Origin of the sequence: Bacillus cereus group sp. BfR-BA-01381 (assembly GCF_022663555.1) — a bacterium.
Classification (GTDB): Bacteria; Bacillota; Bacilli; order Bacillales; family Bacillaceae_G; genus Bacillus_A; species Bacillus_A pacificus.
Window position 1 is genome coordinate 57,672 of the sequence record NZ_JAKUFR010000001.1, and the last position, 57,671, is coordinate 115,342.

Genomic DNA, 57,671 nt, shown 5'->3' on the forward strand with positions numbered 1-57,671 from the left:
TTTGAACTTCATCAACGATAAGTAGTACATTATATTTCTCACATAAGTTTTGAACACCATGTAAATATTCACCCGATAATGGATAAATTCCCCCGCTTCCTAATACAGGTTCTAACATAATGGCAATTGGATTTTCATGAATTATTGTCTCTTCTAATTGCTCTATATTCTCGCGCTCAACTTCATATACCGGGATCGATGTTTTAGGAAAATTTTGATATACACTTTCTTGTCTCGTAAAATGAAGTGCTCCTAACGTACGCCCGTGGAAACTGTTTTTCAGTACTACGATTCCTTCACGTTCTTCATGCGTAATAGCTCTATATTTATCAATTAATTTCAACGTTGTTTCTGTCGCTTCCGTACCAGAGTTTGTAAAAAAGACCTTTCCGTTTTTTAAAGAGCAATCAACTAATTTCTTTGCATACTCAATTGCAACTGGGTTTAAAAAATGAAACGGTAGATGCAACGACTTCGTAACTTGATCCATTGTCGTTTGCACAATTTCCGGATGATTGTATCCTAATACATTTACGCCTACACCAGAAAATAAATCTAAATACTCTTTACCATCCACATCATACAGCTTACACCCTTCTCCTCTTTCTATCGCAAGCTTTGTACGACAGTACGTTGACATCATATACTCTTTATCTAATTGAAACCAATCCGACATGTTAAATTCCTCCTAGTTATTTTCCCTGTTTTATTTCTGTTCATTTTCTATAAAGTCATGTATATATTCATTTTTTAGATTGAAATTTTAATAGTAATGTTCTTCCCGATATTCATTTTTCCATAATTTCTTCTATTTCAACAGGTCCACTACATACGCGTTTTTCTCATCTAGCGGTCTGTTACTAGTTTGAACTTTGCGTGGTATACATAATCAATGCTATAAAATCATATTTAGTAACAATGGACAAAAAAGATTTGGAGGCTATATTGATGGATGAAAACTATGATAAACAGAGGCAATCTTTACTAAGGAAAGACTTTAATGATAATGGAGAACGTAATGAACAAGCTATACTTCACTCTCAAACAGTTGGTTCACGTGGACCTATTCTAGAGCAAGATAGTGTGCTTCACGAGGCGTTACAACAATTTATTCACGAAAAAATTTTAGAAAGACCTGTTCATGTAAAAGGATTTGGTGCGTTCGGTTATTTTCAAACGATCTATCCAATGTCTGAACATACGAAACTAAGTTTTCTACAACATTCTAATGGGAAAGTTCCTGTTATGGTACGATTTTCACTAGCTGTTAGTACGAAAGGAACACCTGATACTGCTAGAAATGTACGCGGTTTTTCTACAAAATTTTATACAAAAGAAGGTATTTTCGATCTATTATGTAATCACATTCCTGTCTTTTCTGTTCGCGATCCAATGCGTTTCCCTGAAACAATTCAAGCGTTGTCACCTTCACCTAAAAATAACTTAATAGACCCTAATAGATTTTGGAGTTTTGTCGCTAGAGCACCTGAATCCATACATTTCGTTGTCCGTTTGTACTCTGATAATGGTACGGCCAAAAGCCTTCGCCGCATTCCAGGACATAGTGTAAATACATATGTTTGGAGAAATGCAGAAGGCAATCGAAAGTATGTAAAGTATCATTGGTACCCATTTGAAGGTGTACAATTCATTACTAGCGAGGAAGCAAATAAACTGGCTGCTGAAAACCCAGATTATAGCGGGAAAGATTTATATGATGCAATTGCAAATGGTAAACCAGTGGAATATGGTTTATATGTCCAGCTCATGGACCCGAAAGATGAAGCGCATCTTTCTTATGACCCTCTAGATGATACAAAAGTATGGGATGAAAAGGTGTATCCTCTTATACCCGTAGGTAAAATGGTATTAAATAAAAACCCTGAAAATTTTATGGAACAAATAGAAAAAGTCGCTTTCTCCCCTTCTAATTTACTTGACGGTGCTGAATTATCAGATGATAAAATGTTGCAAGGACGTGCGAACATTTATAGTGATTCTCAAAGAAGACGAATTGGACCTGAATTCCGCAAATTAACGATTAACCAACAGCAAAATTGGACACCTGCTAATCAAATAACGAGCGGTGACGGAAGGTACGTTGATGGTAAACTTGAGAGAACTTCTATTTCGAAACAAGATGACTTTACGCAGGCTGGTGAATTTTATGCGAAGTTAAAACCGATAGAAAAAGAACATCTTGCTGAAAACTTAGCTAGTGATTTAAAGGTTATATCCGATGATATTAGGAAGATCGTTTTAGGGTATTTTCATAACGTGTCTATTGATTTGGTGAAGAGGATTGAAGCCGAAATAGAAAAATAATAAGAAGTATGTACACATCGACTTTTATTCATAAAAAGAGCCATTTATCTAACCCTTTTTAGTCAGCTAAATGGCTCTTTTTTTATTTTTTCACCACATTATATCTTTTCAAAACTACACTTCCGAATTTATTAAATATCCGATCCATCAAGAATCCCATCAATCCAAGAATAACAAGGCCGACAAAAATCCAATCTGTTTTGAAATATAACCTTGCATTCCAAATCATATAGCCAATTCCTTCATTAGCTGCAACCATTTCAGCTCCAACAATGGCCATAAATGAGGATCCCATCGCAAGCTTTGCCCCAGTATAAATATAAGGAAGTGCAGCAGGTATAATGACATGGAACATAATTTGCCATTCTGATGCTCCCATACTTCTCGCTGAACGAATTTTATCTTCTTCAACAGCTTGCACACCGGTAATTGTGTTAATTGTCACGATAAAGAAAGTTGCATACGTAATGAGGAAAATTTTAGATTGCTCTCCAATACCAAACCAAAGCATAAATAATGTTATAAAGGCAAGAGGTGGAATAAAGCGAATAAAATTGATAACTGGATCAAATAGCGCTCTTAACCATGGGATTCGGCCAATTAATAACCCTACCGGAATAGCTACAAAATTCCCTAAAATCCATCCAGCTATTACTCTTAAAAAACTAACTCCTACATATATAAATAAGGAACCATTTTGACTCAGTTCAATTGCTCCATACAAAACTGCTATCGGACTTGGCAAAAATTGCGGATCAGAAAAACTCGCCACAGCACTCCATATTGCAAGGATAAGTATCCAAGCGATAATTCCACTTTGTAATAGCTTCTTTTTTAAACCAGTCTTGAAATTATTTGTTTCATAAATAGTATCTTTTCTTGCACTCTCATCTTTCAATGCGCTCATATTGGGACCTCCTTTCAATCAAAGTGTGATTGGATCATTTGATAATAGTAATTAAATTCTTTATCTGTAAATGTTCTCTGATACGGTAGTGGAATATCGTAAATCTTTTCAATTTTTGAAGAAGGTCCTTTAGACATTACCCCTATTCTTTGCCCAAGTAATAGAGCTTCCTGAATATCATGAGTGACAAAAATAATCGTTTTGTTTGTTTCTTTCCAAATTCGAATTAACTCTATTTGCATCGTTCTTCGAGTCATTGCATCGAGCGCTCCAAATGGTTCATCCATTAATAAAAATTCCGAGTCGTTGGCTAAAACACGTGCTAATTGGACTCTTTGTTTCATACCTCCAGAAAGTTCTCTTGGATATTTTCCTTCATGCCCATCTAGCCCAACTAGTTTTATATAATAAGAGGATATTTTGTTTCGAGTCTGCTTTATCATTTTTTTCATTTTCAAACCAAATTCAACATTTTCTTTAATTGTTAGCCACGGAAAAAGTGCTGCGTCTGCTTGTTGAAAAACGACACCGCGATTTCTGTCCGGCTTTTTTATTTCTTCATCATTTACCATAAGTTCTCCTGATGTTTTTTCAACAAATCCAGCAATCATACTGAGTAATGTAGATTTTCCGCATCCGCTCGGGCCAAGTAATATAAAAAATTCACCATTCCCAATTGTTAAATTTACATTTTCTAAAACAAATTGTTCATTATTAAATGATTTAGATAACCCAGAAATAGAAATGGCTACAGGAGATTTCAATACTTCTTTTTCACTTACTGTACTCACCATACTTCACTCCTATTCTATTTATAAGTAACAGATTCAGGGAAAGCTTTCTTTAGTGATTCAAGATCAATCTTATCTTTCAATTCATATTTATCTTTCAGCTTCCCTTTTTCTTCTAACCATTTTTTCATATCTTCTAGATGCTTAGCATCTTCTTTAGTAAATCCAAGAACATAGTTCTGTCTTTCAATATCTTTTAATGCGTCTTTCTCTGGTAGTTTCAATTGTTCAAAAGCAAGTTTTGCTGTTTCTTTTTTATTGTTTTCTACGTATTTTATGCCTTCAGAAAGAGCCTTAAGTGCATTTTCAACTGCTTTTGGATTCTTCTCGACAAATGATCTTTTTGCTAGTAAATAGCTGTCAATTGTAACGCCCGCACTTTCTAAATCACCTAATTTTGTTACACCTTTTATATTTTTAAATTTATCCTTTAACGCACCAGAACTCCAAACAGCATCTATATCACCATTTTTCATCCCTACAATAGCTTCGTCTGGTGTACTATATGGAACGAAGGTAATATCCTTTTCATTAATATGTTTCGCTACCAAATATTTCGCCCAAACATACTCCGTTACAGTCCCTTTAGGTACGCCTAACTTTTTACCTTTTAAATCATTTTCTGTTTTAATTCCCTCTCTAACTAGAAGCTCATTGTCTTTTGATGATTTTTCATTTCCTCGCGTAAGTGTTGAAATTACGACCATATCCCCTTTTCCTAACGAATTTAAAAGCGCATAATCAGCAGCAAGACCTGTATCAGCTTGTTCGGTTAATACCGCATTTACTGTATCAATTCCATAAGCAAAATTTGATAGTTGAGCTTTAATACTATTTTTCTCAAAATAACCTTGTTTCTCGGCAGCTCTAAACTGAAAAGAACCACCCGCCGCTGTATCTATAGCCATTTTCACCGTGGCCGTTTCTTTCCCATTACTTTTCGTCGTTCCCGCACTTTCTTTTGAAAAGCTTGAGCACCCTGCGACAGCTAAACTAGTAATCATTGATAAACTTAAAAATAAAGGCTTTAATTTCACCATTTATCACTCCTCCATAACAATTTGTTCAAACTTGAAGCGGGATTTTATTTCACCACAATATTACGTTAAATTATTACAAATAAAGAAATGGCAACATTTTGTCATATAACGAACCTATCAAGTTCATTTTAATAAGTGGGGGGAAATTACTCTCCCCACACTTTAATTTACTAGCGTTAATCTCGTTTTTTATTTATTTCTTCCAATGTCGCTACACAAAAATCTCCGGTGCCGTAAGATATTGTCCCTTCGACTGTCACAACGGATTCCGTACCAGCTTCTGCAGCATTTGGTACTCTAAATGCTGCTATATCAAGGGGAATAATTTCTTTCTCCTCTGGTTTTTCTAGTTGAGGTACCCACTCATACGGTACACGATACGCACGGTAAACCATATTTGAGTTTCTGTTATTTTTATATGGTGAAATATATTCCCATACAAGCTCATGCTCACGAGTAACTTCAAAAATCCGACCATCTGCTCCTTCAGTAATCAATGTATTTCCGTTTGGTAGCCTTTGGGCAGAACTAATATATGGACTGTAAAATCGATATGAATCTAAAGGAGCTTGATATCCAGCTTCAGTTGGCGTATATTGCCATTCAATTTCTAAAGTTACTGGATTAATTTCTAAAATCCTCGAGTGATCACGAACAGCATTTTTGGAACCGTACGGAGATGCAGGATTTGGAAGACCGTATCCTGCCCAACCACCATTATCAAATACGAGTAAATTCCCTTCTCCAGGCAATCCTTTCGGAATGATATGTGCATGATGTTGTCCAATGATCCATCCTAAATGCTTAACATCTGGGCTAGAATAATCAGGACCGAGTTTCCAAACTATATTTCCTGTCTTTTTATCAATAATGGCAATTATATTTGACTCCCTAGCATCCCAAATAATATTTTCAGGATGAAAACGTTCATCTCCTTGATCATAAAACTTATTCGGACCAATTGTAGACATAGAATTGATATGCATCCAATCTCCATCCGAATTACCACCAAAGGATCTAATATTAGGATTACGGAATAGTACATTTTTAGCACTTTCATCAAATCCAAGTTCTTCAAAATGATCACTGACAGCCCATTCCCAAATAATATTCCCTTTCCAATCTACTTCAATAATTACATCATCTAATAACGGCTTATCGGAGATATTCGGATTATGTACATTTTTATGCGCTAAAATTAGCGTATTTCCACTTTCTGTTTTCGGCTCTAATCCTGGCGCATAGTACCCGACAGGATTTCCTTCCCGTTGGTAATCATGATGAGCTCTAGCCATCCACTGCGAGGCATGTCCTGGGTCTTCAATATGTTCCAGACGGTTAAATTTCCAGACGATGTTTCCTTCCCAGTCAACTTGAACTAAATCGACTTCATCCTGAAAACCAAACTCAGGATCTCTTTGTGCTGTATGACCAAAAACATATCCGCCTGGTAACACCTTGTTTGGAAATCCCCGTAACCCTTTCCATAAGTGTACTTCTTTCCCATTCATATCAATTAATAAAGCACCATGATCTGCAGCTTGATAAATTGTATAACCACTCCAAGCTTTCCCGGGATTATATACTGTTGCCCCTGTTGGATAAATTGTTGGATGTCCCATTCTTTCCACTCCTATTCACATTATCATTTTTTGAATTTTCAGTCCTTAATAACTAGACTAATAGCATTCTTCGTTACTCCTCCCTATTCTCATTACTTAGTTTCATAATCGTATGAGAAAGTTGTTCTAAATTATGGGCTAAGCGTTTAAAAACTTCGGCCTGCACTTGTAATTCTTCTGTTGAAAATCCATCGAATAAAACAGACATAAAACTTGTTCTTATATTATGATTTCGCTTTATAAATTTCAGGCCATCTTCAGTAATATCAAGTAAAGTGATTCGTCTATCTTCCTGATGACGTTTCCGAATAGCCAGGCCTCTTTCTTCTAACTTATCGCATAATGCCGTAATCGCTCCTGATGTCAAATCCAGTTCTTCTGCCAAATCAGTTAGACGTTGCTCACCATCTTGAATAATTTTGTTTAATATTAAGAAGCCCGGCAACATAATACCTTCAATCTTAATTTTGTCGCGTTCCTTCACAAATTTACGGACCATTTTACGAAACAACCAATCTGTTTCTTCAATTAATGTTGGCATCGTTTTATTCATATCTCCTCCGCTCCTTGCTCTATGAATAATACAAAAAGGCACGAACACATTTCAAAATTTCGAAATGTATACGTGCCTTTGGTTATCCAATCAGCTATTCAAATTGTTTTAGCATTAAAATAATGAGTGGTAAAATAAGTAATATCCACATATTAATCCATCAATCCCTATGTGTCAAGTTGGTTTTTAAAATATATTCTCGCTAAACATTATTTTTAAGATTATTATTATGAATGGAAATGCATTCATAATATAAAACTCCCCCACTATAAATAACTACTAAAGTGGAGGAGTTTCTTCTATAATTGCTTTATCAAATTCACCGGCGAAGCAACTACCCTTCCACTTTTTACGTCATATAGCCCTATAGGCGTTACCCGTATAAAAGGCAAGTGCGTTGCAGAAAAGAATAAAATTGTAAATGCTGGATCATCATACGCGTAGCCACGCTCTTGTAGTAATTTCACCATCTGTTTCTCTTCCTGTATTAATTCACTCATTTTTAAATTAGACATAATTCCGAGCAATGGTAATGCGATTTCATGTAATACTTCATTCTTCTCAGCTATTACCATTCCCCCGCCAAGTTCTTTTACTCTATGAAAAGCTATAAGCATATCTTCTTTTCTTTTTCCGATAAGAATGATGTCACCTGTACCAGAATAAGAGCTAGCAAGCCCACCTAGTTCTTTCGCAAAACCTTTCACAACTGTATTCACTCGCCAACTGCCATCACGAGCAATCATCATAAGGAAACATTCATCATGATCTGTTGATAATTCATTACATTCTATGTTGATTTTACTAGTATATGGTTTTGTAATAACGTTATTTAATAAGTGCATACCCGTTTTATTAGAGAAAATCATATCTTCTTTTTCTATGGACCAATCTAATGATAATGGAGTTACTTTACATTTACCCCAGTCTATATGTAATGCTTCATGTGTATTTACACCGTCACGCTTCACCCATTTCCCCTTTGCAATAACGCTCGTTGGTACTGGGTTTTCTTTACTTTCTAAAATATTGATATTAGCAATTCTACCTGTCCCAATCGAACCATGTATATGCTCCATATTATAATAACGAGCAATATTATAACTTGCCATATGATATGCATCTATTACTGGAACACCTTGCTTTATAGCAGTAGTAATCATTATATTCGTCATTCCGTTTTCATAAAAGGACGGGTGAGAACCATCTGTTGTGAAAATGAATCTATCAAATTGCTTCACACCTAATTCCAGTAATTCCTTCAGTAAAACTTCTAAATCTGGTCGGATCGAAGAGTTTCGAAGAGAGACAGTGTAACCTTGCATAAGACGTGTTAACGCCTCTTGACCCGTCATCGCTTCATGATCACAGTCTGTACCTAACAGTTTTAATTTTACTAACGTTGCTTCTGATGCTCCTGGAAAATGCCCTTCTACTTTTTTCTGCAATCGCTTCGTTTCCTGCACCCAATTTAACATTTCATCATCGCCATGTAATAGTTTTGGCCACGCTGTTAGCTCTCCTCCTTGAAGAACTGCTTCATGCTGTAGCCATTCTATTATTTCTTCACTATTAAATAAAGATTCCCCATTTTGCAATTCAGTTTGTCCATCAAAACGGCACCACCAATACATACTAGCTGGAAGCTTTTCAAATTCATCTAATAAATGAAATGATTCTTCACGCTTTAATGTGAAAAATAGAGTTAAATTATCATTAATAAAAGTTGTTGTCCCGGATTGCATCGCATGATTCGCTAACGTCTCTGGGTTATATAATTGATATGGATGTGCATGCGGTTCTATGTAACTAGGAACTACATACTTTCCATCACAATCAGTAACTTCACATTCATGTAGTTGCTCTGGTAGTTTTTCACCTACATATATAATACGGTCATCATAGATCCAAATATTCGCTTGCATCCATTCACGTATATAGGAATTTAAGTATGTTGCATTCTTTAATAATTTGTGTGGACTTCTTGTACCGTCTATTATTTCAACATGTTCTCGCAATTGCTTGTTACTCCATCTAAACTGATTTTGTCCCAATGTATTTCACTCCAATGCTATATTAGTTAAGTCAAGAAATAATTAATCAAATAAATCATTTTTCATTCAAGCCCACTCAATACGTATCCCTATTATATTTAACAATTACAAAAATAACAATTTTCAGAATAACATTCGTTTTATTGTTCACTTCTTCCTCATTTGAACATGAACATTTCTGTGAAGTTGTTTTACTGGATTTGAAAGAATAATGAATATTACGTAAGAGCAAAAACGTGTCACCTTAATACGATGGCACGCTTTGCATTTTACATTATGATTAGTTTATACTATTTCGGAGCTGATTGATAAAGGCATAGGCTGCATTTGAAAACACTTGATTCTTTTTCCATATAATATTTAAGTTTGCTTCTAATTTAGGTTGTAATGGTTTAAAACAAAGTTTACTGCTTGTATATTTATTTTATCACTCTTGTTAAAAATTTTATTTCTCCTTGTGAGAAGAGAATGTGCCTATATATTTTTCTATACAGCAATAAAAAGACTTATAGAATGATTCTATAAGTCTTTTACTATAAGGAATTAACCTATACCCATCGATTAACAAATCCAAAAACCAAAAGATTCGCGATGAATAAATTTCTAATAAATCACTATTCTCTCTAATCATCAAAAAGTTCACAACAGTTGAGCAGTTCCTCTTACTACCTCGTAGCCAAAATATATTCCAAACAGAATTAAAACAATGCCTGCTACTATAGAAATCCATTTCATTACTGTATGATTAATAAATCTTCTACCAAAATGAATAGATGTAGCCATAAATATATCCCAAAGCATAATCCCAGCAAAAATGGCTGCACTATACCATAAAGCTTGTTCTTTTCCAATAGTATTCATAGCACTAGTTAGAACTGATCCATATATCCCTATCCAAAAAATAATATTTAATGGATTAGAAATTGCGATAGCAAACCCCGATAGAAAAGATTTTAAAGGATGTTCTTTTTCACCTGATGAAATATATTGAACTTGTTTAGTAGCTTCCTTCATACTTTCATAGCCTAAATAAATCATCGTTACAAAACCAAAAATCCAAATACAAAGTTGAGCAACTGGAGTTGTTAAATAAGTCGAAATACCAAAGTAAATTAAAAACATCATTACAACATCTGCTGACATTGCTCCAACTCCTACTAACCATGCACTCAAAAAACCATTTTTTATTCCTTTATTTATTTGAGCAACATTAATCGGACCGACTGGTGCAGACAATGAAATCCCTAATAATATATAACTAAATATCATGCTAATCATTTTTCTTCAACCCCGTAATAGGACATCTCATTACACTTTCTTCATTTGTTTCTGGTAGCATATATTGTTTCCATTCAAAGGTTTCTTTTATTCCGTAATCCCCTATATCTGGATGCATTGGAATATCATCATATGCTAACAAACGTTTTCTAATCACTTTCCTTACTTGTTTCCCTTGTTTTGTATCACCTGTAATATCATCTAGAGTACCTCGAGGTTGTAACGTAATTTCAAGGCCGGTTCCTGTATATCTACTTTTTCTCTCAGAATATATTGGAGCCCTACAAACGACAAATATAGGTTCACCACCAAAACAAAATTCCCATTTAGCGTTATAAGGATCTATTGGTATTTCTGCATTCCATGGCTCCGGATCATTTTTCATTAAAAATTGTAATACATTCCAAAATTGTTTTTTGTATTCTTCAGCCAGTAATTGTTTATTAGATGGTTTAAAAAATATTACTAAAGTAGTTCTCTTTGCAATTTGTTGATATGTTTTAATATATTCATAAATCCCATCTCTTAGTTTGAACAATTCATTTTCATCATAAGCCGATTCAGAAAATATATATCTAGACCAACCATGTTTCTCAGAATCTACTGCAAAATAACACGGAAATGGTTTAGAGTGATCTAAAATGCTATCGTGAAAATTATTGAAAGATATAGTTTTCCACTCATCTAAAATCCCTTTATTTTGTTCTTCAATTATTCTCTTTTGATCATATAAATACATTTTTGTAGTTGGCATTACTAAAATCCCCCCTAATATATTTATGATTTTTTCTCATATATTAAAATATTATTCTCAACAATATTTAAGATTTTATTTATACTTTTTATAGGTATTTCAATTGTTATCTCAGGTATACCGGGAGATAACAAAAATTTATTATAGTTATAAATTTTTCGATCTATAATAAGTGTGATTTCATCTGAATAGCCAAATGGAGATACACACCCTGGAACACAAGAAGTTTTTTCTATTAACTCCTCGGCTGAACAAATAGAAATCCTTTTTCTAACCAAATTTTTCATAAGTTTTGAATCTAATTTTTCTCCTTCAACAGTTACAAATATGTAATAGTTATTTGATTTATCTTTTAAAAATAAACTTTTACTGGGTACACCTTCTAATTTAAACCTTTCTCTAATTTTTCTATCTGTTTCATAATCTAATATTGGCTCATATGTATATTGTTTATACGATATAGCTGCTTCTTCTAACAGTTCTACTACTTGTTTATACATATTTATCCTCCCCTTTGATTTCATTACACAATTTGAAAAGATAGCCTTTTCTATTGCTGTTCCCGCTCCCTATTCTTTTTCACAATATATTCAATTATAGTTTACGACACAATTAAATTTGAAATAAAATACATATTTGTAACATAAATGGAATTAAAATATAAAACCTATATTAATCATTATTTCCATAATAGTCAATCATTTTTATGCAAATCATAATTATCTATGTTTGTATACTTAATTCTATTTGTTATTAATTCATACGATAAAAGTACCTTATTATGTAAATTACGGAAATGCATTTAAATATTTTTCAACAAAAATCAGAATTTACTTATTATTAACTCCGAAATCTAGAACTACTTACCTTTGTATGTTTCAATATTTTAAAAATGTAAAAGTCACTATAAATAAGAAATATCAAATAAATATAATAGATTTATAGTAAAATGAAGAAATTCAAATACATCATTACTTTTCTTGTAACAGCACATAAAAATCCCGAATCATGGGAAGTAAATTGCTCATGATTCGGGATTTTTTAAGAGTATATTTTAATAACAATTAAATCACATACAAATCCTTATATACCTCTATAGTAGAACTCTTTTCATCTATTATTTATTAAATTCAACTTGCATCATTTTATTAAACTGTGTAAGAATATCAACCGGACCTAAAGAGTTAACATTGACAGCAAATGTATGCTTGCCTCCAATTACTCCACCAGCAAAAGTCATAAATCCAGGAATTGATCCTCCGTGCCCCCATACTGAGACACCATTTGGAAGTTTAGTCTCATAGATTCCAAGACCATATCCATCACCAACCCCTTTTCCTTCTACAGGAACTGTAGTAAGCATTTCTTTTAGCTCGCGTTCCTTCAGTAACTTACCACCGAGTAAAGATGAAAAGAACTTGTTTAAATCATCAGCATTAGAAATCATATCTCCAGCTGCATTAGCTAAACTCGGATTATAATACGTAATGTCTTTCAACTCGCCTGTTTCTTCCATTTTCACATATCCACGAGCATGATTCTTTCCTGGGATGACGGGTGAATTTCCTGGTAAAAACGTATTTGACAAATCCAAAGGTTCAATAATTCGATTTTCAATTTCTTCCGCATAACTATTACCAGTTATTTTTTCAATTAGCATTCCCAATATTACATATCCTGTGTTTGAATACAACCAGTCTTTGCCCGGCGAGAAATCTGGAGGCAGAGAAAGGCCTATTTTCACTATTTCTTCTGCTGTATACGTTTTTTTCGAATTCATTACGTCAGCGTCTTTTGATTTTAAATATTCAGCGATGCCACTCGTATGATTCAAAAGTTGTCGTATCGTAATTTCATTTCCATCATACCCATTTCCTTGTACGAGACCCGGCAGCCACTTTTCAATTGGATCGTCAAGTTGTACGCGATTTTCTCCTACTAATTGAAGGACAGTCGTGGCGGTAAAAGTTTTCGTCACACTACCAATCCGAAAGCGATAATCCGATTTCACCGGTTTCTTTGTACTTAAATCCGCCACACCAGCAGTATAACTATTAATTTTCCCTTTATTAGACGTCTTAGCTAATACCCCTGGCGCCCCAATTTGTATAGTTTCCTGCATTACTTGTTTCCAACCATTCCGATTCTTTTGATTAGGTTCTTGTGAAGAATTAGAAATATTTTGAGTAGACTCTGCATTTACAGTAAAACCTGGTGTGAATAGAGTGGTACCCACTAATAAAACTGTCAAACTCGCTAACTTCATTGAATTACGTTTTTTCATAAGATTCTCTCTCCCCTATTCATATCGTATTGATTCAAGCTATACTTTTATCCTATATGATAAAACTCTCTTTTTTCTTATCCATTCCTTACGAAATACTTACTCTTAAAATTTAACAACAAGAAAAAAGTAATGTATGAAAATAAAAGAGAACGTGTTTTCAATTTATGAAAACACGTTCTCTTACATATTTAAAACTCTATACCATTTTTTTAGTTTATTCACTTTTACCATCCTGCACTAGCGTTCATGCCATTTCCGATAATAGAAAGTAATAGTGGCCATAATACTGGTCCTAACGTAAGCAGTACATTTAGAAGTATAAGTATTCTATATCCACCGGTGAAATTATGATTTTTACGATTAACAAATACGAGACTGACTAATGATAGTATAGTCGTTAAAAATAACACTAACATTACCAACCAATACCACACCATTAAACTGAGACTCCATGGTGTTAATAGCTCGTGTATGATGCAAAATGAAATTCCTAACACAGCAAAACTAAAGCTAGTCACCGATGTTTTTATAAGCCATTTATTTATTTTTTTGTCGTATGTAGTTTTACAATATAAATCTATTAAAATGAATAAAGATAAATATGCCATTAATACGCCTATCCAAGACAATAACCAGTCTCCGTCCCCTTTGAATAATAAGAACAGCAACCAACACATACTTACTGCAGAAAAAACAAAGGAAATAAGTATGCTTTTTAATACCGATTTCATTACATGTTCACACCCTTAAAAAACTTAAAAATTAATTATAATTTATAAAAATTAAGTATAGGTTAACATGTAATGAAGTATAAGTAAATAATGTTAATTTTGTTTACCTATTTAAATACGGTTTCATATAAGAAAATAATTCATGTTAATCAAATTTTCGTATAAAAAAAGAAAAGGTAGATATTTATGTATCCCCTTTCCCATCTCCCTCTACCCACTTCATTATTTCTTCCACATCTAAATCCGTATACGTCTTTTCCCCATAACGAACAGACTCATATAACGGGATAATATCCCTTGTTCTACAAATTCTTTTTAACCATTGTTGCATCGTTTCATAGGACCTTCTCTGTTCATGAAATGGTAATGTTCTTTCCCATTCAACTAACGTTTTCCTTATCGTATCTGGCGGTAACGGCTGTTCTAACTGATGAATGACTTTCTTGTTATTTTCGGTTTTTACCATATTTTCTTTTGTTACCGATTTTTTCTCCTGTTCTATTTCTGGTTTTGTTACCTTTTTCCTAACGGATTTATAAAGAAAATATATAATTATCCCTGCAATCATTACATAAAAAACTATACTAATCCATGAATTTGAAAGCACATCACTCCATGAATTCTCCCGTTTGAAAAGCGGGATTTTCCTATTTATTTTCGTTCTTGTATCTACAACTCCTGTTTCTTCATCTATAATTCTTTCAGGCTCATCAAACTGTTCGTTTATACTAGTAAAATCATAATTTCTTTCCAACATTGTCTCCGTCTTATTAAAAAAACGTTCTTTTACTATGTCTTGCACATACACAACACCTTGTGATAACGTTATTGCACTAATCGCAAAGAAAAGTATGATTAAAGCTCTTACACTCCACAACTCCACTTTCATATGCCGCGCTTTATTAACCATGACATAAGCCCCTTCTTATTCTTTCATTACAATCCATTTATTCGTTCTACTGTATTTCTTTGGTGAAGTACCAAGAATTAAAGGAACCGCATCCAGTTCCTTTCGCCGGAATCCAGCTGTGTAAAAATAAGAAGAAGATACAGGTGTATCCTGATCTGATATGGAGGCAAGCACCTTTAATACATTTTGCAAGTGTTTCCGATTATCCCCGTTTTTTATATGTAGTAATCCATTATCTTTTACGCTATTGATCCATACTTCAAATGAACAGTTTTGCATAAGCAGTTGTTTACATACGCCTGCCGTTAATTCAATGAGTTCCTCTGTATCATTTCTCAAAGAAATACCACTTTTGTTTTGCAAGTTTAGATAAATCGCATATTTATCTGATTGTGTTCGCTCGTATTTTTTTGCAGTTATCGCCCCTGTTTTCGCTGTCGCACTCCAGTGGATAGAACGAAAATCTTCATTTTCATACGACTTCACTCCCATTACCTTCGTTTCATCATATAAGGGTGATGACATCGCTTTTCGAAATCCTCGTGACCATTCTTGTAATTCAGGAACTTGCATTTTCGGAACAGCTGGTAAAACTAAATAGGTCGGTGTTTCAACTTGTTTATATGTTATATGGTTCGTCATAAATCCAAAGGGATCTGTAATGACAATTTCAACTTCTTCCCATCTCGCAATTCCCCTTTTTACAGCTACAGCTTGTAAATCAAATAAAACTGACTCTCTTCCTTTTAAATTAAAATTCATATAATAATTTGAACCTGTACTATGATTTTTGTTTATTTCATCATGATTCCAAGTTAGCTTATTTTCACACTTAAATCGAAATACAACATTAAAAATAGGAAAAATTGATTTGTTTGAAATTTTTATTTTGCATCTGTTCGTTTCACCTATAAAAACATTCGAATTTCCTTGACTGTATTCCCATTCAACACGAGATACTTTACGTATATAAACATGCATAGCACCTATTAAAATTACATACAAAAATACGAGAGATAAAAACAGTAGATTACTTGAAAATATACATAAAATAACGGCTACAACTGACATAACTCCCATTACGAAAGGCTCCGCTAAAGGTGTATACACAAGCTGTTGATTCATCGTACATTCTCCACTGGCACATCAATCGTATGAAGAATTTCTTTCATGATTTGTTCTTTCGTCGTTTTCATCTCCCCCTCAATCGTTAACGTTAAACGATGAGCGCATACGGATGCAGCAAGTTGTTTTATATCATCTGGCGTACAGTAATCTCTTTCATTTAATATTGCCCGTGCTTGAATCGCTCTCATAAATGCCAATGTGCCGCGCGGACTTACACCAATTTCAATTAGCTCATGCTTACGCGTTGCCTCAATAATTTCAAGAAGATAATCTTGTACATCATTCCCTACTAACACTTCTCTTGCACGCTTTTGCATCGTAATAATTTCTTCACTTGAAATAATAGAATGTAACGTTTCTAACGGATCATTCATTTGAAACCGATTCATCATTTCCTTTTCAGCTTCTCTCGTAGGATAACCTTGGCGTATTGTGAGTAAAAACCGGTCTAACTGAGCATCAGGTAAAGGAAATGTACCGGCCGATTCAAGAGGATTTTGCGTTGCAATTACTAAAAAAGGTTCTGGTAAGGAATGTGTCTGTTTCGCAATTGTAACAGTACGTTCTTCCATCACTTCTAATAACGAAGATTGTGTTCTCGGTACAGCACGATTAATTTCATCCACTACTACTATATTTGCAAAAATAGGACCTAACCTCGTTTTAAATTCCGAATCCTTCACATCAAAATATTCGAGACCAATAACATCTCCGGGCAAAGTATCCGCTGTAAATTGTATTCTTTGAAATTTTGCGTCCACGCTTTTAGCCAAACTTTTCGCTAGTGTTGTTTTTCCTGTCCCCGGTACATCTTCTAATAAAATATGTCCTTTTGCTATTAGAGCAATGGCTGCAAGTTCTATGGATTCATCTTTTCCTATAATAACTTTCGAAATATTATTAGTGATTTTCTTTAATGTGTTCATCTATTTATCCCCCCACTTTCTTTTGTTCTGAAAATTAAGAATTATTATTTTCCAAATTATAACACATTACGATAAAAGTAAATATATTCCTGTCAAAATAAAAAAGATGACCTTAGCACTATAAGCTAAAGTCATCTTTCTCATTATTTTACTAACTCTCCATTATAAGCTTTTATATCAAGAGGAGCAGTTAAAAACTGTTTTACTTTGCTAACGAAAGATGTGAAGTGTTCACTCGTATTATGACTCGCAACTGCTACTTCATCTTTCCATACTTCTACCATCGTATACACATTTTCTTTTTCTACATCTTTATAAAGATCATAAGATACATTTCCACTTTCTTCTCTTGAACCATGAAGTAATGGTTGAACTTCTTCTAAAAATGTTTGTTGTTTCGCTGGATCTACTTGAAATGTTGCGTGAATAATAATCATGGTGTTTCTCCTCTCATATTTCACTTATTTCTTTTGAAATTACTTCCACTCAGCAACTTTTTCAACTGGAAGACGTACTGATTGGTAACCACTATCAGCAGCTTTTCCGATTGAAATTAACATAACTGGTACGTAGCGTTCTTTATCTAGTCCAAATGCTTCTGCGATTTGGTCTTTTTCAAATCCACCAATTGGGCAAGTATCATAACCGTGAGCACGAGCTGCTAGCATAAATTGCATTGCTACAAGACCACCGTCAATTAGTACTGTGTCTTTCATTATTTCTGGTGTAACCATTGAGAAGTAAGCTGAAAGTTTTTTCATTTGATCTTCTTTTACTTCAGCTGGCATAAGTCCGCGCTCTACTGCTGTACCGTAAATTTCTTCTGCGTTATCAAAGTTGTTTAAGTCACCGAATACAGCGATCATTGCTGAAGATGTTTCTACTTGTGATTGATTGAATTTCGCAAGCGGTGCAAGTGTTGCTTTCGCTTCGTCACTTTCAATCACAAGGAATCTCCATGGTTGCATGTTTACTGATGATGGTGCAAGTGTTGCTTCTGTAAGAATTTCTGTCATTTCTTCTTTGCTAATTTTCACTGATGAGTCGTATTTACGAATGGAACGACGTCCTGTTAAAATTTCGTTAAAATCATTTGTTTTTACTGAGTTAGTCATAGTTGTTTTCTCCCTTTTTTATAATTCTTTTATATTTTCTTGAATGTGATTTAACATAGTTAAAAGATTATCGCGTTCTTCCTCACTTAATCCTTTAAATGCAGATGCTGCAAAACGTTCTTTTTCCTCTTGAAACGCCTGAATTTTATTTCGTCCCTCTTCAGTTAGAGAAACTAACGTAATTCTGTTATCATCTGGATTTTTACGTCTTACAATCATTTCATTAGCCTCAAGCTGCTTTAAATGCCTCGTTATCGCTGCATTATCAATATTCACTTCTTGCTGAAGTGCTTTTTGACTAATTTCACCTACTTCAAATAACTGAAGTATAAGCTCTAATCGAGACTGGCTCATACCCGTACACCCTTCAAATTTCGAACTTACTTCTTTATTTAGAAAGTGTAATTTATATAAAATAATCGCTTCTTTTGAGCATGAACTTGTCAAATTACCCCTCCTTTACATACAAAATAAAAATATTTGATGCATCAATAGTTGATACGTCAATTAATATAATCTATATCGATTAAGAATGCAAGCATTTTGTTTTCATTGTATTTTTTCCAAATTAAGGCGCTTTGTAGCGTTACAAAAAATGTAAATTACATTATAATAGTAATAATTTAAATGACTGGAGAGTGATTGTAATGCGGCAATACACAAATAGAAATGAGGAAATGAAAATGGAAAATGAAATGAGGATATTGATATATGACAACAATAAATATAGGGATTGTCGCGCACGTAGACGCTGGCAAGACGAGTTTGACTGAACGTATTCTTTATGAAACGAATGTGATTAAAGAAATTGGCCGAGTTGATGGCGGAAGTACGCAAACAGACTCAATGGAATTAGAAAGGCAGCGCGGAATTACGATTAAAGCATCCGTCGTTTCTTTCTTTATTGATGACTTAAAAGTAAATGTCATCGATACACCGGGACACGCTGATTTTATCGCTGAAGTGGAGCGATCATTCCGCGTTTTAGACGGTGCGATTTTAGTTATTTCTGCCGTTGAAGGTGTGCAAGCACAAACGAAGATTTTAATGCGAACGTTACAGAAACTAAACATACCGACTATTTTATTTGTAAATAAAATTGATCGTCGTGGTGCAAATAGTGAAAAAGTTGTAAAGCAAATAAAAACGATTCTTTCAAATGAAGCATTCCCCTTTTACTCTGTCCTAAACGAAGGAACAAAGGAAGCTCGTATTATTGAATATAAATCATATGATGATTGTATAGAACGATTAGCACCATATAATGAATCGTTACTTGAGTCATATGTAAATAACGAAATCGTAACGGACACAATGTTAAGAAAAGAACTCATTAAACAAATAGCGCAAGCAAATGTGTATCCGATTTTCTTCGGTTCCGCAATGACGGGTATAGGAGTATCTGAACTACTTGAAAATATTTCAGCCTTACTTCCAGCTAATAATCTGTCTCAAGATGAAGAATTGTCCGGTATTGTTTTTAAAATTGAACGTGAACCTTCTGGAGAAAAGATTGCATATGTAAGAGTTTTTTCTGGTAACTTACACGTTAGAAAACATGTTGATATACAGCGCGTTCAGTCTCTACCACATAAGGAAAAGATTAAAAAAATGTGCATGTTTCATAATGGAGATACCGTTCAAACTTCTACCGTTCCTAGCGGAGAATTTTGCAAAGTGTGGGGACTAAGTGATATTAAAATTGGTGATATTATCGGTGAACGAACTGATTATATAAAAGACATTCACTTTGCCGAACCACAAATGGAAGCTGCCATCGATGCAGTACCTAAAGAACGAATTCATGATTTATACGCTGCACTTATGGAACTATGTGAAGAAGATCCACTCATTAAAGTGTGGAAAGACGATGCTCATAACGAACTATATATTCGCCTGTTCGGTGAAGTACAAAAAGAAGTAATTGAAACAACTCTTTTTGAGAAATATAATTTGCAGGTTACTTTTTCAAATACGCGAGTTGTATGTATTGAGAAGCCAATTGGCATTGGGATTTCCGTTGAAATAATGGGTGAAAAAACGAATCCATTTTACGCAACAGTTGGATTCAAAGTTGAACGTGGTGAACTTAATTCTGGCATAACATATACATTAGGCGTTGAACTTGGCTCACTACCTTTAGCCTTTCATAAAGCGATTGAAGATACTGTATTTCAAACGTTAAAACAAGGTTTATACGGATGGGAAGTTACGGATATTATCGTTACGTTAACTCATACAGGTTATGCTAGTCCTGTTACAACAGCGAGTGACTTTAGAAACTTAACGCCGCTCGTTTTAATGGATGCTTTAAAGCAAGCTGAAACATATGTATATGAACCAGTAAATAAGTTTGAATTAACTGTACCAGAACATGCAATTAGTACTGCAATGTATAAGCTCGCTGCTATTTCAGCAACTTTTGCAGAGCCTATATTCAATAATGATTCTTATCAGTTAACAGGATCATTACCTGTTGCAAAAACAGAGAATTTTAAACGCATGCTCCATTCCTTTACAGAAGGAGAAGGCATATTTTCAACGAAGCCAGCTGGTTTCACAAAGCTGAGACCTCCCTTCCCTACTCGAAAACGTGTTGATTATAATCCGCTGAATCGGAAAGATTATTTGCTTCATGTGTTGAGGGCTTATTAAAGTAAAAGAGGTGCAGTTCGCACCTCTTTTTGCATGTATTGATAAGTTAGTTTTCCCTAACAATTTCTTTAAGCTTTTCTATTATTTTCGCTATTGCTTCAATTGAATTCTCTGTTTCAAATTCTCCAACATTCACAGAATGATTTGCATTTTTGACAACGTTGATCGTTAAATTCGTTTTATATAACTGATCAATTTTATTTGCATTATAATGATGATCTTTATCCCCAATAACTAAAAGTCCTTCGTGATTACTATGTAAAATAGATTCGAAAATAGATTCAAAATTTAGTAAAGGTGTAAGTACTATCATTTTCGACTGTAAAAACTCTTCTCTCTTCATTAAATCATTCGCAATTGGAATTGTTCCGAGTGATTTCCCTAAAAACATCGATTTGCTGTATTGTTCATTTTTCAACACTTCATTTATTACGGGATTAATATCATCCATCATTACTTTCGTTACTTCTTCTATTGGTTTATTCATTGCTTGTTCGTCGTAAGAATAATGAATATGTACAACATCTATTTTCTTTTCTAGCATTAACATCGTTGCATAATAAAATAACGGCTTATCATAATTATATCCTGAACCTGAGAACATAAAGCAAACCGTACTAGAACCTTTTTCGATATGTGTGTAATAAATTACTTTGTCATTTATATGTATCTTTTTTTTAGTCCTCTTCACCGTTTTCCCCTCCGAATACATTTAATCTTGTAAAACGATATGTTCTGTATGAACTGCTATATCTTTTACTTTCTCTTTTATAAATGCGGGCTGTAAATTATATGCATGTAACTCTTCTACTGGCACCCACTTAAACAAATATGTTCTATCCTCTTCTTCCAAAATATATTGATCTGCTCCATTTGCAGGTAATTCATGTAGCTCTACTTCATAATAAAAACTAATCTCATGAAACTTTCGCTCAGAAAGTGTGAAGAAATTTTCTACTGACCATAGTAATCTCTTTACTTTAATAGGAACAGCTAATTCTTCCGCAAGTTCTCGTTTTAACGCGTCTTCACTATTTTCTAGCATTTTCACTCTACCGCCTGGTACGTACCAAAAATCTTCACCATTACCTTGCAATATAAGGATTTTATTACCTTGTTTACAAATGGCTCCGACTCGGTAATTAAAACATGTTTCCTCAACTTTGAACGTAAGATCCACAACGATTGCCTCCTATACTTCATTTAAAAACCGCTATAAAACTATTATGTATGTATCGTACAAATAAGATTACTAAATTTTTCTAGTCCATTCAATAGTTTTTTAATCTTCCGAATCTTTTTCCATCAATTATACATATGCATCTATTACAATAACAGTACACAAGAAAAAGCGCCTTGTTTCTTTAATAACAAGGCGCTTTTTCTTGATACTATATTTAAATTGTTATCTTCCCACTCTCCCACCACTCCATGAAAGTTTTTAAAGAAGGCGCAACCCACGTTCTACTATCATTTTCATGATTCCATACATATATATCATCTCTTTGTACCATTCCATTCAAAACAGAATAACCAAACAAATCACCATTTCCGCCATCAGCAAAAAATAATAAACAATCCAAAGGCATGTATAAATCTTTAAAATCAACTATATTTCTCATATTCATATTTTCAGTTTTAATTTTTGAAGCAGGCCATATAAAGTCCCCGTACTCACCTTCTATACCGTTTGTTTCCTGTAATAATTGATATAGATCATTCGGTAACTCCACATGTAAACATCTTTGTATATCAGTAAGTTCATCATTCGTAGCTGGATTTTTCAAATTTAAGTTTGATGAGATACTATGAATGGTGTCTTTCCACATCACCTTTTCTCCTCCTAATATTCAATCAATTATATATAAGGCTACTCTGAATTTATTGATACCACTTTTCTAACAAACACTTCTCCCTCTTGCCTGAAATACCTGCTTTTAATTCCCATTCGTCCATACCCTTCATCCACACATACACATCTGCAATTGTATCTTCTAACCTTCTAAAAGTAAGTCCTTCTTTAACAGCACTTTCAATATTAATAGAAAAACCACCTTTCCACGGCTTTGGCTCACCTTCTAATGAAAAAGTTTCAGGAAGCCATAGTGGCATCTCTGTCCAAGGCTGTACTTTATGTTCATTCATAAATGATTCATCTACCCAAACGAATGCAGCATCACTATTCGTAACCTTTTTACACGTATTCAATAGCTCTTCCATCGTCAATTCATAATTCGGACCTGTAACATTGAATGTACCTACTTTATTATTTTCTGCCATGTTTAGTCCCCAGTTTGCGACGTCTTTTATATCAACTATCTGCACTAGACGGTCTTTTCTTCCTGGAACTAACACTTTTCCTTCCTTTGCTACACGCCCAATCCAGTATGGAAGCCGATCTGTATAATCAAACATCCCTGAAAGAAGTCCTGCTCTTACGTGTAAAACACGCCCCGGCCAATACTTCTCTGCTTCTTTTTCGCATAATACTTTCAGCGCACCATAATGCTCATAAGGAGATATTTCACCATTTTCTACAGCCTTTATTTGCTCAGCCGTCGGTTCAGGTTGTAATATATAGTCTTCTTTTATATGATGTGGAATCCAATCTTTATATACGGAAAGGCTTGAGATGAATATATAGTGTTCAATATTATCTTTAAGCACTTCTCCAACATTTCTAATGTGATGTGGAGAAAACCCACATGTATCTACGACAACATCCCATTTTCGATTTTCTAAACTTGATACATCACCATTTCTGTCACCGATAAGCTGCTCCACTTCAGGAAAGATTTCTTTGTTTGTTCCGCGGTTAAATAATGTTACTTCATGCCCTCTCTGTAAAGCCTCTTCTACAACAACTCTTCCTAAAAATCGTGTACCACCTAGTATTAAAATTTTCATGGTGCTCCCCCATTCGCGATTAATAACCCTTCCTAATGTTTAACGATTTTTTATTGAGGAAAGTTACGGGGAGCGTTTAAATTTTTCTACAAATTCAACATATGTAATTTCCATTTCATATATAATTAAAATATCGGATATTTGATTAATCACTTATACATGTAAGTAGGTGAACAATATTAATAGAAACATAGTTTACCATTCAACATTATGTATGTATTGCCTCACATCTCTTGTATATATTAGCTTACTGAACATAGAAAATGGTCGTAATTATTTAGGGTTTACGATGATCATTCCGCTTTTAGCTGCTATTTTATATCAGAAATTATATAAGAAACAAAAAATAGTTCATACATTTGGAATTTCACGTCCAAAAATAAGAACTTTGATTTTCTCCATTTTATTCCCAATAATTCTAGGGCTATGTCTACATTTCTATTTTTATATTTATAATATAAAATTCTTATTTAATCATTATAATGAATTGGGACTTCTCCTACTCATTGGCCTTACAATTGCTGCTTTATCTGCATTTTTAGAAGAAATCATATGGCGTGGAAATTTCCATTACCATTTACGAAAAAAATATTCATTAAAACAAACAGCAATCATTACTGCATCGCTTTGGTCTTTATGGCATTTACCAGTATCAATCTTTTATAAAAACTATGAATTATGGTTTGTAGGAATATTAAGCTATCTCTCGTTATTATTTATTTTATCTATAATTTTGACGTATACGAGAGAGTATAGCCATTCTGTGATAACACCTGCAATTTTACATGGCATGTTCAATGTATTTTATTTAACAGATGGAGTAGAAACAAAATGGGATATTAGCCTAATGGAATTAATTAAATTTATCTTGCTGGTAATTGTGTTTGGCATGATGTATCTAATACATCAAAAAGTTAAAAAATAGTTAAGAGTACCTAAACAAATTATAAAGTACTTCAACACCTTGCAATTATTCAATAATCGTATAGGTGTTGAAGTTTTCTAATCTTAGTTGAACAACTTGGTTAATACAATACTTTTTTCTATCCTGAAGAACAAAACAAGTTTAACTAAACCTTTCATTCTTATTTTTATAAAAATAGCCATATTAATCTTTTAAATAAGGAAATATGCACTCTTTAATTAACTTCCATCTATCCCCTGTATTCGGTATGACTTCAGAAGCAATCGCCACCACCAGTTCCTTCCCTGGTACGCAGCAAATCACATTCCCACCATCGCCCATTGCACAGTATGAAAAGATTCCATCCTCTTCTCGTAACCACCATAAATAACCATATTGATTTTGGTTCATTTCTGTCGATTCTTTTATCCATGATTTTGATAGTATTTGTTTTCCATTATGAATACCTTCATTCAAATACAGCTGTCCAAACTTAGCCATATCTTTAACCGTTAACGTTAGTCCCCAGCCGCCTGTCGAAATTCCGTTTGGATCATGAACCCATCCTTTTACATCTTTTCCGAATAAGTCATCAAATCCAAATGCTTTCATATTATAGTTTGGAATTTCTCTCGTGCCGAGTGGCTGAAATAAGTATTCATTCGCAAATTCACGCGCACTTTTTCCTGTTACGCTTGTAATAATTGCTGATAATAAATGAGCTCCTGCAGATGAATATTTAAAAGCCCCAATTTCTCCGCCTTTTCCTATCCTATTTAACGTATACTGTATCCAATCTTGTTGCGTACATAGTTCTTCTAACTGTTCCTGCCAGTCTACGAAAGGATGTGGAGCTGTCATCGTTAGAAGATGGCGTACTGTTACTTCAGATGAATAAACGTTATATTCCGGGAAAAACTCTATTACTCTTTGATCAACGCTTTTTATATAGCCCTTATCTATACATATCCCAATTAGCGCAGAGATTATCGTTTTTGTGACAGACGCTACATGAAATGCATCATTTGGACCGTAACCGTTATAATATTTTTCAAAAATAACATTACCTTTCTGCACTACTAACATACCATTCACATTTCCATATTCTTCTTGTATAATCTGATCTAACTTTTCAGCAGTTTTCATTATTCCTTCCCCTTTAACCTATCATTAAAAAGGTTCGATAGGTACATATATATCAACTGTATGTTTATTTTCCGGGTGCTGCTTTGGATCATTTCTATATACTTCAAAAGGATACGAATCTCTCGGTTTATATCCGCTATTTGGGAGCAACTCACCATATATAAAGTCCCATGCTCTTTTATATTCATCTTGAAATATTTCAAAATGTCCTACTACATACTTGCCTGAAGGTATTACCATTATTCCAATGTCATTCGTTTCTATTGCAGATTCACCCGGAATTGTTATACATAAACTTGTTCTTAAATGATTGTCCTCCGTAAATTCATGATGATCGTGGTAAATGGTTAATACTTTCGTATCCTCAAATACATGATAGTTTTGCTTGGCTGCGTAATGAAATAGTTTCTCTATCATTTTCGGAAAAGCTATAGTTAACTCTTCATATGTACCGATATGTCTTATGTATGAGACGTTTATATCGTCCGCTGTTACAATTTCAACATTCCCTCGAACCTTCTTACATTCATTGTATTGAGAAGTTCTTCTTACGTCTTTGCAATTCTTGCTATTGTCGTTTCGATATTGAGACGGACTTACTCCGTAATAATTTTTAAATGTACGGGAGAAAACTGCTGAATCTGTGAAACCAAAATGGTAAGCGATATCTGTAATCGTCATATCCGGGCGATATGTAAGTAGATTTGTTGCCCTTTCTAACTTCAAGCGATTCACATACCGAGATAACGGCTCGTCTACTATTCCTTTAAAAATCCGATGAAAATGAAACTTTGAAAATCCTGCTACATCGGCCAGCTCTTCAATTGAAAGTGAATCATTTATGTGTGATTCTATATAATTTTGTACTTTGTATATGCGCTGTAAATACTCATTTCTACTTTGTTTATTCTCCATACTTCTAGCTCCTCACAACAAAAAGGCTAACTTTGTGCTAGCCTACTTTTACACATTTTTCAAAAATAAAACTCTACTACCACCGTTCCCATCATAATTTGTATGTACCGATACACCCTCTATCTCATCATCCCCAGCCTCAATTTGAAAGCCAATCTCCCTATGAAACTGTATCGATTTTTTATTAACCGGTGATGTGATTGCTTTTATAACTTTACGATTGTTTGCACGCGCAACATCAAAGAAGTAAGAATACAATGTCGATGCGATTCCCCTTCTTCTATACTTCGGATTTACTCCGATAAAATGAACGTACGCTTCCTCTTTATGCGTTTGCGAAAAGAATCCGCATAAGAAACCTAACGTTTCGCCTTCTTCTTCAATGATAAAACTCGTTTCTTGAAAGTGAACGAAGAACAGTTTTGGCAACATAGCTGCCATATCTCTCCCGCCCCACCAATCATTTAAAACAGAATGAATCTTTACATAATCTTCCCCTTGAATGTTTCTTACTCGCATATGTTTCTCCCTCTCACTCACTTCATTTTTTCATAAATTTTAATGACTGTTTCTACTAATAGGATGAATACCCATATTCCGCAAAATACAAGGACAGACTGGAATATAGATCCAATAATAATTACGCCAACTGCACCTGATCCTGAAATTGATACTTCTCCAAATCCTGGGTCATGTATAAGAGTTCCGGCAGAAAAAGCCATTAAAATAGATCCTATTAAATAAATCACACTCATTATTTTTAATATCTTTATAGAAAGATACGAAGTTTGTTCTTGCTCTACTTGTGATAATTCGATTTCCCCACTCTCAATTCCTTTTTGCAGACAATCTTCACACAAAAATTCTTCCTTAATTTTTTTACCACCATGCAATGTACCGGTTATTTCTTTACATCTTGAACATTTTCGATTTATCATGTTGTTACCACTCCAATCTATTAAGATTATACTTATATAACTCTACATTTACCTTAATATCCCTTTTATGTATTTTATAGAGAAAGGTCGTGTTTTATGATATCTAAACTTACTTTTGGTTATAAAAAGCCTACTGAGCAATATGTATTACGACCTAGTTGTTATGCAATTATTTTTAACTCAACCTCTTCAAAGATTGCTATTATCCAAAAAGGAGAACGCTACTTTTTACCCGGCGGCGGTATGGAAGGTACCGAAACAAAAGATGAATGCTTACATCGTGAATTACTAGAGGAATTAGGATGGACAATTGAAATTGATCAGTATATCGGTAATGCAATGCGGTATTTTTATGCTGAAAAGGAAGATACTTATTATTTAAATGATGGGTTCTTTTATATTACGAACATGGTGCAGAAACAAACTGAAAACTGTGAGGAGGATCACGTTCTAAGATGGATGTCTCCATTACATGCTGTAGAACTTCTACTTCACGATCATCAAAAATGGGCGGTTGAAGAAGCACTTTTATTACGAAATAAAAAAGGATCTCCTTCTATATGAAAGAGATCCTTTTTACTGTTAGCTTACTTTTTTCAAATTGAGAGCTGGCTTTTTCATTCCGCCTTTTTTTACAACGTATAAGCCGATAAAGATGATAAGTCCACCAACGAGTTGCATCATATTGATCTGCTCTCCGATTGTTACTGCTGCAAAGATAACTGCGAACAATGGCACGAGATACATATAAACCATTACTTTCGTTGAACCGATTTGACTAATGCCGACATACCACATCGCTAGCCCAAAGATGGTCGCAAAGATGATTGAATATGCTAGTGATCCCCAGCTTGACGTATCTACTGGCCACGTTAATGTGTTTACGTTGAATAAACAGTATATAACGAGAGGTACAATTCCAATTAAAGTAGACCATGATGTGACTCTCATTGCGGAGTATTTTGTGATAAGAGGTTGCGCTAATATTGGATACCATCCCCACGCAATTGCTGCTACTAATCCAATTATATTTCCGAGCCATGCATACTCGTAAGTAGCTCCTCCTGTATGTCCTGTTAATAAAACGAATGCTGCACCAATAAACGCTACTATTGAACCAATTTGTACTTTCATCGAAAAACGTTCTTGTTTGTGCAATACCGCTAATATCCCTGTAAATATAGGTGACATCGCAATTAATAATGAGGCGTTCGTTGCTGAAGTATATTTTACAGATAGCATAAACATCGTTTGATACATTGTCGTACCAACGATACCTACTGCTACTAATCGTAGCCAATCTTTTCTTTCAATACGTAATGAGCGTTCCATTATAAAAGTAATAAGTAATAATACAGGTGATGCTACTAAAAATCGTAAACTATTAAATTGAATGGATGACATAAATGCCACGCCATACTTTCCAATTGTATAATTTGCTCCCCATACTAATGCTACTGATACTAGGAGCCATTCCATTGTCCATCTTTTCATCCGAATCTCCCCTTCCATATTTAGCATAGTAAAATTGGCTGGATATAACACCGTCCAATTGGCTGTTTTTTTACCCAGCCAATTTGCTATACTTAATCTATATAAGTGATGCGGAGGTATTGGTATGGAATGGAAACTAGATAATGACAGTAAAATCCCCATTTATCAGCAAGTTGTTGACTTTATTGAAAAACGTATTACATATGGAGAACTTCCTCCAGGTAGCTTCCTCCCTTCCGAACGGAAATTAGCTACACAGTTAAATGTAAACCGTAGTACAGTAACGACTGCTTATAATGAACTTCGTGCTATGGGAATTGTAGAAAGTACGACTGGTAAAGGTACACGTGTAAGTACACATATGTGGGGCGTTTCTCCAACATTAACGCCGAACTGGAGAAATTTCGTAGAAGGTGGTACATTTTTACCAAACTTACCGTTACTTCGCCATATTCGGGCAGAAATACAACAAAATGAAAATATTATAGATTTTGCAAACGGAGAGCTCGGTTGTAACCTCTATCCTCACGATCAACTACAAATGATTTTACGAGAACAACCGTTAACGCATTCATTAAGCTATGATCACCCGCAAGGTTATCTCCCATTAAGACAAGCGGTCGTAAAATATATGAAGGAATATTTAAAAGTTGAAGCGACTGAACAATCGATTATGATTACTTCTGGCGCACAGCAAGCACTTCACCTTATCGTGCAATGTTTATTAAATCCAGGTGATGCTGTTGCTTTTGAAAGTCCTTCACACTGTTATTCCTTACCGTTATTCCAATCAGCAGGTATTCGTATTTTCCCGTTACCTGTTGATGAACACGGTATTAATCCGGATGATGTGCAAGAGCTATATCGGAAGCATCGTATTAAAATGATCTTTTTAAATCCAAACTTCCAAAATCCTACGGGCACAATGCTGCATCCAAGCCGTAGAAAAAAACTATTATCACTTTGTGCAGACTTACGAATTGCGATTGTTGAAGATGATCCGTCTAGTTTACTTACGTTAGAAAAGAAACAACCTTGCCCTACTTTAAAATCAATAGATGAAAATGGAACAGTCATCTATGTCCATTCTTTATCAAAAATGATTGCACCGGGATTACGAGTCGGTTGGCTTGTCGCCCCACAATCGGTAGTAGAAAGGTTATCTGACGCACGACATCAAATGGAATTAGGTATGAGCATTTTCCCGCAGTGGCTTATGCAACAATTTTTTGAAACTGTACCATTTCAGTCTCATATCGTACCGTTACGAAAACAACTAGCAGAAAAAAGAGACGTTATCGTCCGCGCTCTAAACGAGCAACTTCACGATAAAATCTCTTTTTCAAATCCGACCGGTGGTATATACATATGGGGGAAATTAAAAGAACCGATAAACGAAAAACAACTCATTATGCAAAGCTTAAAACAAGAAATAGCCTTTATGCCGGGGAGTATTTTCGGCGCGAAAGATGGTTATATACGTTTATCTTATGGAAAAGTGGATATTGATCAAATTGAGGAAGGGGTTTCTCGTTTACGTGAGGCTATTTTGGTTTGTGAAAAGTAACTTTAGATACAAAACCCTCGTTTGACAAAAACTAAATCTACCATTATCATCAACACGAACCTAGTTATAGGAGTGATACCAATGAAAATCTATGTTGATGCAGATGCTTGCCCTGTAAAAGATGTGATTATTTTTGAAGCTACGAAGGCAGAAATTCCTGTTACCCTCGTTACAAGCTTTTCTCATTATTCTAATGCAGAGCAGCCAAAAGGCGTGGAAACAATTTATGTTGATTCTGGAGCAGATGCTGCGGATTACCGAATTATGCAGTTAGCCCAAAAAGAAGATTTAATCGTAACACAAGATTACGGTCTTGCTTCGCTTGCTTTAGCAAAAGGCTGTATCGTTCTTCATCATAAAGGGTACAAGTATACGAATGAAAACATTGACCAACTATTACAAACACGTTATTTAAGTGCAATGGTTCGAAAAAGCGGTAAGCGTACAAAAGGACCGAAACCATTTACAGCAGAAGATAAAGAGAACTTTAGAGCGCTCTTTAAAAGTATGATCGCACTGTAGAAAACCGTCTATTTGTAGAGAAAGAAAAGAAGAGAATATCCAAATGAACATTCTCTTCTTAAGGCTTACCCGTTTAAAATGAAGGTAAATTATCTAGGTTATTTTCTTTTATTCCATCAGGTTCACTACGTATAATATCTCTGCCATACTTATGAAATACATCCACATGAGCTAACTTCCCTGATTTTGCTTCTTCAAGAGCAGTCATATAATCTAACTCTCTCCCGCTACTTGTTTTAAACGCTATTAAATCCCCATCATCATTTTTACGAACGGCAACAATTTGTTCTGCTTCTGAATTGACTTCATGGTCTACTTCAAATTGAGCTTGCTCTTCTCCTTGATGTAAATAATCATTATACACTTTTTCAAAATCTTTTTTGTCCATTAAACTCACCTCCAAAACATTTTATTAGTATGGTTGGGAGGTATTGGTTTTATGTAATTTTCTCTAAACTTTAGTATTTTCAAATGAAAACATTGTCCCCTCACTATTTGATTGTAAAGTGTATTTTATATCAAACATCTTTGATATATCTTCAATATTTTTCAAACCAAGTCCTGTTCCTTTACTATTTATATCGAACCCAATCCCATTATCTCTAAAATAAACAATATCTTCATCTATAATGATTTTAAGTTTTTTAGCTTTTGAATGTTTAAGGACATTTTGAAAAATATTATCAAATAGCCTTTGAATCCATAACTCATTACTATTCCATATCAACTCTTTATCTTGTGGATTATATACTAATTCAATTTTATGAATGCTATACAAATAGCTCCATTTTTTAATCATATTTTCTATTAAATTATGTATATTCACTTCATCATGCACAATATAAGTATTCTCTAAGGTTTCGGTAGATTGCATATTAAATTCGTTAGTTAAATCACTTATATATTGTATCTGCTCATACAGTGATTCAAGTACTGGTGCTTGTTCCTTGTACTCACCTTCTAAATAATATAATTGTAATCTGACCGCTGTTAAGGGTGTATTAATATCATGCCGTAATTTATTTAATAGTTCCTTTTTTATTTGTTCCTGTTGTTGTAGTTCCAATTCTCGATAAGTTGTTCTTTCTATAAGCAAGTTTACTGATTTAATCAGTTCTCCCATTTCATCATCGCTTTTAACATCTATTATATTAGGGATTTTTTTATCACTCGCTAAATCTCGAATTGTTTGATTTAATATATTAATTTTATTTAATACGGTGTTAATCGACCTTGAAAATACAAAAGCTAATACTAATAGTGATAACAAAAATATGATTAACATAGTAGGATATGCATAGGATTCATGAAAAGGGATGTTCTTATTTTTAGTTTTAAAGACAGCATTATAAATAACTGATACAAAGATACTAATCAACAACAATAACAGTGGTACGCTAATAATAGCGGAGAATAATAGTAACTGATATTTTTTCTTTAAGTTCATTTCTTCATATAGGTATTTAATCTATACCCTTCTCCATATATGTTCTGAATAATATCACCTGTTTTATCATCAATTTTGGTTCTGATTTTCTTTATATGTACGTTCATGATATTTTGATTTCTATCTTCGAGTTGCCATAGGTAATCATAAAAGTGTTCTTTCGATAAAATTCTATCTCTATTTTCATATAAATAGAAGAATATTTTACGTTCAATTGCTGTAAAAGCAACTTCATTACGCAAATCATTAATAAAAACTCTTTTATATTCTGCATCTATAAATACATGGTTAATTTGCGTGAACATACCATATTGATTACCTAACATTTTCTGAATCCTTAACAACAACTCTCTAGGGTCAAAAGGTTTTATCATGTATTCTTCTCCAATAGTTAAACCTTTTAGTTTACTATCCATATCATTCCTTGCTGATAGAAATATAATTGGAATATTTAATCCTAGATTTTTTATTTTCTTTGTAATTTGATAACCATCTTCGCCTGGTAACATAACATCCATTACGACTAAATCTATTTCATGAATTATATCAAGAACTTTCTTTCCCTCTTTCTCCCAATACACATTATACTTCTCACGCTGTAAAATTTTTTGTAATAAATCTCCTATAATTAAATCGTCTTCAACAATTAATATGTTATATACTTTCATTATGTAGACCTTTCATCACTAAAATAACAATTGCTTAGTTCTTCACTACTTTATTCTTAATAAAATCCATAGCAATTTTGTATATTTCATCAGGAGCATATAAATAAATACTATGTGTACCTTCAATTATTTTCACATCAGCTATTAATAACTTGCTAGCAAACTCCTTATAATCTTTGTTTTTTTGCTTTGTATACTTCGAATCTTTATATTGCCTAGCAATCGCATCTATAAATAACATAGGTGTTTCTTTTGGGATCGATAAAGAATTTGATTTTTTACCGTTATTGTAGCTTTGTAAAAGTTCTTGCTTCATATCATCATTAAAAGCCCGCTTATACGTAAGCGCTTTATAAACATCTTTTTCCTGTTCGTTTAAAAAGGATTGACGAATGACTTCGGGATTATAAGTAATAGAGGGAGCTAATCTCTGAAAACCAATTTTCGTTAAAATATTCATCCCTTTTATTTTTAATGAATCAACCATACCTATTTTATTAGTCACGTACTGTTTAGGTAAACCAATATCTAACGCAATAATCCCTTTTACTTCACTTGGATATTTTTGTGCCCAATAAATGGCCTCAATACCCGATAGAGAGTGTGGTACTAAGATGTATGGTGGTTTATTCCCACTTCGAATAAGCGCTTCTCTTGTTTGTTCTAGTATCGTATCAATATCTCTATCATCTTGAAAAACATCACTGTATCCATAACCAGCTCTCTCAATTACAGAAATCTTGTTTTCTTTCGAAAATTTACTGTATAAGCCTTTCAACTCATAAACAGGAGCGGCAATTCCAGATCCGGCCATAAATACAAACGTATCTTCCCCGCTCCCCTCATTATAAACATTCACTTTTTTATTATCGAAATTAACAAGTTCACCTTTATTGTTCATTAATTTCGATTCCATTTTTAATTGACAGTTATGATATATAAATACAGCACCTGTACCAAAGAAAATAATACTAATACACATTAAAAAAATTATTTTCACTAACCTCAATATTTTTTTCATTTGACACCCCTTTCAGCCTATACTAAAAGGGTACAATGTAAAAATAAATTTCTAATAAATTTTTCAAAATTAATATTTATTCTTGGTTTCTAAGGCTGGAGCATTTTTAATACCTACGCAAATCCTTCAAAGTCTCCAATATATCATCCGTAAAGGCTGTACTACCCTCTGTCTCTAAAACTCTGAAATAAAAACTTCTTAAGAAAGTTCTAATATTTTGTACTAAAATAGCATGCTGCGGATGTCGGATATCTTCAACAGTTGCTATACTATGTAGCCAGTTACTCCACTCTTCTTCAGTTAGAAGGCTTTGGTTACGTAATGACATAATTGGCGTTACTAATCTCTCATCCTCAAAGTGTATGTAAACATAGTCATTTAGGCGAACTTTCTGACGAACAGTTGCAAGAATCGCATATGAAAACTCACGATTTTGTATTGTACGTGCTAACGCATCAAGCGCATCCGCTGCATGCGCAGTAGAGTGTGCCCACCCTTTTCCTTCTACATAACCTCTTACATCTTCTTCTAAATATACATATTCCAGCACTTGTTCTGCTACGCTGTACAGTTGTTCTTCTGATAACAACGACTCTCTTTCATGAACAGATAAAATAAGTGGCGGAATTAATACAGAGAACGCACGTTTAAAAACAGAATCTGTTCCCTTTTCACCAATTTTATAAAATAAATAATCAGGACTAATTGCTTGTAACATTAACCCTCGTAATTCTTTTTGTCTAAATACATCATTTGTAATCCATGTGTGAAGCGTACTATAAATTAAATCATCGCGTAATTCAGCATCAGGTGATCCGATATAATCTAACATCCACTGCGCATATGGATATGCATCTACATCTTCTGGTACAGCATAATTATTATTTTTAATTTGTAGTAGTTCTTCTTTTAATTCTAATACTTCATTCATTATATTTTTTCTCCCCTTTTTGCGTTTCTTATTGCCTTATCCCCCGTTTTTCACTTTCTAAAGCTAATATAATTATACGAGAATTATAACTATTAATAAAAGGCTATACATATACTTTTGATTGTGTATTACATTCGCTCTTGAAATATAACTTCTGGATTTGCTAAATCACTATTCCGAAATACAACATCTACACAATCTTTCGGATTATGCTCATCTATATACATCTTACAAGCCGCATGATACCTGTTTAAAAACATTTTTTCAGCTTCTTCATAACTTCCAAAAGCTTCTGTCTCCCGCTTCGCACCACGTTTTCTCGCAATCTCAAAATCTGTATCTACAAAAATTTTGTAATCAAATAAATGCGCAACGTCTTTTTTTAATAGAAACGTTCCATCTACTATGAGTACCATATTGGGTTGAGCGAATATAGGCGTATTATATACAGGAATATCCTTTATTAAGTTATGAGAAATCGTTTCATACTGTAAATTCCCGTTAAGTCCTAAAGGCTTTAATAATCTTTCTTTGAAAGCTGTATAATCGTGTGCATCTTCATAATACCCTTTTGCAGATTCTTTACCTTGGGCATAACGAATCACTTTTGGGTTATGAAAATCATCAATGCTAGCGCGTGTTACTGGTAACCCTCGTTTTTTTATTTCTTCTGCTAATTCGTTTGCAAATGTTGTTTTTCCTGAAGCTGTAATACCGCTTATTCCAACTCTTGTTGGATGAGTTAAGTTTAATTTTAAAATATGATCTACAATTTCTTTAATTTGTTGTTTTCGGTTCATGATATTTCCCCCTTCATTTAGTTTACATAACAAAATTATAATTAACTTTTATGTCACTATTTGTCGGTAAGTCGATATCCTTTGTCGAATCGTCGATATATCAAAAAAATCGTTGATATATTTTAAGTTACGATAGATATATTATGGATTGGTTTACTTCCCCTTAAATCCTCGATACAATGCAGTTCGTAACTCTTGTTTGTATTCTGCAATCTCTGGCATATCAATTTCTTCTGCTAATCGAATTGCCAATTCAATATCATACGGTACACGTACGAGTTGTATGGAAAAGCTCGCTGCTTCTTTTTCATTGTATAGCCCTTCGAATATTAAATAAGAAGCTTGTGTAATTTCAAGCGGATTTCCTACACTACCAGCATTACATAACGTTTTCCCTCTGAAATTTTGAACGAATGCTTGATGAATGTCACCGTAGCAAACGACATCTGGTTTTCTTCCTCCTTCTATATTCTCCGTGAGCTCACTGTTTTCGAACATACTAATTCGCTCTTCTCTTGAAGCGTGTGGTTGAATTCTTTCATATAAACTTCTCGGTGAAGCGTGAAACATTCGAATGAGTTTTCCACTCATATAAAACTCGATTGAAAATGGTAAGCTTCTTAAATAGTCATTTTGTTCTTCCGATAGTTGCTTTTGATGCCATTTTAATGCCTCAAATTCAGTCGGTTTTGTAATAAAATCATCCCAGTTTCCCATTACAACTACTTCACATTCTTTACGAATGATTTCAATTACTTCGCTAGAATGAGGGCCTTTTCCGACTAAATCTCCAAGACAAATTATTCGTTCGATTCCCCTCAATTTAATATCTTGCAGTACCGATTCTAAAGCTGGAATATTACCATGTATATCTGAAATTACCGCAATTTTTTCCATATGTATTCCTCCTTTATTTATTACATTCACTTGATTGATACCATTTTGGAATATAGGATGAAAAATGATTATGATCATCTAAAATTCCGTTTAATCTTTCCTTCATATCATCTACTAAATGCGGCGTGCTTCGGTTTGTCCAAACGATATCCGCTGGGAATGTCATTGCTGCATATAATGAGTACAGTTTCCAAAAATGAAGCGACGGTTCACCTCCGCAATAACCGTGAACTTGTCCAACCGCAAATGGTTTGCTTATTCTTGTAGTAAAAATCGCTACGTTATAAAAATCGTGTATCGGATCTCCAAAATCATATCCACCAAAATCAATAACGATAAATTCCTTATTATGAATCATACTATTTGCTGGATGGAAGTCATCGTGTAAAAATGTGATTGGACGATTTCCCAATAATTGTTTATGCTCCGCTACAAATCTTAATACTGGCTTCAAATCAAGGAAATCTATTTCATAGTTTGCTAACGCTTCTACGTATCTTTCGTATTTATTCCATCGAACCGTTTCCCATTTATCACTTGCACTTTCTCTTTCAATTGAGTGAATTCGCTTTAATACTTCTCCAGCTTTTCTTCCTGCATGATACTGTTCTTCCGCCGATAACTTACTTAAGCCCTCTTCACCATTTACACCTTGGGCCCATTCAAATACTTGAACACATTTATTTAATTCCTCAAGTTTTATGAAGTAAATTAACTTAGGCGTTGGAATATGTAATGACTCTAATTGTTTCATATATGTATATTCTTCTTGTTTACGTTCAAAGTTTACAGCATCACATACTTTCACAAAATATGTTACTCTGTTTTCTAATTTTATTTTATATTTCTCTTCATGTGAAAAACCTTTTGAAATAGCTGTACACTTTACAATACGAGGCCATTCTAGTTTTCTCTCTATCTCTCTAAGCATTTCTTCCACAACGTTCACCTCTATCAATATATGTACAAACTACCTAGTACTTCATGCTCTCGTTTACTTTCACCTTTAAACTCCACTGCAAATGGATTTTCGCCATGATGATTCAATCGTTCTAGCACTAGCCCTTCTCCAATTGGTTCACAAAACTGCACTTGAATGTCGCCAAACGATACACTTTGACATTCCGCATTCCATTCTTCATTTTTAACGATCTGGCTTGCAGTTAGTCCCATTACTTCTTCCCATTTCCGCACTGTTTCTCGAACATTTTTCACTGCGTAATGAACTGTATCAATTTGTTGTACTTTGTTTTTATGCACAGTGATCGTTCCTATGTTACGTAAATCGTTTCTTCTTTCTTCATCCGTTTCATTCCACTGTATAAAGAAAGGTAATTTCGGCCCGTTCTCTTCTTGCTTTACAAATAACATTTTCCACTCTAAAAGGCGACCATCTTTTCTCATTCGTTTCCCTTCAAATGGTCCTATCGTATGTAATCCATGTTTATTAAACTTAACTGCTAGTTCTTCAATTGCATCTGTTCGAATTGCGATTTGTAACATTCCTTCTCCATCTTGTAATTTCACTACCGTTTCTTGTACTAATGGATTGTCTGCTTTCTTCGCTTTTTCTTCATGCTGAACTGCCAAAAATTCTATATATGATAAATCAAAATAACATAAACTATTCCAAGTACCCCAATTTGTATGCTCTCCGCCTAGTACAGTATGAAATCCACGCTCCTGCATTTGTTTTGCTGCTTCCTCCGGTGTACAATGTACTGCGTGAACGAGATGATCAAATCGTAACATGTCTTTCTCCCCTTTCTCTCCATCCTTTTATTGTATATTTTATTTTTATTTCATTCAATTTAAAAAACTTTAAAGCCCAGTTGATTTATACGATTAATATGTATTATAATGAAACAAATTTAATTATTGCTGATTGGAAAAACCAAAGGCACTTTTCTCATACGGGAAAAGTGCCTTTTTCATTTACTATTACAGGGGGATTATTTATGCAGAAATTAATTGTATTTGCTATTATTGGATTTTTCGCTCAATTGATCGATGGAGCACTTGGAATGGCGTACGGTGTAACATCTACCTCACTATTACTAATGTTTGGTATCGCACCAGCTGTCGCTTCCGCTTCTGTTCATTTAGCTGAAGTCGTTACAACCGCAGCATCTGGTGCATCTCACATCAAATTTGGAAATGTTGATAAATATACCGTTTCCAGGCTTACATTACCAGGAGCAATTGGCGCATTTGTGGGGGCATGTTTTTTAAGCAATTTACCTGGGGATGTCATTAAACCGTACATTTCTGTATTTTTATTTACTTTAGGGGTTTATATTTTATTACGATTCATTATTCAAAAACAAGTTATTACTTCAAATAAACGTATGTCGGCTAAACAACTTGTTCCACTTGGCTTATTTGCTGGATTCGTTGATTCAACTGGTGGTGGTGGCTGGGGTCCGATTACGACACCTGTACTTTTAGCAAGAGGAAATGAAGCTAGAAAAGTTATCGGATCTGTAGATACGAGTGAGTTTCCTGTCTCACTCGCTGCAACAATTGGTTTCTTCATCTCACTCGGCTGGGAACAAGTAAGTTGGGTTTGGGTATTTTCGTTAATGCTTGGCGGTATTGTCGCAGCTCCAATCGCTGCATGGTTAGTGCGCATCGTTCCTTCTCATTTACTTGGCGTATTAGTTGGTGGCCTTATTATCTTTACAAACATTCGTACACTACTTACTACATTTAAAGTGGATCCAACTATTATTTCACTTTCTTACGTGGCAATTGGTCTTGTCGTTATTATTTCTATTTTCATTGCTGTTCGCAATCATTCCAATCGTTCTAACACACCGACAACTGGATATCCGAATGATCAAAAACAAATGCTTCCATAACAATAAAAATACCGCCCGATATACTTCGAGCGGTATTTTTTATTTTTCTAATTTCCAATTAATCATCGTTTCTGTAGTACCCATTCTCTTCATATGTAATTTCTCTAATACCCGAATGGAGCTTTCATTTTCAAGAAGTGTCTCCGCAATAATCATTTCTACCTCTCCAGTTTGAAAAGCCCAATTTATTAGTTCGCTTACAGCTTCTGTCGCATACCCTTTATTCCAATATTTCTCAATAAAACCGTAACCAACTTCTACTGTATGTTCCTCATTTGGTTTCCCTTTAAACCCTATATCGCCTAGAACGATGTCATCTTCTTTTCGAATGACATACCAGGCGCCCCAAGGTAATAAATCCTTATCCTGTTTTACATTTTCTACATGCCCTACAATATGCGGACCACTATTATATCCTTGCTCGTTAGCAACGTGTATACTCTCTTCTGTACAAGGCACTATATAAAGCCTTTCTGTCTCTAATTTCATTTTGATTTCCCCTTTTTACTTAAACGTTACTCTAATTATAACAAAAAATATGACTTTATTATGAATGTCGAATTATATTTTCTGAATTTTCTTTTAATTTTGAAGGGTTTTTCAATATTTTTTGCGAAACATTTGTATAACAATTTTTTCTTTGCTTATTGTTACATAATAGTAGGTTCGGGTGGAGTTTTGCAAGCGTTTCCTATACAATAACCGATATTTTTTGATTTTTTCCTACAAAATATCTTGCAATATATTCAGAAAGTCATTACAATTGCCATATATTAAAAATCTTAGCAATATATAAATCCTCATCAATCCGATGAGGTAGAGGTTGCGACTTTTAATAGTAAAACGGACGAGACACAGAGAATGTCTTAGACTCCGTTTGAAAGGAAAAGTTGCCGAAGTTTATATTTCTTCTCTGGAAATATGAGCTGGGGCTGTCTCCGAAAGGAACAGAACTGTCACGTTTACAAAATTACCGTGTAAACGTGGGGTGCTATCTTAACGGAAGGGTATGATGGGGTGGTTATTTGTGAAACGTTCCGCCAAATTCCTTTGGCGGTTTTTTGTATTTTTCTCCCCCGCTCCTTCCTATCTTACAAGAAAAGGAGTGTTGAACATGAATAGCGCAACGAATCAAGCTACCTCTAAAACAGAAACTACAAAAGGAAAAGGTGAATTAAGACGCGGTCTAAAATCAAGGCACCTTACGATGATTTCTCTCGGCGGTACAATTGGTACCGGACTATTTCTTGCCAGCGGTGGTGTCATCCATTCAGCTGGACCTGGTGGCGCATTAATTGCATACGCCGCAATTGGAATTATGGTTTACTTTTTAATGACAAGCCTAGCTGAACTCGCAGCTTACATGCCTGTTACTGGATCTTTTAGCACGTACGCAACAAAATTTGTTGATCCATCACTTGGCTTTGCACTCGGATGGAACTATTGGTATAACTGGGCAATTACTATCGCTGCTGAACTAGCGGCGGTAACATTAATTATGAAATTTTGGTTCCCTGATACCCCTTCTCTTATTTGGAGCGGATTATGTTTAGCTATTATTTTCCTTTTAAACTACTTATCTGTTAAAGGGTTTGGTGAATCTGAATATTGGTTCGCACTTATTAAAGTAGTTACTATTATTATCTTTTTAATTGTCGGTTTCATGATGATTTTCGGAATTATGGGCGGCGAAACTGTTGGCTTCAAAAACTTCACTGTTGCAGATGCACCATTTAACGGTGGTATTATGGCAATTATTGGCGTATTTATGGCAGCTGGTTTCTCCTTCCAAGGAACTGAATTACTTGGGGTAGCTGCTGGTGAAACTTCTGATCCAGAGCGTAATATTCCGAAAGCAATTCGTTCAATTTTCTGGCGTATTCTTTTATTCTATATCCTTGCCATTCTCGTTATCGGTTTATTAATTCCTTATACAACTGAAAGCCTTGCAGCAAGTGATGTAACAGTAAGTCCATTTACACTTATTTTTGAAAAAGCGGGCGTTGCCTTCGCTGCTTCTGTTATGAACGCTGTTATTTTAACGGCAGTACTGTCTGCTGGTAACTCTGGTATGTATGCTTCAACTCGTATGCTTTGGGATTTAGCTCGCCAAGGAAAAGCACCAAAGTTTCTTGGTAAATTAGATAGCCGCGGTGTACCTGTTAACGCATTAATCGTAACATCGATTGTCGGTAGTATCGCTTTCATTGCTTCTCTATTCGGTGACGGCGTTGTATACATTTGGTTATTAAATGCATCAGGAATGTCTGGCTTTATCGCTTGGGTTGGAATCGCAATTAGTCATTACCGTTTCCGTAAAGCATATATTGCACAAGGAAAAGATTTAAATGACTTACCTTATAGAGCAAAATGGTTCCCGTTCGGACCAATTTTCGCATTTACACTTTGTATCATCGTAATTTTAGGACAAAACTACGGGGCATTTATGGGTGAGTCAATCGACTGGAACGGCGTACTCGTTTCTTACATCGGTTTACCACTCTTCTTAGTACTATGGTTAGGATATAAATTTACGAAAAAAACAAAAGTGATTCCACTTGATAAATGTGAACTGAAATAAAGGGAGACGAGCAAACATATTTGTTTGCTCGTTTTTTATTGCAAACCTCTTTGCTTCCCTATTGCCCCTGTTTTTGCAATAATAAAGAAAATATAAATAAAGGTTGGGATACCATGAACATTCGCATTACTGATGAAGCAAAAGCAGCTATACATAGATTAGAACGTGAAGACAAAAAGATCATTCGCATTAGAGGGACAATGACAAACTCTTGTAGTATATTCGTTGATGTCGATTTAATTTGGGATACATATGTTGCAGATGATGTTGTATATGAAGATGCAGACCTTATCGTACAAATGGATTCATTTACGAAAGACTACACTGGTGATACGGTGAAGCTTGATTATAAAACGACAGGTTTTAGTATTACGACTCCGAGTGAGACTTTAGTTTATGGGTTGTCGATTAAAAAATAAAGATTGTTTTTATTTGACCGCCGGGGTAAAAAAACGAGTTGAGAACGGTAATAAAAAATGATACTTTACCAAAGGATTTTTGTTTTTGAGTATTTTAAACAAAAAGTCCTTATACTTCAAAAATGAAGTATAAGGACTTTTTCTCTCCCAAACATTATCCTTTCCTTAAAATATTTTGAAACATTTCCGGCCTATTTCGTTCAAAACTTTCTATTACTCCTTTTCCAAATATCGTTATACTCTTCTCCCAAGGATGACCTAAATAACCCCACTTAAAGTCCTTCTGAATAAAAAAGTAGTAATCTCCATTCGGAAATATTGGTATAATCCACTCATCAAATTCATTTCTTTCAAACTCTAAGTGAGGATTCACCCAATAACACTCATGTTGCCAATCTAGTGCCATTATATATTCATTCGATGCTGTATTTTCCTTAAACACTTGTAACGCTTTATCTTCCAAATCGTCATACACATCTAAATCTACCGATTCTCCAAAGTAATGAGAAATATTATATGTAATAAAAGGACTTGGCACCTTAAATGATGGAAATGTAGAAACACTTGGCGAAAACTCAAGTTCACTATATAACTTGTTCCAAATTCGATCATCCTCTTTGTCTGTAAACTCCATCCAGTTCTTCATTAAACAACACCTTCCCATGTAAGTTCAAAGGATTTTCACTCTATAATGCCGAATATATAAATAACCATTCTCAAAAGGAGCGAATGTATATGAATCTATTCGAACATGAAACGTAAAACCGCTTCTCTTTCATAAGAGGTCCTCCCTTTTTCCTTTCTCATCATATCATTCATTTATGAAATAGGAGGACAAATTTATGAAACGTGATCCATTATTATTAACTTTATTAGAAAGTGCAAATACAAACTTTAGCAGCTGGGATTTTCTTTCATTTCAGAAACGGGCCGAATGAAGAGCGAGCCTTTATCATGGTCGTATGGTAGCACTGCTTATCAGCTTATGCAACGTGCTAAATCAATGCTCGATATGGGTACTGGCGGCGGAGAGTTTTTATCTATGTTACAACCATTCCCGCCAACTATTTATGCGACTGAAGGTTATGCTCCAAATGTGCCAATTGCTCGAAAGAAATTAGAGCCTTTAGGGGTTACCGTTTTAGAAGTAACTGATGATACTGCATTACCATTTCAAGATGGGCAGTTTGATTTCATTATGAATCAACATGAATCCTATTCTGCTTCTGAGGTAAATAGAATACTTTCTCCTAATGGAACATTTCTTACACAACAAGTCGGTGGTCTCGATTGTGCGGAACTAAATGAGCAGTTTAACGCACCGCTAAATAACGAATTTGCAAGTTGGTCTCTTGAAACAGCATGTAGTGAGTTAAAGGAAAATGGATTTACTATTTTAGAAGCAAAAGAAGAGTTTCCTTTCCAACGCTTTTACGATGTTGGTGCTATTGTCTATTATTTAAAAGCGATTCCGTGGCAAATTCCTGATTTTACTGTCGAAAGGTATTATGAGGAATTATATCGTATACATGAAGTCATCTTACAAAAAGGGTATTTTGATGTGACGCAACATCGTTTTCTGATTAAGGCGATTCGCAGTTAATCATGGAGCATATGAAAAAGAGATGGATCTACCATCTCTTTTTTATTTTCACTCAATATTTTCTACAGTTAAATACTTCGTTTCACAGTAATAGCCTTTGCCACCAACATAAACCTTTTCTATTTTATTCTTGCTATCGGTTGCTAATTTAACTAATATTTCAGAAGGCGAGTGTAGAGAATAACCTTGTTCAAATACATAGACTTCTTTTTGTAAGTATTGCTGTTCATAAAGGTAGCAAGCTAATGCACCGTTTGAAGTTCCAGTGGCTGCTTCTTCATTGATATCATATAGTGGAGCAAAGTTTCTGCATATTATTCGATTGTCATTAAAAGTATATAGGTGCATCCCGACAACATTATAATACTTGCTGATTTCTTTAATTTTTTCAAAATTAGGTTGCAATGTATGTAATTGTGTTTCGCTTTTTATAGGAATTAAAATATCTTTTAAGCCCGTGGAGACAATTTGAATTGGGTATGTATTGTCTATAGCTTTACTATCAAAACAGTCAATGAACTCGTTTGGAGATATAACATCATAGAATATCGGTTCGTTTTGTTCCATGAATATGATGTCATCTTTTATGGTAATAGTAAGAACACCGCTGTTCGTTTCAATCGTATAGCGATTCTTAAAAAGTTTATTTACATGCATCAGTATCGCGAAAGAGCCAATTGTGGCATGCCCACATAAATCAACTTCCTCTTTTGGTGTAAAATACTCAATTTTATAATCCGCAATTTCAGATTCTGATATAAATGCGGTTTCCGCATAGCCCAGTTGTTTGGCTATTGCCATTTTTTGAGTAGTGGTCAATATATTCTCCATAAATACCACTCCTGCTTTATTTCCACCTTTATGATCCTTGCTAAATGCACTTGCAACATAAACGGATATTTTCATAAGACACCTTCCTCCCTTATAGTAAATTGTAGCATAGAACGTACTACATATATATATTGTTGGATAAATTCGCCATAAAGCAAAAGACAAACTATTTTTTAGCATCTAAACTCTCCAAAAATGTTGTCTACAACCTGAGAGATGGGTCTACATCTCTTTTTTCCCGTTTATTTTTAAAAATTTTGTGGTGGTTTCTAGATTGTTAAGTACGTCCACGTCTTGCAATCACATCAGCTTAATTACATAATGATTGTTATTTCTATTTGATGAGAAGTAGTACCCCTCCCCATCTTTTGCATTACTCATTATACTTTGACCATCCACTTCTATTTTACTAATCTCATTTCCTTTCTTATCATATGCATATATGTAACCACCGGCTTTCATTGCATTTGAATAGGATACGAGGTAATCTACTTTTTGAATGTCTTTAAGTTCTGTATCACTTTTAGAACAGGCTACAAAAAGGAACATCGTACATATGACGATTATGACCAATGAATTGTATTTCTGGAACATATCATCACCTCACATATATAATGAAAGCAATCAGCATAAAAATACTGATTGCTCTTTAAAATATTTTATCAATTAGAGTATGAAAGTGATTTTTTTATATACCGTTTGTTTACATCATCTTCTGGCAAAAATGAAGTTGTGTAATTAATAATATTCCGGTTATCATATGTGAATATATGCTCTAACTTATTTTCTTCTGTTAATACTATCGGTAAATATTTTGGTAAATTGCTAACTACACCTCTATTATCCTTATTTAATATCCAATCAATTTCTTTCCATTCTAATAATCCTTCCGCCGTACTTACTGGTGTGTCCATATGTACTCCAGCTGGCAGGTCAGCAAGGAATACGTACATTCCTTCACGCCCCTGAGGCTCGTCCTTACTTTTAAAAACTACATTCCCTTTATACGTTACACTTGGAAGATCTATGCCTGTTTCCTCAAGCGTTTCTCTAATTATTCCTTCATATGGTGTTTCATTGTCTTCAATTTTTCCACCAACACCATTCCACATTCCCATATTCGGCTTTTTGTTTCTATTCAATAAGAGTATTTTCTTTCCCTTTTTAATGAAACAAATTGTGTACTTATACATACGTTCATCTCCTTTCCTTTTCCCCTCATTTACAGATTTAAACTGTAACTTCCTGCAAAAAGTTTTTTATTATACAAACAATTGGTTTTTAATGAGGTATTTTGCTCAATTTTATTAAAAAACATTCTCCTTACAATTATATTTCACATAATATATTGTACAACTTTCGTTTCAGAAAGGAGTGTTCAAAATCGATAACATAAGCAGCGAATTTTTAAAACAATTTTACGATAGTCGAGTCTGGTTATATGATACACATTGGCTTGGAGTCCCCATTCTCAAACTTCCTTCTGATCTTTTTTTGTATCAAGAAATGATTTACGAATTAAAACCCGACTTAATTATTGAATGTGGCACTTGTTATGGTGGTAGTGCACTATATTTAGCTTCTATATTAGATTTAATTGGAAAAGGTCACGTTCTTACTATCGATATATTTCCACAACCAAATCGTCCATCCCATGATCGCATTACGTATTTAACAGCTTCCTCTGTTTCAGTAACCGCTGTGCAAACAATATTAAGTATGCGCAAACCTAATGATGTAATTTTAGTTATTTTAGATTCTGATCATAGTAAAGAGCATGTAGCAAAAGAATTGTTGCTTTATAAATCTATCGTTACTAAAGGCAGTTATATTATCGTAGAAGATACATCTATTAATGGAAATCCTGTTTCTCCCGATTGGGGGCCTGGTCCAATGGAAGCAGTTGAAGAGTTTTTAGCTAAAAATAACAATTTCATAATCGATGAATCTAAGCATAAGTTTTTCATATCCTTTAACCCAAAAGGTTTTTTAAAAAAGATAAAGTGAAACGTTAATAAGTGGGGTTTGGTAACTCCCCACTTATTTGATAATCTTCATTTTTGAAAAAGGATAATATACAAATTCCACTTTTCCTATTATATTATCTTCTTCAATATACCCTAAGCCGTTTCGACTATCTCTACTAAGTTCACGATTATCTCCCATTACAAATAACTTATTTGGCGGGATTTTTGTCTTTTGAAAGTTATAAAACACTTGCGTATTATTGAACAAATCTTTATTTGTATACGGTTCTTCTTGTTTTTTATCATTCACATATACGAATCCATTCGTTATGTTAATTACGTCACCTGGAAGTCCTATTACTCGTTTCACATAATATTTTGATTCATCCTCTTCCTTTATAATGACAATTTCTCCATGCTCTAAATCGGAAAAGTGTACCGCTGCTTTATTTACAAATACGTAGTCTTCTTCATATAAAGTCGGTTGCATCGATTTCCCTTCCACTTTACATAAAGTAAAAGAATGATAGGCTACGACCAAAACAAACACGAAGAGTATGTATTTCCCCCAACCTCTCTTAATCTCCTGTTTCATATCCATTCCCACCTTATTCAAACGCTTTTTAAATCAAAAAATATATCACTGCACCATAAGTCTCAATGCAGTGATATTATTTTTACTGGGCCTTGTTCGGCTGCTCTACTGGGACTGGATTTCCACCCGATCTTTTCGTTTTCAATTCAAAATACGCATCCAAAATCTCTTTACCAATCGCGGAATTAATTCCTGATTTGTCATCATTTACCCATGGTACAACAACTGAAAAAGCTACTTCTGGATCAGCATCATATGGTGCATAACCGGCAAGAGTTAAATTATAACATTTTTTTCTATTATTGTTTTCATCTCTTCCAATTTCACTTTCTCCACCATACACGGTTTCAGCTGTTCCTGTTTTTCCAGCTGGTTTATATGGTAATCCTTTAAACGTTGCAGTACCAGTTCCGTCATTCTCTTGAAAAACTCTTCTAAATCCTTCTTTTACATGATTAATGTATGAGGTGTTCATATCCACTCGATTTAAAATAACTGGCTCAATAGACCGAATAACTTTTCCAACACCCTCTGGTCTATGTGGTTGCTCTCTCACTTCTTGCACAATTTGCGGTTTCATTCGGTAACCACCGTTTGCAATTGTTGAAATATATTGAGCAAGTTGAAGCGGCGTATATGTATCGTATTGTCCAATCGCATAATCGAGTAAAAAACCAGGTATGTTATCTGTTCTACCCATTTGACCAATCGATTCATTCGGCAAATCAATACCAGTCGGTACACCTAAGCCAAACTGTCTAAAATAGTAACGCATTTTATTAAATGTCTCTTGTTTAATGTCTAATGGATTGTTTGGCACATAATTTATACCTGCCATTTTTAAAGCCGTGTTAAACATATAAACGTTTGATGAAACTTGTAAAGCTCTTAAATCATCAATATCACCAAATTCTTTCCACGATTTCTTCGGCTTGGAGCTTCCTTTAAAATACATTGGTGCATCAAAGAAATGCGTATACGGCTTAATTGTGTCAGTTTGATAACCGGCTAATAACGTGGCCCCTTTCACAGTTGACCCTAACTCATAAGAACTTGTCATCGTTCCTAAAGCGTAGTCTTCTATTTGCATCCCGCCATCTTTATTTACAATTTTCTTTCCTGCCATCGATAAAATTTGACCGTTTTTCGGGTTCATCATTACAACGAATGCACGATCCATCATCGGCTCTGCAGAATGAAATGCTCGTAAATTCTTTTCAAGACTTTGCTCTACTTTTTTCTGTAATTCCATATCCACTGTTAACATTAAATTATTTCCACTTTTTCCTTCGGTCACTTTTTCATTTCGAATCACATTCCCTGTTTTATCTGTAATACTTCTAGTCTGTTCTTTCGTTCCATGGAGTGCATCTTCATATTGTTTTTCAATGTAACTCTTACCAATACGATCATTTCTGTTATAATCACGTACTAAGTAATAATCTAATTGTTCTCTTGGCAATCCTTCATTTTCAGTAGAAACGCTACCAAGGATAGAACGAAGTATTTTATCATTTGGGTATTCACGTTCCCAGTCTACTGTCGTATCTACTCCAGGCAAGCTTGCCAATCTTTCACTTACGACTGCATATTCATTTTGACTTACATCTTTTTTAACGATTTGCGGCGTCATTTTATATCCCGCATTCATTTTGCTTTTAATTGCTAATACTTCTAAATCCTCTTTTGAAAGTTCGCTTAATTCTTCTTGTGTAATTCTTTCCCTACGTAACTCTTCAACTTTTTTATCTAATTCTTTCCCTTCTATCTCCTGCTTCCTAAATTTACTCTCATCTTCTTTCGTTACTTTTGCTGCTGCCCGCTTTTCATTTAACTGCATCCAAAAATCTTTTTTATCTGTTTCTGTTAACTTGTCTATATCCTCTGGCGACATTTCAATTAACTGGGCTAAGTTTCTTGCTACTTGTAAAACTTCTTTCGAGTCTACTCCTTTCATTTTTGTATATGTAACGGTTCGTAGTGGTTTGTTATTTACAATCACCTGACCTTGTCGATCAAACATTTTCCCTCTAGGAACAGGTGTACTTACCGTTACATCTTCCTTTTTGTTCACTTCATTTCTATACGTTTCTCCATCAATGATCTGTACTTTACCTAATTGAATTATAATAGCTGAAAATAAAAGAAAGACGATAAAGAATAGTACATTTAACCGAAAAGGAATATGAGTCTTTTTCTTTTTCGATTGTTTCTTCTGCTCCTTTTTCTGTCTCATTTCGCTCCCTCGCTTCATTCTATTAACATTTCTACGGAAAATCATTATGTATCAAATTTATTTATATGATATATATAGAATTTTATATTAATTACAAAAGAAATAAAAGATTTAATTTTCAGTTTTTTAATTTTATATCCTATTTATTACCATTCCCTTATTAAGGAATAACATGAATGTTATTCTAAAAGAAAGGTTGCATACTTAAAACGAAATAGAACCTTTACAACAGCTACATATTAACTTACTTTATGACGACTGTGTATTCGTTAAAAATAATACTACTTCTTACTCTGCTATTTTGCCTACGAAACACTTTTTTATAAATTATAGAGACGTGGTTACTACATTATCGACATGTTTTCATATTGCTTAATATAATGATTACTCAAATAAAAAACTGAGGTGGATACCTCAGTTTTTTCGATAACTTATTTCCTTGAAGACAATCCTTCAACAAATTCACCAATCTTATTTTGAAAAACATAATCAAAGTTGTATTCCTGTCCTGTTAACTCTTCATTTACTAAGATGGTTGTTGCTCCTACTTCCCTCTTTGCAATTTGTGGGAATGAAGCAACAGGCTGTACTTTTAATGACGTTCCCATAACGATTAACACATCTGTTTCATATAAACGTTTTATCGCATTTTGATATTGCGGTAATGTATCTCCATACAAAACAACGTCTGGATTTAAAATGAAATTACACTTCTGACAGCGCGGCACTTCATGATCTATCATATACTGTAAATCATATCCCGCTTTACACTTCTGACAATGCGCTGTTTGCAGTGTACCGTGTAAATCAATGACATGTTTACTACCACCTAATTGATGTAAACCATCAATATTTTGCGTTAAAATCGTAATATCTTTCCCTTGTTCTTCTAATTCAGCTAAAAAGCGATGGCCACGATTTGGTTTATATTGATAGAAGGTATTAATTTGAAATATTTCTTTATAATGCTTCCAAAATTCTTTGGGACTTCTATTATAATATCCTCTTGATAAATACATCTCCACATTCGCATCAGCATACAATCCATTTGCTGAACGAAAATCTGGGATACCACTTTCCGTACTTGCACCAGCACCTGTTAATACTGTAATTTTCTTTGCTTTTTCTAAAATTGAACGTACTTCTTCAAATTGTTGCACAAAAATCACCTCTATGTATTTTCCTATACTTATTATACCAGTTGTTTACAGGAGGTGTCGTACAATTCATTCTACTTAATGCGTCGCACCCCCAACCTCTACAATATCCACCTCAACGGTCATCGTTACCTCAACTGCCAACTCTATCCCTTTACGAATAGTAGAAAGAGCCATACTCGGTTGCCCTGGATACTTGCTCGCTTGCTCTGGTAAAAACGGAATATGAACAAATCCGCCTTTTATTTTCTTATCACGCTTCTCTAGTTCATGCATGAGACCATAAAATAAGTGATTACAAACGAATGTACCTGCTGTTTGTGAAACGGAAGCTGGTATGCCTTCTTCTTGAAGTCTTTTTACAATTGCTTTCATCGGAAGTGTAGACCAATAAGCAGCTGGTCCTTCTTCTACGACTGGTACATCTACCGGCTGGTTCCCTTCATTGTCAGCAATTCTTGCATCATCAATATTAATTGCGACACGCTCTATCGTAATATCTGGTCTGCCCCCAGCCTGTCCGATACATATAATTATTTCAGGGTTTAGTTCATCTATATATTCTTTTAAAACTTGTATTGATTTATGAAATACGGTCGGTACTTGTTTACTAATAATCTTGTATTCCCCGGTTGTTTTTTCATGCAAACTTTTTGCGACTTCCCAAGCTGGGTTAATGCTTTCTCCGCCGAACGGATCAAAGCCTGTTAATAATACTGTTTTCATAGTTTTTTCCTCCTAATTAGAAACGATATACGAGACCGTACATAATAAACATATTTATGATGAAGATTGAAAGAGCAATTGGTACTTGTGCTTTAATAACGGCATTTTTATCTTTTAGTTCTAAAAGCATTGCTGGAACGATATTAAAGTTTGCTGCCATTGGTGTAAGTAACGTTCCGCAATATCCAGCAAACATACCGAGCGCTGCCATAATCGCTGGGTTTCCGCCGTGCATTTGTACAATTAAAGGTAAACCAATTCCACCAGTAATAACAGCAAACGCTGCGAAAGCATTTCCCATTACGACTGTGAAAAGCATCATCCCTAAACAGTACGCCATAACAGCAACGAACGGATACTCTGTCGGTAACACTTGGCCGACTAAATCAGAAACGACTTGTCCAACGCCAGATTTTGCGAAAATACCGCCAAGTGCCGCTAACATTTGTGGTAAAATGACAGCCCAGCCGACAGCTTGTAATAGTCTACTTCCTTCTTGTACAGGAGTTGTTATCTTCGATTTTGTAATACGCATCGCCGCAACGAATGCAAGTAATGCTCCTAGTGCTAATGCTACTAGCGTTACTTTATCTGGATCAACAAGGGAGACATTTCCCCCATTTAATTTTCCCTAACGTTAACGTACCTATAATTGTAAAAATAGGAATTAATAGTGCAGGCATAAAGATTTTATTTTTTAATTTCTCCGCATGTTTTACACGTTGTTGTACTGGAACTTCTTTCTCCTCTGATTTTGTTACTTTATTTAGTGAAGCTAACACAACCATAGCGAGTACAATACAGCCAACGTAAAACGAAGGGATTACATTTCCAAATAAAAATGTAACTGCAAACAACGCCCAAAATAAACTAGAACCAAATCGGTTTGGATGCTCACGATCAAAGGCAATACGTACAGCGATAAAGGCAACGATGATACCTAATACATAGTAGATTGTATCCATTGTGATGATGTTCATTTTATATTGCCTCCTTCTCTTCTTTTTCTTTTGATTCCATCGTTTTTGCTATATATTTATCAAATCTTCTAAATCTAATCCAGCTTACGATAAGTGCAGATATTGCAGTTGGAATACCCCAAAGCGCCATATCCCATACACCGACATGCATACCTACTGAATCGAAGAACCCTTTCATTAATAAAATAGCTCCAGTCGCGATAAATATATCCTCTCCGAAAAACCAAGCTGTATTTTCCGCAGCTGCTGCATTTGCTTTAATCTTTTCTCTTAACTTTTCAGGAAGCTTACCGTATTTACCTTGCGCAGCCCCTTCGGCCATCGGCGCAACGAGTGGTCTTACCGTTTGTGCATGACCACCAATATTCAGTCCAAGTGCTGCTGACGATTCTCTTATCGTAAAATATGACATTAATACTCTTCCAGTTGTTGCTCCTTTTGATTTCGTTATAAGTGCTTCTGCTCTTTCTTTCAAACCGTAACGCTCTAAAATTCCGATTACCGGTAAAGTTAATATAATTGGCATAGACATATATCTATTTTCTATGAAAAATTTACCGAACATACTGATGACATCATAAAAGCTTAATCCTGAAACCATACCCGTAACAATACCTGCAACCATAACGACTAACAATGTGTTTAGTCTAAATAAAAAACCAACTGCAACGAGTAGTATCCCGATTAATTTAATCATTTCAGCACTTCCCCTCATATTTTTACTTCGGTGCACAAATAGAAATACCATTAAGTTCGAATGTTCTGTATATTCTCTCCGCAAATTGCACTGCTTTTTCACTATCACCATGTAAACAAATCGTTTTCGCTTGAACTTCTACTTTCTCGCCATTCACCGAATTTACATACCCTTCTTTCACCATTTGAAGCACTTGCTTTATCGCTTCGTCTTCATTTTTTATAAGCGCATTTTCTTCCGTACGACTCGTTAATGTTCCATCTTGCTTATACGTACGATCTGCAAAGGCTTCTTGTACGAGAGTTATATTATATTTTTCCGCAGCCTGTATAAACGCCTCGCTATTTGCTAATCCGTAAAGTAATAGATTTGGATTACTATGATATATTGCCTTTGCAATTGCATCTGCAATTTCCGGATTAGTTGCCGCCATATTATATAGAGCACCGTGTGGTTTCACATGATGCATCTTCCCGCCAGCTGCTTTTACAAAACCGTCTAATGCACCAATTTGATATAAAACATAATCGTATACTTCACTTACTGAAACATTCATGTTCCTTCTACCAAATCCAATTAAGTCTGGAAAACCTGGGTGTGCCCCTATCGCTACGTTATGCTGTAGAGCTTTTTCAACCGTTTGCCGCATAACAGACGGATCACCTGCATGAAAACCGCAAGCAACATTTATAGAGGATACGAATGGAAGAATTTCATCATCATTCCCCATTTTATAAGCGCCAAAACTTTCTCCTAAATCACAGTTTAAATCAATTGTAGTCACAATGTTTCCCTCCTAAATTCAACTTCGTAAAGCTATAAATTTTTTTAATAGATTCATATTTACTTCTTGTTCTATGTACAATTGTTCCGCTTCTTCAAGCGTAATTTTCTCAAAAGAAACATAGTCCCCAGGTTTTAGCTGGGCAAGAAGAGGTAAATCTACTGAAATGATATTTCCCATTCTCGGATAGCCACCTGTCGTTTGCCTATCTGACATTAATATAATTGGCTGTCCACCATTTGGAACTTGAATGGTTCCAAATGTAACAGGGCTCGATAAAATCTCTTTTTCAACGGATCTATTTAAAATTTCTCCTTCAACCCTATAACCCATACGATCAGCGTAATTAGATACTTTATACTCTTTCGTAAAAAATGCCTTTTTGCTTTCTTCTGTAAATTGATCATATTCAAAATCAGTTATGACGCGAAGTTTAGGATTTTTCTTATATTTTGGTCGTACGCTACTACTAATTGCCCATTTCGTTTTTATTCTCTCATCTTTTTGTAAGTCTTGAACGAAACGATTCGCCATTTCTGGTTGTACACCAATTTGAAAGTAGTCACCCTTTTTCAACATTCTCCCTTCTATACCGCCAATCGCAGCACGTATGTAAGTACTTTTGCTTCCCATCGTACGATCAATATGGATACCACCTGCAAAAGTCACATACGTTCTGCAACCACTTTTCACTTTTCCAAAGCAAAGCATACTACCTTCTTCCGCTAAAATGGGACGCCATAATGGTATACGCTCCCCATTTAGTAACGGTTCCATATCCGCACCGCCAATCGCAAGTAACGTCGTTTTCTTTATTAACAATTTCGGTCCCATAATCGTCATTTCGAGTGCCGCTTCATTCTCTTCATTACCAACTAACATATTGATCATCCGAAGTGCACTTTGATCCATCGCCCCGCCAACTGGCACACCGTATTGTTGATAATGAGACCGTCCTAAATCTTGGACTGTTGTAAACATTCCCGCATGCAAAACTTCTACATCCATTCTTTAGCCCCCTCAAGTGATACGTACTCTTCCTTCGTTATTGGAATAAATCGTAAATACATACCGCTTTGAATATAGGTTGGTGTTTTTTCTTCCGGATTAAATAAGGAGATTGGTGTTCGTCCAATAATATTCCATCCACCCGGTGTTTCAAGCGGATAAATACCTGTTTGATTTCCGCCGATTCCTACCGAACCAGGAGAGATTTGTAACCGCGGTGTTTCTTTTCTAGGCGTTTCTAGTTCTTTTGATAGTCCTCCTAAATACGGGAACCCTGGTGTAAAACCTAACATATACACAAAATACGTTATTTCACTATGTATTCGAATGACATCTTCTACTTGTAAACCGTGATAATGTGCGACCTCTTCTAAATCAGGTCCATATTCTCCCCCGTAACAAACGGGTATAGAAATATGTTTCACATCTCGTTTCAGCTCTTCCTTATACGTATCTAACATTCCAGTTATGTATTGGCATACGTAATCATACGGTCTTATCTGTCTATCATTTTCCTTCCATACTTCATACAAATTGTAGTAAACAGCTAATGAAGTAAACGACGGAACACATTCAACCATCCCTACAAACGGATGTTGCTGCAGCGCTTGAAATAATCGCTGCACTTTTTCATAAGTATCCATTCCAATTCCTTCACCAAATGTAACAATAATTGCTTGATCCCCTAACGCCGAAAATTTCATCCTACTCCCTCTTTCTATGCCAAAAAGCCGAGTTCTTTCGAAATGCGATTCGCTGTCTCTTTTACCTTCGCGATAAAATATGGAATGTTACTTTCGCTGTACTCAATTGCTAATCCCGAAATACTAATGCCTGCTACAACCGTTCCATCGCTTGCGAAAATGGGCGCTGCTATAGCCGCTGTATGATTTTCTAACTCAGAGTAGCTAATTGCATGTCCTTCCTTTTTTGCCATTTGTAACACTTCTAGCAATTGTTTCTTATCTACGATTGTTCCATCTGCAAATTGCTTTAAATCCGTTTCCTCTATGTATTTTCGTTTTTCTTCCTCAGAGAAATACGATAGTAAAATTCTCGGACATGCACCCGCATAAAGTGGCGCTCTTCTTCCAACCGCCGTATACACACGTACAGGTTGAGCACCTTCCATCTTTTCCACATAAATCGCATCATTACCATCTTGAATAATTAAATTAACTGCCTGCCCTAAACTATCTCTAAGCTCTTTCATATATGGAATCGCAATATTTCTTACGGATAGTCTTTGTGAAACAAGTTGACCGAACCGTAAAAACACGACTCCTAAACGATATTTCCCCTTTTCGTTTTTTTGTAAAAACTCCATTTCTTCTAACGAGCCAATTAAACGATAAACAGATGTTTTCGGCATACTTGTAAGCTGAACCATCTCTGTTAAACTTAGCTCTTCATGCTCATAAAACAACTCTAAAATATCCATTGTCTTAACTGCCGTTTTATTTATACTCATTCTATCTCCCTCTTGTTCCAAATTTCGGAACTTAAATTCCGTTTTTCGAAACAAACATATAATTTAAAATTATAAAATATTCTTTCAATTCTATCAATATATTTTTCAGCTACTTAACCTTTATGTAAGGTGAATACAAAATAAAATTTAGAAATAATGATGGTTCTCTTTCAAAAGCTCAAGTTATAGCAAAACCAAACGTTTAAATAAATAGGCATAAAAAAAGTATGGAAGAATATTTCTCCCATACTTTTTCTTTATAACGCTCTTACTTGTTTCAACGGCCAGAAAACAGCTTGTCCTTTTCCGACAATTTCATCTTCTGAAATAAATCCAAACATACGACCGTCTTTAGAAACTTCACGATTATCTCCTAAAACAAACACTTGGCCTTCTGGCACTTTCGTTTTTCCTGTAATTTGTTCTAACGTAAAGTCTGGAGTTAATACACGGCCTGCTGCTTTTTCTTTAAACTCTTTTAAATATGGTTCTTCCATCGCTTTTCCGTTTACATATAATACA

General features: G+C 34.6%; 60 protein-coding genes, 3 pseudogenes and 1 riboswitch (2 of these 64 cut by a window edge). Of the genes and pseudogenes, 11 read left to right on the forward strand and 52 right to left on the reverse strand.

Translation table 11 applies throughout. From position 1 onward, the window contains the following. Window positions 1-676: the 5' portion of an aspartate aminotransferase family protein gene (locus tag MR079_RS00270; RefSeq protein ID WP_242293267.1), read on the reverse strand. The gene continues 542 nt to the left of window position 1, outside the view; the window shows 676 of its 1,218 coding nt (coding positions 1-676); the start codon lies at window positions 674-676; its stop codon lies beyond the left edge, outside the window. A 272-nt stretch (window positions 677-948) separates the two neighbouring features. Here MR079_RS00270 and MR079_RS00275 point away from each other — a divergent pair, with 272 nt between their 5' ends. Further along, window positions 949-2,325: a catalase gene (locus MR079_RS00275; protein WP_139865968.1), complete on the forward strand. Its 1,377-nt coding sequence runs from the start codon at window positions 949-951 to the stop codon at window positions 2,323-2,325. Window positions 2,326-2,407: 82 nt separating this feature from the next. Here the strand turns inward: MR079_RS00275 and MR079_RS00280 are convergent, their stop codons facing one another. The 17 genes from MR079_RS00280 to MR079_RS00365 all read right to left on the reverse strand — a co-directional run bounded on the left by MR079_RS00280 (window position 2,408) and on the right by MR079_RS00365 (window position 18,868). Then, on the reverse strand, window positions 2,408-3,232 hold the full coding sequence (locus MR079_RS00280) for an ABC transporter permease (RefSeq protein ID WP_242293268.1): 825 nt from the start codon (window positions 3,230-3,232) through the stop codon (window positions 2,408-2,410). A gap of 14 nt (window positions 3,233-3,246) precedes the next feature. Further along, a complete protein-coding gene (locus MR079_RS00285) occupies window positions 3,247-4,026 on the reverse strand; it encodes an ABC transporter ATP-binding protein (protein ID WP_139865970.1) in 780 nt (259 codons plus the stop codon). A 14-nt stretch (window positions 4,027-4,040) separates the two neighbouring features. Beyond that, a complete protein-coding gene (locus MR079_RS00290; protein WP_000239836.1) occupies window positions 4,041-5,063 on the reverse strand; it encodes an ABC transporter substrate-binding protein in 1,023 nt (340 codons plus the stop codon). 176 nt (window positions 5,064-5,239) lie between these two features. After that, window positions 5,240-6,685 carry an aryl-sulfate sulfotransferase gene (locus tag MR079_RS00295; protein ID WP_000509958.1) on the reverse strand — a complete coding sequence of 482 codons (1,446 nt, stop codon included), beginning with the start codon at window positions 6,683-6,685 and terminating at the stop codon, window positions 5,240-5,242. 73 nt (window positions 6,686-6,758) lie between these two features. Beyond that, the gene (locus MR079_RS00300) at window positions 6,759-7,238 is read right to left on the reverse strand and encodes a MarR family winged helix-turn-helix transcriptional regulator (protein ID WP_070806360.1); all 480 of its coding nucleotides are present in this window, start codon (window positions 7,236-7,238) and stop codon (window positions 6,759-6,761) included. Between the two features lie 299 nt (window positions 7,239-7,537). After that, the gene (locus MR079_RS00305) at window positions 7,538-9,292 is read right to left on the reverse strand and encodes an adenine deaminase C-terminal domain-containing protein (protein ID WP_242293269.1); all 1,755 of its coding nucleotides are present in this window, start codon (window positions 9,290-9,292) and stop codon (window positions 7,538-7,540) included. A gap of 639 nt (window positions 9,293-9,931) precedes the next feature. After that, window positions 9,932-10,570 carry a LysE family translocator gene (locus tag MR079_RS00315; protein WP_242293270.1) on the reverse strand — a complete coding sequence of 213 codons (639 nt, stop codon included), beginning with the start codon at window positions 10,568-10,570 and terminating at the stop codon, window positions 9,932-9,934. After that, window positions 10,563-11,324, reverse strand: a complete 762-nt coding sequence (locus MR079_RS00320) for a YqcI/YcgG family protein (protein ID WP_139865971.1) — start codon at window positions 11,322-11,324, stop codon at window positions 10,563-10,565. The genes MR079_RS00315 and MR079_RS00320 overlap by 8 nt, the downstream gene beginning before the upstream one ends. A gap of 23 nt (window positions 11,325-11,347) precedes the next feature. Beyond that, window positions 11,348-11,824, reverse strand: coding sequence for a YbaK/EbsC family protein (locus tag MR079_RS00325; RefSeq protein ID WP_242293271.1), 477 nt, complete (start codon window positions 11,822-11,824; stop codon window positions 11,348-11,350). 617 nt (window positions 11,825-12,441) lie between these two features. Further along, window positions 12,442-13,608, reverse strand: coding sequence for a serine hydrolase domain-containing protein (locus MR079_RS00330; RefSeq protein WP_139865973.1), 1,167 nt, complete (start codon window positions 13,606-13,608; stop codon window positions 12,442-12,444). A 227-nt stretch (window positions 13,609-13,835) separates the two neighbouring features. Beyond that, window positions 13,836-14,342: a DUF3902 family protein gene (locus MR079_RS00335; RefSeq protein WP_139865974.1), complete on the reverse strand. Its 507-nt coding sequence runs from the start codon at window positions 14,340-14,342 to the stop codon at window positions 13,836-13,838. Window positions 14,343-14,526: 184 nt separating this feature from the next. Continuing rightward, window positions 14,527-15,252 (reverse strand): signal peptidase II, encoded by a 726-nt coding sequence (locus MR079_RS00340; protein ID WP_139865975.1) that lies wholly within the window; start codon window positions 15,250-15,252, stop codon window positions 14,527-14,529. Window positions 15,253-15,267: 15 nt separating this feature from the next. Then, a complete protein-coding gene (locus MR079_RS00345) occupies window positions 15,268-16,377 on the reverse strand; it encodes a DUF58 domain-containing protein (protein WP_139865976.1) in 1,110 nt (369 codons plus the stop codon). Further along, window positions 16,374-17,306 carry an AAA family ATPase gene (locus MR079_RS00350; RefSeq protein ID WP_242293272.1) on the reverse strand — a complete coding sequence of 311 codons (933 nt, stop codon included), beginning with the start codon at window positions 17,304-17,306 and terminating at the stop codon, window positions 16,374-16,376. The genes MR079_RS00345 and MR079_RS00350 overlap by 4 nt, the downstream gene beginning before the upstream one ends. 143 nt (window positions 17,307-17,449) lie before the next feature. Further along, window positions 17,450-17,743: a putative quinol monooxygenase gene (locus tag MR079_RS00355; RefSeq protein WP_062821704.1), complete on the reverse strand. Its 294-nt coding sequence runs from the start codon at window positions 17,741-17,743 to the stop codon at window positions 17,450-17,452. A 39-nt stretch (window positions 17,744-17,782) separates the two neighbouring features. Next, window positions 17,783-18,421 carry a nitroreductase family protein gene (locus tag MR079_RS00360; protein WP_242293273.1) on the reverse strand — a complete coding sequence of 213 codons (639 nt, stop codon included), beginning with the start codon at window positions 18,419-18,421 and terminating at the stop codon, window positions 17,783-17,785. An 18-nt stretch (window positions 18,422-18,439) separates the two neighbouring features. Beyond that, on the reverse strand, window positions 18,440-18,868 hold the full coding sequence (locus tag MR079_RS00365; RefSeq protein WP_139865979.1) for a MarR family winged helix-turn-helix transcriptional regulator: 429 nt from the start codon (window positions 18,866-18,868) through the stop codon (window positions 18,440-18,442). Window positions 18,869-19,132: 264 nt separating this feature from the next. On the opposite strand from MR079_RS00365, the gene MR079_RS00370 reads away from it, so the two are divergent. Beyond that, entirely contained in the window at window positions 19,133-21,076 is a 1,944-nt protein-coding gene (locus MR079_RS00370) for an elongation factor G (RefSeq protein ID WP_242293274.1), read from the forward strand. Between the two features lie 46 nt (window positions 21,077-21,122). Here MR079_RS00370 and MR079_RS00375 read toward each other — a convergent pair whose 3' ends face one another. The 4 genes from MR079_RS00375 to MR079_RS00390 form a co-directional block, all read right to left on the reverse strand. Beyond that, entirely contained in the window at window positions 21,123-21,767 is a 645-nt protein-coding gene (locus MR079_RS00375; RefSeq protein ID WP_242293275.1) for an alpha/beta family hydrolase, read from the reverse strand. A gap of 21 nt (window positions 21,768-21,788) precedes the next feature. Then, on the reverse strand, window positions 21,789-22,256 hold the full coding sequence (locus MR079_RS00380) for an NUDIX hydrolase (protein ID WP_139865982.1): 468 nt from the start codon (window positions 22,254-22,256) through the stop codon (window positions 21,789-21,791). 217 nt (window positions 22,257-22,473) lie between these two features. Further along, a complete protein-coding gene (locus MR079_RS00385) occupies window positions 22,474-22,905 on the reverse strand; it encodes an SMI1/KNR4 family protein (protein ID WP_061182882.1) in 432 nt (143 codons plus the stop codon). A gap of 52 nt (window positions 22,906-22,957) precedes the next feature. Then, a complete protein-coding gene (locus MR079_RS00390) occupies window positions 22,958-23,983 on the reverse strand; it encodes an SDR family oxidoreductase (protein WP_139865983.1) in 1,026 nt (341 codons plus the stop codon). A 169-nt stretch (window positions 23,984-24,152) separates the two neighbouring features. Here MR079_RS00390 and MR079_RS00395 point away from each other — a divergent pair, with 169 nt between their 5' ends. Next, window positions 24,153-24,908, forward strand: coding sequence for a CPBP family intramembrane glutamic endopeptidase (locus MR079_RS00395; protein ID WP_139865984.1), 756 nt, complete (start codon window positions 24,153-24,155; stop codon window positions 24,906-24,908). Between the two features lie 183 nt (window positions 24,909-25,091). Here the strand turns inward: MR079_RS00395 and MR079_RS00400 are convergent, their stop codons facing one another. Genes MR079_RS00400 through MR079_RS00415 form a run of 4 tightly spaced genes read right to left on the reverse strand, consistent with a single transcriptional unit; the run spans window position 25,092 to window position 27,886 of the window. After that, window positions 25,092-26,033, reverse strand: coding sequence for a serine hydrolase domain-containing protein (locus MR079_RS00400; RefSeq protein WP_242293276.1), 942 nt, complete (start codon window positions 26,031-26,033; stop codon window positions 25,092-25,094). 24 nt (window positions 26,034-26,057) lie between these two features. Further along, a complete protein-coding gene (locus tag MR079_RS00405) occupies window positions 26,058-26,948 on the reverse strand; it encodes an AraC family transcriptional regulator (RefSeq protein ID WP_242293277.1) in 891 nt (296 codons plus the stop codon). Between the two features lie 48 nt (window positions 26,949-26,996). After that, window positions 26,997-27,467, reverse strand: coding sequence for a GNAT family N-acetyltransferase (locus tag MR079_RS00410; RefSeq protein ID WP_001266056.1), 471 nt, complete (start codon window positions 27,465-27,467; stop codon window positions 26,997-26,999). Between the two features lie 17 nt (window positions 27,468-27,484). After that, complete coding sequence (locus MR079_RS00415; RefSeq protein WP_139865987.1) at window positions 27,485-27,886, reverse strand: DUF3980 domain-containing protein; 402 nt, start codon at window positions 27,884-27,886, stop codon at window positions 27,485-27,487. Window positions 27,887-27,982: 96 nt separating this feature from the next. Between MR079_RS00415 and MR079_RS00420 the strand changes: the two genes are divergently transcribed. Further along, the gene (locus MR079_RS00420; protein WP_139865988.1) at window positions 27,983-28,450 is read left to right on the forward strand and encodes an NUDIX hydrolase; all 468 of its coding nucleotides are present in this window, start codon (window positions 27,983-27,985) and stop codon (window positions 28,448-28,450) included. 18 nt (window positions 28,451-28,468) lie between these two features. On the opposite strand, the gene MR079_RS00425 is transcribed toward MR079_RS00420, so the two are convergent. Continuing rightward, the gene (locus MR079_RS00425; protein ID WP_242293278.1) at window positions 28,469-29,380 is read right to left on the reverse strand and encodes a DMT family transporter; all 912 of its coding nucleotides are present in this window, start codon (window positions 29,378-29,380) and stop codon (window positions 28,469-28,471) included. A gap of 124 nt (window positions 29,381-29,504) precedes the next feature. On the opposite strand from MR079_RS00425, the gene pdxR reads away from it, so the two are divergent. Continuing rightward, a complete protein-coding gene (pdxR, locus tag MR079_RS00430) occupies window positions 29,505-30,947 on the forward strand; it encodes a MocR-like pyridoxine biosynthesis transcription factor PdxR (RefSeq protein ID WP_242293279.1) in 1,443 nt (480 codons plus the stop codon). A gap of 81 nt (window positions 30,948-31,028) precedes the next feature. Then, window positions 31,029-31,469 (forward strand): YaiI/YqxD family protein, encoded by a 441-nt coding sequence (locus MR079_RS00435; RefSeq protein WP_242293280.1) that lies wholly within the window; start codon window positions 31,029-31,031, stop codon window positions 31,467-31,469. Window positions 31,470-31,542: 73 nt separating this feature from the next. Here the strand turns inward: MR079_RS00435 and MR079_RS00440 are convergent, their stop codons facing one another. From MR079_RS00440 to MR079_RS00480, 9 genes are all read right to left on the reverse strand, one after another. Continuing rightward, complete coding sequence (locus MR079_RS00440; protein WP_000358165.1) at window positions 31,543-31,857, reverse strand: DUF3892 domain-containing protein; 315 nt, start codon at window positions 31,855-31,857, stop codon at window positions 31,543-31,545. Window positions 31,858-31,920: 63 nt separating this feature from the next. Then, window positions 31,921-32,916 (reverse strand): sensor histidine kinase, encoded by a 996-nt coding sequence (locus MR079_RS00445; protein WP_196470632.1) that lies wholly within the window; start codon window positions 32,914-32,916, stop codon window positions 31,921-31,923. Then, the gene (locus MR079_RS00450) at window positions 32,913-33,584 is read right to left on the reverse strand and encodes a response regulator transcription factor (RefSeq protein ID WP_134197792.1); all 672 of its coding nucleotides are present in this window, start codon (window positions 33,582-33,584) and stop codon (window positions 32,913-32,915) included. Before MR079_RS00450 ends, MR079_RS00445 begins: the two co-directional genes overlap by 4 nt. A gap of 34 nt (window positions 33,585-33,618) precedes the next feature. Further along, complete coding sequence (locus tag MR079_RS00455) at window positions 33,619-34,605, reverse strand: alpha/beta fold hydrolase (protein ID WP_000722773.1); 987 nt, start codon at window positions 34,603-34,605, stop codon at window positions 33,619-33,621. 106 nt (window positions 34,606-34,711) lie between these two features. Beyond that, a complete protein-coding gene (locus MR079_RS00460; protein WP_242293281.1) occupies window positions 34,712-35,536 on the reverse strand; it encodes a DUF2785 domain-containing protein in 825 nt (274 codons plus the stop codon). Window positions 35,537-35,664: 128 nt separating this feature from the next. Next, complete coding sequence (locus MR079_RS00465) at window positions 35,665-36,336, reverse strand: nucleoside/nucleotide kinase family protein (RefSeq protein ID WP_242293282.1); 672 nt, start codon at window positions 36,334-36,336, stop codon at window positions 35,665-35,667. 153 nt (window positions 36,337-36,489) lie between these two features. Next, on the reverse strand, window positions 36,490-37,233 hold the full coding sequence (locus MR079_RS00470) for a metallophosphoesterase family protein (protein WP_242293283.1): 744 nt from the start codon (window positions 37,231-37,233) through the stop codon (window positions 36,490-36,492). Window positions 37,234-37,246: 13 nt separating this feature from the next. Continuing rightward, window positions 37,247-38,173, reverse strand: coding sequence for an aminoglycoside phosphotransferase family protein (locus MR079_RS00475; RefSeq protein ID WP_242293284.1), 927 nt, complete (start codon window positions 38,171-38,173; stop codon window positions 37,247-37,249). 14 nt (window positions 38,174-38,187) lie between these two features. Beyond that, a complete protein-coding gene (locus MR079_RS00480; protein WP_242293285.1) occupies window positions 38,188-38,985 on the reverse strand; it encodes a VOC family protein in 798 nt (265 codons plus the stop codon). A gap of 98 nt (window positions 38,986-39,083) precedes the next feature. Between MR079_RS00480 and MR079_RS00485 the strand changes: the two genes are divergently transcribed. Beyond that, window positions 39,084-40,094: a sulfite exporter TauE/SafE family protein gene (locus MR079_RS00485; RefSeq protein ID WP_029141140.1), complete on the forward strand. Its 1,011-nt coding sequence runs from the start codon at window positions 39,084-39,086 to the stop codon at window positions 40,092-40,094. A gap of 39 nt (window positions 40,095-40,133) precedes the next feature. Here MR079_RS00485 and MR079_RS00490 read toward each other — a convergent pair whose 3' ends face one another. After that, window positions 40,134-40,583 carry a GNAT family N-acetyltransferase gene (locus tag MR079_RS00490; RefSeq protein ID WP_242293286.1) on the reverse strand — a complete coding sequence of 150 codons (450 nt, stop codon included), beginning with the start codon at window positions 40,581-40,583 and terminating at the stop codon, window positions 40,134-40,136. 320 nt (window positions 40,584-40,903) lie between these two features. After that, a riboswitch (Lysine riboswitch) is annotated at window positions 40,904-41,096 on the forward strand. Between the two features lie 112 nt (window positions 41,097-41,208). Between MR079_RS00490 and MR079_RS00495 the strand changes: the two genes are divergently transcribed. Then, window positions 41,209-42,675, forward strand: a complete 1,467-nt coding sequence (locus MR079_RS00495) for an amino acid permease (RefSeq protein WP_139865997.1) — start codon at window positions 41,209-41,211, stop codon at window positions 42,673-42,675. A 113-nt stretch (window positions 42,676-42,788) separates the two neighbouring features. After that, complete coding sequence (locus MR079_RS00500; RefSeq protein ID WP_001026181.1) at window positions 42,789-43,094, forward strand: iron-sulfur cluster biosynthesis family protein; 306 nt, start codon at window positions 42,789-42,791, stop codon at window positions 43,092-43,094. Between the two features lie 154 nt (window positions 43,095-43,248). On the opposite strand, the gene MR079_RS00505 is transcribed toward MR079_RS00500, so the two are convergent. Then, window positions 43,249-43,740: a DUF2716 domain-containing protein gene (locus MR079_RS00505; RefSeq protein ID WP_242293287.1), complete on the reverse strand. Its 492-nt coding sequence runs from the start codon at window positions 43,738-43,740 to the stop codon at window positions 43,249-43,251. Window positions 43,741-43,936: 196 nt separating this feature from the next. Here MR079_RS00505 and MR079_RS00510 point away from each other — a divergent pair. Continuing rightward, window positions 43,937-44,697 (forward strand): annotated as a pseudogene (locus tag MR079_RS00510) (class I SAM-dependent methyltransferase). A 48-nt stretch (window positions 44,698-44,745) separates the two neighbouring features. Here the strand turns inward: MR079_RS00510 and MR079_RS00515 are convergent. The 3 genes and pseudogenes from MR079_RS00515 to MR079_RS00525 all read right to left on the reverse strand — a co-directional run bounded on the left by MR079_RS00515 (window position 44,746) and on the right by MR079_RS00525 (window position 46,721). Beyond that, a complete protein-coding gene (locus MR079_RS00515) occupies window positions 44,746-45,603 on the reverse strand; it encodes a PhzF family phenazine biosynthesis protein (protein ID WP_242293288.1) in 858 nt (285 codons plus the stop codon). A 237-nt stretch (window positions 45,604-45,840) separates the two neighbouring features. Next, a pseudogene (locus MR079_RS00520) lies at window positions 45,841-46,122 on the reverse strand (hypothetical protein); the annotation flags it as partial. 68 nt (window positions 46,123-46,190) lie between these two features. Further along, the gene (locus tag MR079_RS00525; protein WP_139866003.1) at window positions 46,191-46,721 is read right to left on the reverse strand and encodes an NUDIX hydrolase; all 531 of its coding nucleotides are present in this window, start codon (window positions 46,719-46,721) and stop codon (window positions 46,191-46,193) included. A gap of 181 nt (window positions 46,722-46,902) precedes the next feature. On the opposite strand from MR079_RS00525, the gene MR079_RS00530 reads away from it, so the two are divergent. Continuing rightward, window positions 46,903-47,535 (forward strand): CmcI family methyltransferase, encoded by a 633-nt coding sequence (locus tag MR079_RS00530; RefSeq protein ID WP_139866004.1) that lies wholly within the window; start codon window positions 46,903-46,905, stop codon window positions 47,533-47,535. A 33-nt stretch (window positions 47,536-47,568) separates the two neighbouring features. On the opposite strand, the gene lepB (MR079_RS00535) is transcribed toward MR079_RS00530, so the two are convergent. The 11 genes and pseudogenes from lepB (MR079_RS00535) to lepB (MR079_RS00590) all read right to left on the reverse strand — a co-directional run. Next, window positions 47,569-48,090, reverse strand: coding sequence for a signal peptidase I (gene lepB / locus MR079_RS00535; RefSeq protein WP_139866005.1), 522 nt, complete (start codon window positions 48,088-48,090; stop codon window positions 47,569-47,571). An 82-nt stretch (window positions 48,091-48,172) separates the two neighbouring features. Then, the gene (locus tag MR079_RS00540; protein ID WP_139866006.1) at window positions 48,173-50,326 is read right to left on the reverse strand and encodes a peptidoglycan D,D-transpeptidase FtsI family protein; all 2,154 of its coding nucleotides are present in this window, start codon (window positions 50,324-50,326) and stop codon (window positions 48,173-48,175) included. A gap of 431 nt (window positions 50,327-50,757) precedes the next feature. Then, window positions 50,758-51,486 (reverse strand): NAD-dependent protein deacylase, encoded by a 729-nt coding sequence (locus MR079_RS00550; protein ID WP_242293289.1) that lies wholly within the window; start codon window positions 51,484-51,486, stop codon window positions 50,758-50,760. Window positions 51,487-51,561: 75 nt separating this feature from the next. Further along, on the reverse strand, window positions 51,562-52,209 hold the full coding sequence (gene pcp, locus MR079_RS00555) for a pyroglutamyl-peptidase I (protein WP_242293290.1): 648 nt from the start codon (window positions 52,207-52,209) through the stop codon (window positions 51,562-51,564). Window positions 52,210-52,225: 16 nt separating this feature from the next. Continuing rightward, window positions 52,226-53,189: pseudogene (locus MR079_RS00560) on the reverse strand (DUF979 domain-containing protein). Window position 53,190: 1 nt separating this feature from the next. Then, a complete protein-coding gene (locus tag MR079_RS00565; protein WP_060631398.1) occupies window positions 53,191-53,886 on the reverse strand; it encodes a DUF969 domain-containing protein in 696 nt (231 codons plus the stop codon). Between the two features lie 22 nt (window positions 53,887-53,908). Next, window positions 53,909-54,670, reverse strand: a complete 762-nt coding sequence (gene pxpA, locus MR079_RS00570; protein WP_242293291.1) for a 5-oxoprolinase subunit PxpA — start codon at window positions 54,668-54,670, stop codon at window positions 53,909-53,911. Window positions 54,671-54,688: 18 nt separating this feature from the next. Next, entirely contained in the window at window positions 54,689-55,678 is a 990-nt protein-coding gene (locus MR079_RS00575; RefSeq protein WP_139866011.1) for a 5-oxoprolinase subunit C family protein, read from the reverse strand. Then, window positions 55,669-56,382, reverse strand: coding sequence for a 5-oxoprolinase subunit PxpB (pxpB, locus tag MR079_RS00580; RefSeq protein WP_139866012.1), 714 nt, complete (start codon window positions 56,380-56,382; stop codon window positions 55,669-55,671). The genes MR079_RS00575 and pxpB overlap by 10 nt, the downstream gene beginning before the upstream one ends. Window positions 56,383-56,396: 14 nt before the next feature. Continuing rightward, window positions 56,397-57,149, reverse strand: a complete 753-nt coding sequence (locus MR079_RS00585; protein WP_242293292.1) for an IclR family transcriptional regulator — start codon at window positions 57,147-57,149, stop codon at window positions 56,397-56,399. Window positions 57,150-57,406: 257 nt separating this feature from the next. Next, window positions 57,407-57,671: the 3' end of a signal peptidase I gene (gene lepB / locus MR079_RS00590; protein ID WP_000662493.1), read on the reverse strand. It continues 287 nt past the right edge of the window; only the last 265 of its 552 coding nucleotides appear in the window; the start codon falls outside the window, past its right edge; the stop codon is at window positions 57,407-57,409.

Coding starts and splice junctions, on each gene's coding strand:
- MR079_RS00275 (WP_139865968.1), top strand. CDS start 949: ATGGATGAAAACTATGATAAACAGAGGCAATCTTTACTAAGGAAAGAC.
- MR079_RS00280 (WP_242293268.1), bottom strand. CDS start 3,232: ATGAGCGCATTGAAAGATGAGAGTGCAAGAAAAGATACTATTTATGAA.
- MR079_RS00285 (WP_139865970.1), bottom strand. CDS start 4,026: ATGGTGAGTACAGTAAGTGAAAAAGAAGTATTGAAATCTCCTGTAGCC.
- MR079_RS00290 (WP_000239836.1), bottom strand. CDS start 5,063: ATGGTGAAATTAAAGCCTTTATTTTTAAGTTTATCAATGATTACTAGT.
- MR079_RS00295 (WP_000509958.1), bottom strand. CDS start 6,685: ATGGGACATCCAACAATTTATCCAACAGGGGCAACAGTATATAATCCC.
- MR079_RS00300 (WP_070806360.1), bottom strand. CDS start 7,238: ATGAATAAAACGATGCCAACATTAATTGAAGAAACAGATTGGTTGTTT.
- MR079_RS00315 (WP_242293270.1), bottom strand. CDS start 10,570: ATGATTAGCATGATATTTAGTTATATATTATTAGGGATTTCATTGTCT.
- MR079_RS00320 (WP_139865971.1), bottom strand. CDS start 11,324: ATGCCAACTACAAAAATGTATTTATATGATCAAAAGAGAATAATTGAA.
- MR079_RS00325 (WP_242293271.1), bottom strand. CDS start 11,824: ATGTATAAACAAGTAGTAGAACTGTTAGAAGAAGCAGCTATATCGTAT.
- MR079_RS00330 (WP_139865973.1), bottom strand. CDS start 13,608: ATGAAAAAACGTAATTCAATGAAGTTAGCGAGTTTGACAGTTTTATTA.
- MR079_RS00335 (WP_139865974.1), bottom strand. CDS start 14,342: ATGAAATCGGTATTAAAAAGCATACTTATTTCCTTTGTTTTTTCTGCA.
- MR079_RS00340 (WP_139865975.1), bottom strand. CDS start 15,252: ATGGTTAATAAAGCGCGGCATATGAAAGTGGAGTTGTGGAGTGTAAGA.
- MR079_RS00345 (WP_139865976.1), bottom strand. CDS start 16,377: ATGAATCAACAGCTTGTGTATACACCTTTAGCGGAGCCTTTCGTAATG.
- MR079_RS00350 (WP_242293272.1), bottom strand. CDS start 17,306: ATGAACACATTAAAGAAAATCACTAATAATATTTCGAAAGTTATTATA.
- MR079_RS00355 (WP_062821704.1), bottom strand. CDS start 17,743: ATGATTATTATTCACGCAACATTTCAAGTAGATCCAGCGAAACAACAA.
- MR079_RS00360 (WP_242293273.1), bottom strand. CDS start 18,421: ATGACTAACTCAGTAAAAACAAATGATTTTAACGAAATTTTAACAGGA.
- MR079_RS00370 (WP_242293274.1), top strand. CDS start 19,133: ATGACAACAATAAATATAGGGATTGTCGCGCACGTAGACGCTGGCAAG.
- MR079_RS00385 (WP_061182882.1), bottom strand. CDS start 22,905: ATGTGGAAAGACACCATTCATAGTATCTCATCAAACTTAAATTTGAAA.
- MR079_RS00390 (WP_139865983.1), bottom strand. CDS start 23,983: ATGAAAATTTTAATACTAGGTGGTACACGATTTTTAGGAAGAGTTGTT.
- MR079_RS00400 (WP_242293276.1), bottom strand. CDS start 26,033: ATGAAAACTGCTGAAAAGTTAGATCAGATTATACAAGAAGAATATGGA.
- MR079_RS00405 (WP_242293277.1), bottom strand. CDS start 26,948: ATGGAGAATAAACAAAGTAGAAATGAGTATTTACAGCGCATATACAAA.
- MR079_RS00410 (WP_001266056.1), bottom strand. CDS start 27,467: ATGCGAGTAAGAAACATTCAAGGGGAAGATTATGTAAAGATTCATTCT.
- MR079_RS00415 (WP_139865987.1), bottom strand. CDS start 27,886: ATGATAAATCGAAAATGTTCAAGATGTAAAGAAATAACCGGTACATTG.
- MR079_RS00420 (WP_139865988.1), top strand. CDS start 27,983: ATGATATCTAAACTTACTTTTGGTTATAAAAAGCCTACTGAGCAATAT.
- MR079_RS00425 (WP_242293278.1), bottom strand. CDS start 29,380: ATGAAAAGATGGACAATGGAATGGCTCCTAGTATCAGTAGCATTAGTA.
- pdxR (WP_242293279.1), top strand. CDS start 29,505: ATGGAATGGAAACTAGATAATGACAGTAAAATCCCCATTTATCAGCAA.
- MR079_RS00435 (WP_242293280.1), top strand. CDS start 31,029: ATGAAAATCTATGTTGATGCAGATGCTTGCCCTGTAAAAGATGTGATT.
- MR079_RS00440 (WP_000358165.1), bottom strand. CDS start 31,857: ATGGACAAAAAAGATTTTGAAAAAGTGTATAATGATTATTTACATCAA.
- MR079_RS00445 (WP_196470632.1), bottom strand. CDS start 32,916: ATGAACTTAAAGAAAAAATATCAGTTACTATTATTCTCCGCTATTATT.
- MR079_RS00450 (WP_134197792.1), bottom strand. CDS start 33,584: ATGAAAGTATATAACATATTAATTGTTGAAGACGATTTAATTATAGGA.
- MR079_RS00455 (WP_000722773.1), bottom strand. CDS start 34,605: ATGAAAAAAATATTGAGGTTAGTGAAAATAATTTTTTTAATGTGTATT.
- MR079_RS00460 (WP_242293281.1), bottom strand. CDS start 35,536: ATGAATGAAGTATTAGAATTAAAAGAAGAACTACTACAAATTAAAAAT.
- MR079_RS00465 (WP_242293282.1), bottom strand. CDS start 36,336: ATGAACCGAAAACAACAAATTAAAGAAATTGTAGATCATATTTTAAAA.
- MR079_RS00470 (WP_242293283.1), bottom strand. CDS start 37,233: ATGGAAAAAATTGCGGTAATTTCAGATATACATGGTAATATTCCAGCT.
- MR079_RS00480 (WP_242293285.1), bottom strand. CDS start 38,985: ATGTTACGATTTGATCATCTCGTTCACGCAGTACATTGTACACCGGAG.
- MR079_RS00485 (WP_029141140.1), top strand. CDS start 39,084: ATGTATTATAATGAAACAAATTTAATTATTGCTGATTGGAAAAACCAA.
- MR079_RS00490 (WP_242293286.1), bottom strand. CDS start 40,583: ATGAAATTAGAGACAGAAAGGCTTTATATAGTGCCTTGTACAGAAGAG.
- MR079_RS00495 (WP_139865997.1), top strand. CDS start 41,209: ATGAATAGCGCAACGAATCAAGCTACCTCTAAAACAGAAACTACAAAA.
- MR079_RS00500 (WP_001026181.1), top strand. CDS start 42,789: ATGAACATTCGCATTACTGATGAAGCAAAAGCAGCTATACATAGATTA.
- MR079_RS00505 (WP_242293287.1), bottom strand. CDS start 43,740: ATGAAGAACTGGATGGAGTTTACAGACAAAGAGGATGATCGAATTTGG.
- MR079_RS00515 (WP_242293288.1), bottom strand. CDS start 45,603: ATGAAAATATCCGTTTATGTTGCAAGTGCATTTAGCAAGGATCATAAA.
- MR079_RS00525 (WP_139866003.1), bottom strand. CDS start 46,721: ATGTATAAGTACACAATTTGTTTCATTAAAAAGGGAAAGAAAATACTC.
- lepB (WP_139866005.1), bottom strand. CDS start 48,090: ATGAAACAGGAGATTAAGAGAGGTTGGGGGAAATACATACTCTTCGTG.
- MR079_RS00540 (WP_139866006.1), bottom strand. CDS start 50,326: ATGAGACAGAAAAAGGAGCAGAAGAAACAATCGAAAAAGAAAAAGACT.
- pcp (WP_242293290.1), bottom strand. CDS start 52,209: ATGAAAACAGTATTATTAACAGGCTTTGATCCGTTCGGCGGAGAAAGC.
- MR079_RS00565 (WP_060631398.1), bottom strand. CDS start 53,886: ATGATTAAATTAATCGGGATACTACTCGTTGCAGTTGGTTTTTTATTT.
- MR079_RS00575 (WP_139866011.1), bottom strand. CDS start 55,678: ATGGATGTAGAAGTTTTGCATGCGGGAATGTTTACAACAGTCCAAGAT.
- pxpB (WP_139866012.1), bottom strand. CDS start 56,382: ATGAAATTTTCGGCGTTAGGGGATCAAGCAATTATTGTTACATTTGGT.
- MR079_RS00585 (WP_242293292.1), bottom strand. CDS start 57,149: ATGAGTATAAATAAAACGGCAGTTAAGACAATGGATATTTTAGAGTTG.